Origin of the sequence: Anaerofustis stercorihominis (assembly GCF_005844425.1) — a bacterium.
Taxonomy (GTDB): Bacteria; Bacillota; Clostridia; order Eubacteriales; family Anaerofustaceae; genus Anaerofustis; species Anaerofustis butyriciformans.
Genome location: NZ_SPHL01000008.1, coordinates 1 through 57,385, shown reverse-complemented (window position 1 = coordinate 57,385; position 57,385 = coordinate 1). Strand labels below are relative to the sequence as shown.

65 protein-coding genes and 1 pseudogene (1 of these 66 cut by a window edge) are annotated in these 57,385 nt (G+C 35.5%); 30 read left to right on the top strand and 36 right to left on the bottom strand.

Annotation, left to right across the window (positions count from 1 at the left end):
* From FGQ49_RS03765 to FGQ49_RS03685, 18 genes are all read left to right on the top strand, one after another.
* Positions 1–5,999, top strand: the 3' portion of a protein-coding gene (locus FGQ49_RS03765) for a helicase-related protein (protein WP_138268544.1). Its footprint begins 1,174 nt before the window's first position; only the last 5,999 of its 7,173 coding nucleotides appear in the window; the start codon falls outside the window, past its left edge; the stop codon is at positions 5,997–5,999.
* 77 nt (positions 6,000–6,076) lie between these two features.
* Complete coding sequence (locus FGQ49_RS03760; RefSeq protein WP_138268543.1) at positions 6,077–6,427, top strand: DUF3848 domain-containing protein; 351 nt, start codon at positions 6,077–6,079, stop codon at positions 6,425–6,427.
* Positions 6,428–6,435: 8 nt separating this feature from the next.
* Positions 6,436–7,395, top strand: a complete 960-nt coding sequence (locus FGQ49_RS03755) for a DUF3991 and TOPRIM domain-containing protein (protein ID WP_138268542.1) — start codon at positions 6,436–6,438, stop codon at positions 7,393–7,395.
* Positions 7,396–7,401: 6 nt separating this feature from the next.
* Positions 7,402–7,929, top strand: coding sequence for a helix-turn-helix domain-containing protein (locus FGQ49_RS03750; RefSeq protein ID WP_138268541.1), 528 nt, complete (start codon positions 7,402–7,404; stop codon positions 7,927–7,929).
* A gap of 114 nt (positions 7,930–8,043) precedes the next feature.
* Entirely contained in the window at positions 8,044–8,214 is a 171-nt protein-coding gene (locus tag FGQ49_RS10610) for an inseCt neurotoxin 1c (RefSeq protein ID WP_243112215.1), read from the top strand.
* Positions 8,196–8,519: a MobC family plasmid mobilization relaxosome protein gene (locus FGQ49_RS03740; RefSeq protein ID WP_138268540.1), complete on the top strand. Its 324-nt coding sequence runs from the start codon at positions 8,196–8,198 to the stop codon at positions 8,517–8,519. The genes FGQ49_RS10610 and FGQ49_RS03740 overlap by 19 nt, the downstream gene beginning before the upstream one ends.
* A 263-nt stretch (positions 8,520–8,782) precedes the next feature.
* Entirely contained in the window at positions 8,783–9,133 is a 351-nt protein-coding gene (locus FGQ49_RS03735; RefSeq protein ID WP_087302310.1) for a VOC family protein, read from the top strand.
* A gap of 12 nt (positions 9,134–9,145) precedes the next feature.
* Positions 9,146–9,673 (top strand): PadR family transcriptional regulator, encoded by a 528-nt coding sequence (locus FGQ49_RS03730; RefSeq protein ID WP_087302312.1) that lies wholly within the window; start codon positions 9,146–9,148, stop codon positions 9,671–9,673.
* Positions 9,674–9,722: 49 nt separating this feature from the next.
* Entirely contained in the window at positions 9,723–11,645 is a 1,923-nt protein-coding gene (gene tet(44), locus FGQ49_RS03725; RefSeq protein ID WP_087302314.1) for a tetracycline resistance ribosomal protection protein Tet(44), read from the top strand.
* Between the two features lie 87 nt (positions 11,646–11,732).
* Positions 11,733–11,855, top strand: coding sequence for a hypothetical protein (locus FGQ49_RS10695; protein WP_279222109.1), 123 nt, complete (start codon positions 11,733–11,735; stop codon positions 11,853–11,855).
* Positions 11,856–11,857: 2 nt separating this feature from the next.
* Positions 11,858–13,204, top strand: coding sequence for a relaxase/mobilization nuclease domain-containing protein (locus tag FGQ49_RS03720; protein WP_138268539.1), 1,347 nt, complete (start codon positions 11,858–11,860; stop codon positions 13,202–13,204).
* Positions 13,188–13,952 carry a PcfB family protein gene (locus tag FGQ49_RS03715; protein ID WP_138268538.1) on the top strand — a complete coding sequence of 255 codons (765 nt, stop codon included), beginning with the start codon at positions 13,188–13,190 and terminating at the stop codon, positions 13,950–13,952. The genes FGQ49_RS03720 and FGQ49_RS03715 overlap by 17 nt, the downstream gene beginning before the upstream one ends.
* Before the next feature lie 6 nt (positions 13,953–13,958).
* The gene (locus FGQ49_RS03710) at positions 13,959–14,852 is read left to right on the top strand and encodes an ArdC-like ssDNA-binding domain-containing protein (RefSeq protein WP_138268537.1); all 894 of its coding nucleotides are present in this window, start codon (positions 13,959–13,961) and stop codon (positions 14,850–14,852) included.
* Positions 14,853–14,861: 9 nt separating this feature from the next.
* Complete coding sequence (locus tag FGQ49_RS03705) at positions 14,862–15,065, top strand: hypothetical protein (RefSeq protein ID WP_138268536.1); 204 nt, start codon at positions 14,862–14,864, stop codon at positions 15,063–15,065.
* Positions 15,049–16,848: a VirD4-like conjugal transfer protein, CD1115 family gene (locus FGQ49_RS03700; protein ID WP_138268535.1), complete on the top strand. Its 1,800-nt coding sequence runs from the start codon at positions 15,049–15,051 to the stop codon at positions 16,846–16,848. Before FGQ49_RS03705 ends, FGQ49_RS03700 begins: the two co-directional genes overlap by 17 nt.
* Positions 16,849–16,853: 5 nt before the next feature.
* On the top strand, positions 16,854–17,189 hold the full coding sequence (locus FGQ49_RS03695) for a glutamyl-tRNA amidotransferase (protein ID WP_138268534.1): 336 nt from the start codon (positions 16,854–16,856) through the stop codon (positions 17,187–17,189).
* Positions 17,190–17,252: 63 nt separating this feature from the next.
* The gene (locus FGQ49_RS03690) at positions 17,253–18,089 is read left to right on the top strand and encodes a hypothetical protein (RefSeq protein WP_138268533.1); all 837 of its coding nucleotides are present in this window, start codon (positions 17,253–17,255) and stop codon (positions 18,087–18,089) included.
* A gap of 10 nt (positions 18,090–18,099) precedes the next feature.
* The gene (locus FGQ49_RS03685) at positions 18,100–19,164 is read left to right on the top strand and encodes a hypothetical protein (protein WP_138268532.1); all 1,065 of its coding nucleotides are present in this window, start codon (positions 18,100–18,102) and stop codon (positions 19,162–19,164) included.
* A 149-nt stretch (positions 19,165–19,313) separates the two neighbouring features.
* On the opposite strand, the gene FGQ49_RS03675 is transcribed toward FGQ49_RS03685, so the two are convergent.
* The 4 genes from FGQ49_RS03675 to FGQ49_RS03650 all read right to left on the bottom strand — a co-directional run bounded on the left by FGQ49_RS03675 (position 19,314) and on the right by FGQ49_RS03650 (position 21,843).
* Complete coding sequence (locus FGQ49_RS03675) at positions 19,314–20,510, bottom strand: tyrosine-type recombinase/integrase (protein WP_138268530.1); 1,197 nt, start codon at positions 20,508–20,510, stop codon at positions 19,314–19,316.
* 79 nt (positions 20,511–20,589) lie between these two features.
* A complete protein-coding gene (locus tag FGQ49_RS03670; RefSeq protein WP_021421702.1) occupies positions 20,590–20,793 on the bottom strand; it encodes an excisionase in 204 nt (67 codons plus the stop codon).
* Positions 20,794–21,168: 375 nt separating this feature from the next.
* A complete protein-coding gene (locus FGQ49_RS03655; RefSeq protein ID WP_021421703.1) occupies positions 21,169–21,417 on the bottom strand; it encodes a helix-turn-helix domain-containing protein in 249 nt (82 codons plus the stop codon).
* A gap of 3 nt (positions 21,418–21,420) precedes the next feature.
* On the bottom strand, positions 21,421–21,843 hold the full coding sequence (locus FGQ49_RS03650) for an RNA polymerase sigma factor (protein ID WP_021421704.1): 423 nt from the start codon (positions 21,841–21,843) through the stop codon (positions 21,421–21,423).
* A gap of 526 nt (positions 21,844–22,369) precedes the next feature.
* Between FGQ49_RS03650 and FGQ49_RS03645 the strand changes: the two genes are divergently transcribed.
* Positions 22,370–22,732, top strand: a complete 363-nt coding sequence (locus tag FGQ49_RS03645) for a helix-turn-helix transcriptional regulator (protein ID WP_032509185.1) — start codon at positions 22,370–22,372, stop codon at positions 22,730–22,732.
* A 69-nt stretch (positions 22,733–22,801) separates the two neighbouring features.
* On the opposite strand, the gene FGQ49_RS03640 is transcribed toward FGQ49_RS03645, so the two are convergent.
* The 17 genes and pseudogenes from FGQ49_RS03640 to FGQ49_RS10725 all read right to left on the bottom strand — a co-directional run bounded on the left by FGQ49_RS03640 (position 22,802) and on the right by FGQ49_RS10725 (position 37,254).
* Positions 22,802–23,026: a hypothetical protein gene (locus tag FGQ49_RS03640; protein WP_021421705.1), complete on the bottom strand. Its 225-nt coding sequence runs from the start codon at positions 23,024–23,026 to the stop codon at positions 22,802–22,804.
* 16 nt (positions 23,027–23,042) lie between these two features.
* Positions 23,043–24,281, bottom strand: coding sequence for an MFS transporter (locus FGQ49_RS03635; protein WP_021421706.1), 1,239 nt, complete (start codon positions 24,279–24,281; stop codon positions 23,043–23,045).
* 98 nt (positions 24,282–24,379) lie between these two features.
* The gene (locus FGQ49_RS03630) at positions 24,380–25,021 is read right to left on the bottom strand and encodes a TetR/AcrR family transcriptional regulator (RefSeq protein ID WP_021421707.1); all 642 of its coding nucleotides are present in this window, start codon (positions 25,019–25,021) and stop codon (positions 24,380–24,382) included.
* Positions 25,022–25,137: 116 nt separating this feature from the next.
* Positions 25,138–26,031: a conjugal transfer protein gene (locus FGQ49_RS03625; protein ID WP_060815713.1), complete on the bottom strand. Its 894-nt coding sequence runs from the start codon at positions 26,029–26,031 to the stop codon at positions 25,138–25,140.
* Between the two features lie 21 nt (positions 26,032–26,052).
* A complete protein-coding gene (locus FGQ49_RS03620; protein ID WP_131023420.1) occupies positions 26,053–27,060 on the bottom strand; it encodes a lysozyme family protein in 1,008 nt (335 codons plus the stop codon).
* Positions 27,057–29,192 carry a CD3337/EF1877 family mobilome membrane protein gene (locus FGQ49_RS03615; RefSeq protein ID WP_138268529.1) on the bottom strand — a complete coding sequence of 712 codons (2,136 nt, stop codon included), beginning with the start codon at positions 29,190–29,192 and terminating at the stop codon, positions 27,057–27,059. Before FGQ49_RS03615 ends, FGQ49_RS03620 begins: the two co-directional genes overlap by 4 nt.
* The gene (locus FGQ49_RS03610; protein WP_138268528.1) at positions 29,192–31,639 is read right to left on the bottom strand and encodes an ATP-binding protein; all 2,448 of its coding nucleotides are present in this window, start codon (positions 31,637–31,639) and stop codon (positions 29,192–29,194) included. The genes FGQ49_RS03615 and FGQ49_RS03610 overlap by 1 nt, the downstream gene beginning before the upstream one ends.
* The gene (locus FGQ49_RS03605; RefSeq protein WP_087286019.1) at positions 31,626–32,015 is read right to left on the bottom strand and encodes a conjugal transfer protein; all 390 of its coding nucleotides are present in this window, start codon (positions 32,013–32,015) and stop codon (positions 31,626–31,628) included. The genes FGQ49_RS03610 and FGQ49_RS03605 overlap by 14 nt, the downstream gene beginning before the upstream one ends.
* 107 nt (positions 32,016–32,122) lie before the next feature.
* On the bottom strand, positions 32,123–32,626 hold the full coding sequence (locus tag FGQ49_RS03600) for an antirestriction protein ArdA (protein WP_138268527.1): 504 nt from the start codon (positions 32,624–32,626) through the stop codon (positions 32,123–32,125).
* Between the two features lie 17 nt (positions 32,627–32,643).
* On the bottom strand, positions 32,644–33,141 hold the full coding sequence (locus tag FGQ49_RS03595; protein ID WP_010817897.1) for an antirestriction protein ArdA: 498 nt from the start codon (positions 33,139–33,141) through the stop codon (positions 32,644–32,646).
* Positions 33,116–33,352, bottom strand: a complete 237-nt coding sequence (locus FGQ49_RS03590; protein ID WP_010817896.1) for a hypothetical protein — start codon at positions 33,350–33,352, stop codon at positions 33,116–33,118. The genes FGQ49_RS03595 and FGQ49_RS03590 overlap by 26 nt, the downstream gene beginning before the upstream one ends.
* 123 nt (positions 33,353–33,475) lie before the next feature.
* Positions 33,476–33,793: pseudogene (locus tag FGQ49_RS03585) on the bottom strand (DUF3788 domain-containing protein); the annotation flags it as partial.
* The gene (gene bcrD, locus FGQ49_RS03580) at positions 33,786–34,613 is read right to left on the bottom strand and encodes a bacitracin resistance undecaprenyl-diphosphatase BcrD (protein WP_010817894.1); all 828 of its coding nucleotides are present in this window, start codon (positions 34,611–34,613) and stop codon (positions 33,786–33,788) included. The gene bcrD and the pseudogene FGQ49_RS03585, both read right to left, overlap by 8 nt.
* Complete coding sequence (locus FGQ49_RS03575; RefSeq protein ID WP_002576323.1) at positions 34,613–35,362, bottom strand: ABC transporter permease; 750 nt, start codon at positions 35,360–35,362, stop codon at positions 34,613–34,615. Before FGQ49_RS03575 ends, bcrD begins: the two co-directional genes overlap by 1 nt.
* Positions 35,355–36,272 (bottom strand): bacitracin ABC transporter ATP-binding protein BcrA, encoded by a 918-nt coding sequence (bcrA, locus tag FGQ49_RS03570; RefSeq protein ID WP_002576324.1) that lies wholly within the window; start codon positions 36,270–36,272, stop codon positions 35,355–35,357. Before bcrA ends, FGQ49_RS03575 begins: the two co-directional genes overlap by 8 nt.
* 180 nt (positions 36,273–36,452) lie before the next feature.
* The gene (gene bcrR, locus FGQ49_RS03565) at positions 36,453–37,067 is read right to left on the bottom strand and encodes a bacitracin resistance transcriptional activator BcrR (protein ID WP_009269230.1); all 615 of its coding nucleotides are present in this window, start codon (positions 37,065–37,067) and stop codon (positions 36,453–36,455) included.
* Positions 37,057–37,254 (bottom strand): helix-turn-helix domain-containing protein, encoded by a 198-nt coding sequence (locus FGQ49_RS10725; RefSeq protein ID WP_009246557.1) that lies wholly within the window; start codon positions 37,252–37,254, stop codon positions 37,057–37,059. The genes bcrR and FGQ49_RS10725 overlap by 11 nt, the downstream gene beginning before the upstream one ends.
* A gap of 159 nt (positions 37,255–37,413) precedes the next feature.
* Between FGQ49_RS10725 and FGQ49_RS03555 the strand changes: the two genes are divergently transcribed.
* Entirely contained in the window at positions 37,414–37,773 is a 360-nt protein-coding gene (locus FGQ49_RS03555) for a helix-turn-helix domain-containing protein (protein ID WP_425330774.1), read from the top strand.
* 80 nt (positions 37,774–37,853) lie between these two features.
* Here FGQ49_RS03555 and FGQ49_RS03550 read toward each other — a convergent pair whose 3' ends face one another.
* The 13 genes from FGQ49_RS03550 to FGQ49_RS03490 all read right to left on the bottom strand — a co-directional run bounded on the left by FGQ49_RS03550 (position 37,854) and on the right by FGQ49_RS03490 (position 47,776).
* A complete protein-coding gene (locus FGQ49_RS03550) occupies positions 37,854–38,042 on the bottom strand; it encodes a hypothetical protein (RefSeq protein ID WP_010817893.1) in 189 nt (62 codons plus the stop codon).
* Positions 38,043–38,068: 26 nt separating this feature from the next.
* On the bottom strand, positions 38,069–38,515 hold the full coding sequence (locus FGQ49_RS03545) for a GNAT family N-acetyltransferase (RefSeq protein WP_010817892.1): 447 nt from the start codon (positions 38,513–38,515) through the stop codon (positions 38,069–38,071).
* 16 nt (positions 38,516–38,531) lie between these two features.
* Positions 38,532–38,942: an ester cyclase gene (locus FGQ49_RS03540; protein WP_010817891.1), complete on the bottom strand. Its 411-nt coding sequence runs from the start codon at positions 38,940–38,942 to the stop codon at positions 38,532–38,534.
* A 194-nt stretch (positions 38,943–39,136) separates the two neighbouring features.
* Positions 39,137–39,358, bottom strand: a complete 222-nt coding sequence (locus FGQ49_RS03535) for a hypothetical protein (protein ID WP_010817890.1) — start codon at positions 39,356–39,358, stop codon at positions 39,137–39,139.
* Complete coding sequence (locus FGQ49_RS03530; protein WP_010817889.1) at positions 39,355–39,495, bottom strand: DUF3789 domain-containing protein; 141 nt, start codon at positions 39,493–39,495, stop codon at positions 39,355–39,357. The genes FGQ49_RS03535 and FGQ49_RS03530 overlap by 4 nt, the downstream gene beginning before the upstream one ends.
* Positions 39,496–39,510: 15 nt before the next feature.
* The gene (gene mobT, locus FGQ49_RS03525) at positions 39,511–40,701 is read right to left on the bottom strand and encodes a MobT family relaxase (RefSeq protein WP_138268548.1); all 1,191 of its coding nucleotides are present in this window, start codon (positions 40,699–40,701) and stop codon (positions 39,511–39,513) included.
* Positions 40,702–40,941: 240 nt separating this feature from the next.
* Positions 40,942–41,349 carry a hypothetical protein gene (locus tag FGQ49_RS03520; RefSeq protein WP_202613454.1) on the bottom strand — a complete coding sequence of 136 codons (408 nt, stop codon included), beginning with the start codon at positions 41,347–41,349 and terminating at the stop codon, positions 40,942–40,944.
* Positions 41,350–41,351: 2 nt separating this feature from the next.
* The gene (locus tag FGQ49_RS03515) at positions 41,352–42,734 is read right to left on the bottom strand and encodes an FtsK/SpoIIIE domain-containing protein (protein WP_075877388.1); all 1,383 of its coding nucleotides are present in this window, start codon (positions 42,732–42,734) and stop codon (positions 41,352–41,354) included.
* 65 nt (positions 42,735–42,799) lie between these two features.
* Positions 42,800–43,060, bottom strand: coding sequence for a helix-turn-helix domain-containing protein (locus tag FGQ49_RS03510; protein WP_171020574.1), 261 nt, complete (start codon positions 43,058–43,060; stop codon positions 42,800–42,802).
* A gap of 13 nt (positions 43,061–43,073) precedes the next feature.
* Positions 43,074–43,730, bottom strand: a complete 657-nt coding sequence (locus FGQ49_RS03505) for a GPP34 family phosphoprotein (protein ID WP_075877389.1) — start codon at positions 43,728–43,730, stop codon at positions 43,074–43,076.
* Positions 43,731–43,811: 81 nt separating this feature from the next.
* Complete coding sequence (locus FGQ49_RS03500) at positions 43,812–44,198, bottom strand: YdcP family protein (RefSeq protein WP_075877390.1); 387 nt, start codon at positions 44,196–44,198, stop codon at positions 43,812–43,814.
* Between the two features lie 15 nt (positions 44,199–44,213).
* On the bottom strand, positions 44,214–44,540 hold the full coding sequence (locus tag FGQ49_RS03495) for a YdcP family protein (RefSeq protein ID WP_022087958.1): 327 nt from the start codon (positions 44,538–44,540) through the stop codon (positions 44,214–44,216).
* A 191-nt stretch (positions 44,541–44,731) separates the two neighbouring features.
* Positions 44,732–47,776 carry an SrtB-anchored collagen-binding adhesin gene (locus tag FGQ49_RS03490; RefSeq protein ID WP_138268526.1) on the bottom strand — a complete coding sequence of 1,015 codons (3,045 nt, stop codon included), beginning with the start codon at positions 47,774–47,776 and terminating at the stop codon, positions 44,732–44,734.
* Between the two features lie 281 nt (positions 47,777–48,057).
* On the opposite strand from FGQ49_RS03490, the gene FGQ49_RS10305 reads away from it, so the two are divergent.
* The 7 genes from FGQ49_RS10305 (at position 48,058) to FGQ49_RS03465 (ending at position 54,462) form a co-directional block, all read left to right on the top strand.
* On the top strand, positions 48,058–48,219 hold the full coding sequence (locus FGQ49_RS10305) for a hypothetical protein (RefSeq protein ID WP_171020573.1): 162 nt from the start codon (positions 48,058–48,060) through the stop codon (positions 48,217–48,219).
* An 8-nt stretch (positions 48,220–48,227) separates the two neighbouring features.
* Entirely contained in the window at positions 48,228–48,599 is a 372-nt protein-coding gene (locus FGQ49_RS03485) for a PrgI family protein (RefSeq protein WP_138268525.1), read from the top strand.
* Positions 48,574–50,907, top strand: a complete 2,334-nt coding sequence (locus tag FGQ49_RS03480; RefSeq protein ID WP_138268524.1) for a VirB4-like conjugal transfer ATPase, CD1110 family — start codon at positions 48,574–48,576, stop codon at positions 50,905–50,907. Before FGQ49_RS03485 ends, FGQ49_RS03480 begins: the two co-directional genes overlap by 26 nt.
* 19 nt (positions 50,908–50,926) lie before the next feature.
* Positions 50,927–52,558 (top strand): hypothetical protein, encoded by a 1,632-nt coding sequence (locus tag FGQ49_RS03475; protein ID WP_138268523.1) that lies wholly within the window; start codon positions 50,927–50,929, stop codon positions 52,556–52,558.
* 199 nt (positions 52,559–52,757) lie between these two features.
* Positions 52,758–53,669: a ribosomal RNA small subunit methyltransferase A gene (locus FGQ49_RS03470; RefSeq protein WP_138268522.1), complete on the top strand. Its 912-nt coding sequence runs from the start codon at positions 52,758–52,760 to the stop codon at positions 53,667–53,669.
* Positions 53,670–53,802: 133 nt separating this feature from the next.
* On the top strand, positions 53,803–53,979 hold the full coding sequence (locus tag FGQ49_RS10300; RefSeq protein ID WP_171020572.1) for a hypothetical protein: 177 nt from the start codon (positions 53,803–53,805) through the stop codon (positions 53,977–53,979).
* A 129-nt stretch (positions 53,980–54,108) separates the two neighbouring features.
* Entirely contained in the window at positions 54,109–54,462 is a 354-nt protein-coding gene (locus FGQ49_RS03465) for a helix-turn-helix transcriptional regulator (RefSeq protein ID WP_243112213.1), read from the top strand.
* Between the two features lie 62 nt (positions 54,463–54,524).
* Here FGQ49_RS03465 and FGQ49_RS03460 read toward each other — a convergent pair whose 3' ends face one another.
* Positions 54,525–54,758 carry a helix-turn-helix domain-containing protein gene (locus tag FGQ49_RS03460; RefSeq protein ID WP_138268521.1) on the bottom strand — a complete coding sequence of 78 codons (234 nt, stop codon included), beginning with the start codon at positions 54,756–54,758 and terminating at the stop codon, positions 54,525–54,527.
* 190 nt (positions 54,759–54,948) lie between these two features.
* On the opposite strand from FGQ49_RS03460, the gene FGQ49_RS03455 reads away from it, so the two are divergent.
* Together FGQ49_RS03455 and FGQ49_RS03450 are read left to right on the top strand one after the other, a co-directional pair.
* A complete protein-coding gene (locus tag FGQ49_RS03455; protein ID WP_138268520.1) occupies positions 54,949–55,497 on the top strand; it encodes a hypothetical protein in 549 nt (182 codons plus the stop codon).
* Complete coding sequence (locus FGQ49_RS03450; protein ID WP_138268519.1) at positions 55,494–56,156, top strand: response regulator; 663 nt, start codon at positions 55,494–55,496, stop codon at positions 56,154–56,156. Before FGQ49_RS03455 ends, FGQ49_RS03450 begins: the two co-directional genes overlap by 4 nt.
* A gap of 6 nt (positions 56,157–56,162) precedes the next feature.
* Here the strand turns inward: FGQ49_RS03450 and FGQ49_RS10295 are convergent, their stop codons facing one another.
* Positions 56,163–56,603, bottom strand: coding sequence for a helix-turn-helix domain-containing protein (locus tag FGQ49_RS10295; RefSeq protein WP_171020571.1), 441 nt, complete (start codon positions 56,601–56,603; stop codon positions 56,163–56,165).
* A 221-nt stretch (positions 56,604–56,824) separates the two neighbouring features.
* Between FGQ49_RS10295 and FGQ49_RS03440 the strand changes: the two genes are divergently transcribed.
* A partial coding sequence (locus tag FGQ49_RS03440) for a DUF1819 family protein (protein ID WP_138268518.1) occupies positions 56,825–57,385 on the top strand: 561 nt, incomplete at its 3' end.

Here is a 57,385-nt window from a genome sequence, read left to right as displayed (position 1 = left end):
GAATTGATTTACGCTTAAATGTTTATAATGCAACAGAACATCATCCTTATGTTGTAGTAGAAGAAAAGATAAATCAAATATTAAGTACAACCCCACATATAAGAAAATCAAACAAAGAAATAAAAGATTATTTTGCTAATGAGAAAGATATTAGCAAAAGAGCAGAATTTCTTAAAGAAATGTTTAATTCAGATTATACCGGTGTTATAGTTGATGACAAGATGTATGGTTATAAAACTTTTGACAACGGTATTTTATTTTGGAAAGGTAATTTTTTATCAAGAGATACAGAAACTTTAGTAAGTTGGGAAGATTTAACTTATCATTATGATTCAATGATATTGCTAAATCAGTTAAATGATAGAATTGAGCCTTTGCCAAGTATAACAGACCAATTAAGTTTTATTGATGACAATAGTGAAAAGATGGTATCAGATTTAGAATTTACTCAAGAATTTATAGATAAATATTTAACTGAACAACATACCGAAACAAAGTACAGAACTTATGAGGTATTTCAAAAAAGTTTATCAGCAGAAGAAAATATAAATTATCTTAAAAATTCTTATGGTATGGGAGGAGCAACTCATACTGTAAAAGGATCTGGTATAGGTGTTAGTTATGATGCAAAAGGAATGCGTTTTAATCGTGGTTATTTTGATGCTAGTGCTAAAGAACAATTATTTAAGTGGAATTATATTGCCAATAGAATAAAAACGCTTATTCACGAAGATAGATACTTAAATAAAAAAGAATTAGAAGAATATCCTAATTGGCTTGAAAAAGAAGAACAAGAAAGAGAGTTTATAGAGGCAAGTAAAAACCTTGCAGACAACATTTTATTAGAACAAACTGAAGAAGAATACGAGTATCAATATCATTTAGGGGATAAGGTTTATATTGGAGCAGATGAATATGAAATACTAAATATTGGGATTTCTAATATAGTTCTATATGATTACCAATACCCATTATTTAATCGTGAAATGTCAAAAGAAGACTTTGACAAAAAAGTTAAAGAAAATCCTGCTAATGACCATCTTAAAGTTAAAATAAGTGAAATTCAAAAGCAAAAACAAGAAGAAAATAATGCTGAAGAACATACGAAAAAGGAACAAAAAGAAACGTTTATTGAAGAAAATATAGAAAAAGAAGAAATAATTGTTCCAGAATTTGAAAAGAAAAAAAGTAATAGAATAAGAAGTTTTGATATACACCCAGAAATACCTACTGTCAATCGTAGTCAGTTTAGAATATCTGATGATAGATTAGGAGAAGGTACTCCAAGAGAGAAATTTAATAATAATGTTGATGCAATTAAGATTTTAAAAAAATGCGAAGAAGAAGATAGATTTGCTACTCCAGAAGAACAAGAAATACTATCTAAATATGTTGGATGGGGAGGTCTTTCACAAGCATTTGATGATATGGATTCTTCTTGGAGTAATGAATATCATATTTTAAAGAACTTACTTGATGAAACAGAGTATTCACAAGCACGAGAATCAACTTTAACGGCATTTTATACACCCCCAATAGTAATTAGGTCTATGTATAAAGCGTTAGAGAATATGGGGCTTAAAACCGGTAATATATTAGAGCCTAGTTGTGGAATAGGAAACTTTATAGGAATGATTCCAGAATCATTAAAAGATTGTAAGTTATATGGTGTTGAACTTGATTCAATAAGTGGAAGAATAGCAAGACAACTATATCAAAAATCTTCTGTTGCAGTACAAGGATATGAAGATACTAATCTTCCTAATTCTTTTTTTGATGTTGCAATAGGAAATGTTCCATTTGGAGATTTTAAAGTATTAGATAAAAAATATGATAAAAACAATTTTTTAATTCACGATTATTTCTTTGCTAAAACACTTGATAAAGTAAGACCAGGTGGAGTTATTGCATTTATAACTTCTAAAGGTACACTAGATAAAGAAAATCCAAGTGTAAGAAGATATATTGCACAAAGAGCAGACCTGTTAGGAGCAATAAGACTACCTAATAATACTTTTAAAGCAAATGCAGGTACAGAAGTCACATCAGATATTATATTCTTACAAAAAAGAGATTCAATAACTGATATAGAGCCAGACTGGGTATATTTAGGAGAAAATGAAAATGGAATTAAGATGAATCAATATTTCATTGATAATCCAGAAATGATAATGGGAAATATGGAAATGATTTCTACTAGGTTTGGTTATGATTCTGCTTGTATATCTGATGGCTTAAATTTAGAAGAAAAACTTAATGAAGCAATTTCAAATATTCACGCTGAAGTTAAGGAATATGAACTAGATGATATAGGCGAAGAAGATAATTCTATTGAAGCAGATTTAACTGTTAGAAACTTCTCATATACCTTAATTGATGATAAAATTTATTTCAGAGAGAATAGTAGAATGTATCCACAAGAACTTGCTATGACAACTGAAAATAGAGTAAAAGGTCTTATTGAAATAAGGGACTGTGTGAGAACTCTTTTGGAGTATCAGACAGAAGACTATCCAGATGAAGATATAAAGAGAGAGCAGATTAAATTAAATCGTTTATATGATACTTTTACAAAGAAATATGGATTAATCAATAGCAGAGGAAATAACTCTGCTTTTTCTAATGATTCAAGTTATTATCTATTATGCTCTCTTGAAATTTTAGATGAAAATGGTAATCTTGCAAGAAAAGCAGATATGTTTACTAAAAGAACAATTAAACCTAAAACAGAAATAACATCAGTAGATAATGCTAACGACGCTTTAATTGTTTCACTTTCTGAAAAAGCAAGAGTTGATATAGAATTTATGCAACAACTTTGTAATAAGAATATGGATGAAATGCTTAAAGAATTAGAAGGCGAAATATTTAATGTTCCTGAATATGGAGAGTCTAATCATTGGGTGACAGCAGATGAGTACCTTTCTGGAAATGTAAGAGAAAAATTAAGAATAGCAGAAAAATTTGCAGAAACTGATGATAGGTTTAATATTAATGTAAAGTATCTTAAAGAAGTTCAACCAAAAGATTTAAGTGCAAGTGAAATTAGTGTAAGGTTAGGCTCAACTTGGATACCACCAGAAGATATAAAAGTTTTTATAGAATATCTTTTAAATCCTAGTTATTATGCAAGTAGAAATATAAATGTCCATTATATGGAATCTACTTCTGAATGGTATATAGATGGGAAAAGTTATGATAGATACAATGTAAAAGCCACTAATACTTATGGAACAAGTAGAGCAAATGCTTATAAAATTATTGAAGATAGTTTGAACTTAAAAGATACTAGAATATATGATTATTATGAAGATGAAAACGGAAAAAAAGTTGCAGAATTAAATAAAAAAGAAACGGCTATAGCACAAGCAAAGCAGGAACAAATTAAACTTGCTTTTGAAGAATGGATATGGAAAGATCCAGAGCGTAGAGAACGATTAGTTAAATCATATAATGAAAGATTTAATTCTATTAGACCTCGTGAATATGATGGAAGTCATATAACCTTTGATGGTATGAATCCAGAAATAACTTTAAGAAAACATCAGGTAAATGCAATAGCAAGAATTCTTTACGGAGGAAATACTTTACTTGCTCACGAAGTTGGAGCAGGTAAAACATTTGAAATGGTGGCTGCTGCAATGGAATCAAAAAGATTAGGACTATGTAATAAATCTTTATTTGTAGTTCCTAATCATATCGTTGAACAATTTGGTCAAGAGTTTTTACAACTCTATCCCAGTGCAAATATTTTGGTTACAACAAAAAAAGATTTCCAAACTGCCAATCGTAAAAAGTTTTGTTCAAGAATTGCAACAGGAGATTATGACGCCATCATTATTTCACATTCTCAATTTGAAAAAATACCAATGTCAGTAGAACGACAAATTGCTATAATACAAAAACAAATTGATGATATAACATTTGGAATACAAGATTTAAAAAATAGTAATGGCGAAAGATTTTCTATTAAGCAAATGGAGAAAACAAAAAAGAATTTAGAAACAAAACTTGCAAAATTAAATGATACTTCAAGAAAAGATGATGTTATAACTTTTGAAGAATTAGGTGTTGATAGAATATTTGTAGATGAAGCACATTATTATAAAAATCTTTTCTTATATACGAAGATGAGAAATGTTGGAGGTATTGCACAAACCGAAGCACAAAAGTCATCAGATTTATTTATGAAATGCAGATATTTAGATGAACTTACAGGTGGAAAAGGAGTAATTTTTGCAACAGGTACACCAGTTTCTAATTCAATGGTAGAGTTATATACTATGCAAAGATATTTACAATATGGAGAATTAGAAAAAAGACATTTGCAACAATTTGACGCTTGGGCTTCAACATTTGGCGAAACAGTTACTGCAATAGAATTAAGCCCAGAAGGTACAGGTTATAGAGCAAAAACTAGATTTGCAAAGTTCTTTAATTTACCAGAACTTATGGCAATGTTTAAGGAAGTTGCTGATATACAAACTTCTGATATGCTTAATCTTCCGGTACCAAAAGCAAACTATCATAATATAGTCATAGAGCCTAGTGAGATTCAAAAAGAACTTGTAAAAGAACTATCTGAAAGAGCAGAAAGAATAAGAAATAGAATGGTAGATTCTTCTATTGATAATATGTTAAAAATAACTAATGATGGAAGGAAATTAGCACTTGACCAAAGATTATCTAATGAAATGTTAGACGATTTTGATAAAAGTAAAGTTGCAACTTGTGCAGATAATATCTATGATATTTGGAACAAAACAAGTCCTAATAAATCTGCTCAACTTGTATTTTGTGATTTATCAACTCCACATAATGATGGAAAGTTTAATGTATATGATGACTTAAAAAAGAAACTTATTGATAGAGGAATACCAGACGAAGAAATTGCATTTATTCACGATGCAAATACAGATGCAAGAAAGCAAGAATTATTTAATAAAGTTAGGCGTGGACAAGTAAGAGTTTTGATGGGTAGCACTCAAAAAATGGGGGCAGGAACTAACTGTCAAGATAGATTAATTGCATTGCACGATTTAGACTGTCCGTGGCGACCAAGTGATTTAATTCAAAGGAGTGGAAGAATAATTAGACAGGGAAATAAAAATCCGGAAGTAGATATTTATAGATATGTAACGGAGGGAACTTTTGATGCATATTTATATCAGTTAGTAGAAAATAAACAAAGATTTATTTCTCAAATAATGACCTCAAAGACTCCTGTAAGATTTGCTGAAGATATTGATGAAACTGCATTATCTTATGCAGAAATTAAAGCACTTGCAGCAGGAAATCCAGATATAATTGAAAAGACAGAACTAGATACACAAGTCGCAAAATTAAAGTTATTAAAACAAACTCATTTAAGTGAAATATATGCATTAGAAGATAAAGTTATTAAATATTATCCTAATGAAATAAAAAGATTAGAAAATAGAATTGAAGATATGAAAGAAGATTTAGAGTATTTTAATTCTAATAATACAGAAGATAATTCGTTTGAGAAAATGACTATTAGAGGCGAAGACTTCATAGAAAGAAAAGAAGCAGGAGAAAAAATAATAGAAATATGTAAATCAATGACTAATCCAGAGCCAATAGAAATAGGAGAATATAAGGGGTTTAAAATGATGTTATCATTTGATACTTTTGATAGAAAATTTTATATGGGAATGAAAAATAATTTATCATATAAAGTAGAATTAGGAAGTGATCCAAGTGGAAATATAACCCGTATTGACAATGTATTAAATAGCATTGAAAATAAACTTTCTAATGCAGAAAGCAATCTTGAAGATACCAAAAAAAATTATGAAAATGCAAAATTAGAAATAAAAAAACCATTTCCACAAGAGGAAGAATTAAAAGCCAAATCTAAACGATTAGATGAACTTAATATTAAATTAAATCTTAATGAAAAAGATAAAGAAATTGTTGACGATGGTGGCGAAGAAATTAGTGATAATCATACACCTAATAAAGATTATGAAAGATAATTTTATTATTATATTAGAGCGATTTTAGATAAAAACTATTATCGCTCTTTTAAATTTTTAAGAAAGGAATTGATATTATGGAAGAAAAAATAAGACAAGAATTATATGAAAAATTAGAACAAGAACTTACTTCTTATAAACAGGAATTATCTACTTTAACTACAAAGGAGATAATTGACAAATCTTATGAAACAACTGTTAAAGAAGAAGTTATTTATCTTTTTTATCCAGAGTCAAAACAATTTGAGATAGATGAACTTAAAGCATTAAAAAATGAAAAAAATTCACTAGAAACTCTGTATCAAGGATGGATGGATTCGGACTTAAATATAAATCAAATACTAGAAGATAATGTTAGAGATACTGTGTCTGATTTAGTAGATGAATATAGAGAAAAGCAATCAAAGAAAAAAGATAAAGAAAGGTAGGTAATAGTATGGCATATTATCAACCAGAAGAAATACAAAAAGCAAAGGAAATGGATTTATATACTTATTTAAAAAACTATGAGCCAGAAGAATTAGTATATTTTAGTAGAGGAACTTATATGACTAGAACACACGATAGTTTAAAAATAAGTAATGGAATGTGGTATTGGTTTTCAAGAGGAATAGGAGGAAAAACTGCATTGGAATATTTAATCAAAGTTAGAGATTATACTTTTATTCAAGCAGTAGAAACTATTTTAGGCTATTCTAATGAAAAACCACCAACTATGTATCAACAGCCAAAAAAAGTTCAAAATATTAGACTTATTTTACCAAAAAGGTCTGAATCAACTGATAAGATAATTAGTTATTTGTCTAGTCGTGGAATTGACAAAGACATAATAAACGAGTGCATAGATAATAGATTAATTTATGAAGATTTACCAAATCACAATGTTGTTTTTGTTGGATATGATAAAAATAATGTTCCAAGATATGCAGGAATTAGAGGTACAAATAGTAGTAGATATATGAAAGATGCTTATGGTAGTCATAAGGCATTTTCTTTTAAACTAGAATCAACAGAAAAAACAGATTCAGTTCATTTGTTTGAAAGTGCGATTGATTTATTATCGTATGCAACATTAAAGAAAATGGAAAATAAAGAGTGGTATAATGATAACCTTTTATCTCTTGCAGGAGTATATCAACCTGCAAAAAAAATTGATGAAAGTAAGATACCATTAGCATTAAATTATTATTTAAATCAGAATCAAGATATTAAAAAAATATATCTTCATTTTGATAATGATAGTGCAGGAAGAATAGCAACAATGGCACTCAAAACTATTCTTCCAAAAAAATATGAAGTCATTGATGATCCACCACTAATAGGAAAGGATTTCAATGACTTTTTGTGTGCTAAAAAAGGAATTAATTATAAAAAAAGATATGAAAAAGAAAGGTGAGATATTATGAAATTTGATTATTTAAAATTAGCAAATATTATTAAAACAAGGAGGAGCGAAGTAGGTATTTCTACAAGAAAACTTGCCGAAAAAATAGGTGTAAGTCACGCAGAAATATCTAGATTTGAGAATGGATTAAAGCCTAGTTTTTATTTTATTCCATTCGTAAAAATGTGCAATGAATTAGGATTAGATGTTAATTTTTTATTAGAAACTGTTGGTCTTTTAGAAGAAGAACAAGAAAAAAAATATGAGGTAAAAATAAAAAATGTCAATGAAGATTATTTTGAAATAATGGCAAAAAATCCAAGAGAAGCAGCAATTATTGTTACAAAATTTGTGATAGAAAATGGAATTATTGAGTTAGATTCTAGCCAAGAAATTGTTGTAGATGTTGTAGAAATTTTTGATGAAGAAGAAGAAAATTCAGATGAAATAGAAGAAGAAATAGATGAAGAATTTTCTTCAGAATGTCCTTGTGAAAGTTGTATATATTATTGCCCTTATTGTGGCGAATGTACTTATGGGGAGTAAATTTATTGTCTAGCCAGCACTGAATTCATACTCCCGTACGAATTCGGTTGTGGGGGAAATCCCCAATCCCCTTGCTAGAAAAACAATATTAAAAAGAAAGGAAGATGATTAATTATGAGTCAATTATTATTTTTTATTTTAGGTTTTATAATAGGAGGTCTTGGAATGACTACTTTGATGTGTTGCTTACAAATAAATCGTATAAATGAATTAGAAAGACAAATAGTTTTAAAAGATGAAATAGAAGAAGAACCGGAGGTAGTAAAATGCGAAGTCGTAGAATAAAAAAACAAATATGGCTTAGCGAAGAAGAAGATTATATAATGAAATGTAATTCAGAGGCAGTTGGAATGAATGCCTCTGATTATATTAGACATTTAATTGTAGGTTATAAGCCAAAAGAAAAACCACCAGAACAATTTTATGAAGATATAAAAGGTATTCGTAAAATAGGAAACAATATAAATCAAATTGCAAGAATGGCTAATGCAAAAAAAGTTATTGATGTTCCTCATCTAAAAAAAGAAATAGATAAATTAGATGAACTAATAGTTGATATGAAAAACAAATATCTCCGTCCAGATAAATAAAAATAATTTTTGTAGAACTATATAAAAAAATAGAATAAAATGATATAATATTCTTGTAAAAATTACTGGTAAAATTAAGATGATAAATAGTAATTTACCAAAAAGATTGTCAGTAATGACAGTCTTTTTTGTACGACAGGCAGTTATACAAATAAATTAGTTCAGTGCAACTAATCTATTTTTTTATTATATATTGACTTTTAACGATAACTACTATAAAATATAGTAGTGTAGTTTATAGTAGAAAGGAGGACATTAAATATATGAAAAATTATGACAATTATTTTCTTCCTGTAGATAATATGGAAGAAGCAAAAAGATACTATGAGGAAATATTGGGGTTAAAAAAGAAATTTGATTTCTCTGATAAGGGAATGGTTGCTTATAATATTGGAAATGAAGAACCTGCAATAATTTTAAAAGACAAAAATAAATTTGAGAATTTAAAGCCTACAATATGGTTTGAAGTAGAAGATGTTGCAATCTTCTATAAAGAAATGTTGAATAATGATATAAAATTTTTGAGTGAGCCTTTTAAAATTGGAACTGGTAATGCAGTCGAGTTTGAAGATCCATTTGGAAATAGACTTGGCGTTACAGATTATATTAAGTAAGGAGTAGAGATTATGTCAAATATAGATTTGGTATTATTAGGACTTATTAAACAAAAATCACAAAGTGCTTATGATATTAAAAAAAATATAGAATATCGTAATATACCAAGATGGGTAAAAATTAGTGAACAGTCTATTTATAAGAAAGTATTACAATTAGAATCAAAAGAATATATTGTTAGCCATAAAGAGAAAGAGGGAAATATGCCAGATAAAGCAATATATACTATTACTAACAAAGGTAATGATTATTTTAATAAACTTATGAATGATATTTCAAATTCTGATGTTAGTCTATATTTGGATTTTAATGTTATTATCACGAATTTAGATTTAGTAGATGATGAACAAAAACAGATTCTTGTTTCTAATATAAAATCAAAGATATTAGAATTAAAAGAATTACTAAATGAAAGACGTTCTCATAGACAACATATTCCTAATGTTGGAAAACAAATGTTCAAACAACAATTAGCATTAGTAGAAACATTAGAAAAGTGGATAATTGATTTTGAGAATAGTTTAAAAGAACAAAATTAGCAAATATTGATTTTAAGTTAAAAGATAAATTTGTAGGGAGGGAAATTCCATGAAAATAATCAACATTGGTATTCTTGCTCATGTAGATGCAGGAAAGACGACCTTAACGGAAAGTCTGCTTTATACAAGTGGAGCAATTTTAGAATTAGGCAGTGTAGATAAGGGAACAACAAGGACAGATACTATGTTTTTAGAACGTCAGCGTGGAATCACAATTCAGGCAGCAGTTACTTCTTTTAATTGGAATGACTACAAAATCAATATTGTAGATACTCCTGGACATACAGATTTTATAACAGAAGTGTATCGTTCCTTATCTGTTCTTGATGGAGCAATTTTAGTAATTTCTGCTAAAGATGGTGTACAAGCACAAACCCGAATACTATTCCATGCACTTCAAAAAATGAATATACCAACAATTATTTTTATAAATAAAATAGATCAGGATGGAATTAACTTAAATAATATTTATCAAAATATCAAAGAAAAACTTTCAAATGATATTATTGTTATGCAAAATGTAACATTAACTCCAGAAATATCAATTAAAAATATCATTGATTTAGATGATTGGGATCCTGTAATTTCCAAAAATGATAAACTTTTAGAAAAATATATTGTAGGAGAAAAATTGACTATACAAGAATTAATGTATGAAGAATATAGGTGTGTTAAAAAAGGTTCGTTGTTTCCTATATACCATGGAAGTGCTAGAAATAATATAGGGACTCAACAACTTATCGAAGCTATTTCAAATCTTTTTTGTTCTGAAATGAATGAGAATGATTCAGAACTATGTGGAAGAGTTTTTAAAATTGAATATACAGACCATAAGCAAAGATTAGTTTATTTGCGTCTTTATAGTGGAACATTACACTTACGAGATACAATTATGTTGCCAGAAAAAAAGAAAATGAAACTTACAGAAATATATATTCCTTCAAATGGGGAAATGATACAGACAAAAATAGTTTGTTCTGGAGATATTTTTATTATACCTAACAATACATTAAGATTGAACGATATTATAGGAAATGAAAAGATTTTGCCATGCAATGTATGGAATGACAAGACTGTACCAATACTACGAACAAGAATTGAACCGATAAAAATAGAAGAGAGAGAAAAATTATTGGATGCTCTTACAGAAATTGCAGATACTGATCCTCTTTTACGTTATTATGTTGATACGATAACACATGAAATCATCATTTCTTTTTTAGGAACAGTGCAGTTAGAAGTTATCTGTTCTCTGTTGATTGAAAAATATCACATAAACATAAGAATCGAAGATCCAACCGTAATTTATTTGGAAAAGCCATTACAAAAGGCAGATTATACTATTCATATTGAAGTACCACCAAATCCATTTTGGGCATCAATTGGATTATCAATAACTCCACTTCCAATTGGCACTGGAATACAGTACGAAAGCAAAGTTTCACTCGGTTATTTAAATCAAAGTTTTCAAAATGCAGTAAGAGAAGGTATTAATTATGGACTGGAGCAAGGATTGTATGGTTGGAAAGTGACAGATTGTAAAATATGTTTTGAATATGGTGTTTATTATAGCCCTGTTAGTACTCCCTCGGATTTTCGCTTTCTTGCCCCAATTGTACTTGAACAAACATTGAAAAAAGCGGGAACGCAATTATTAGAGCCATATCTTTCGTTTATACTTTTTACACCAGAGGGATACTTTTCTCGTGCATATAAAGATGCACAAAAACATTGTGCAATAATTGAAACAAGTCAATCAAAAAATGATGAAGTTATTTTTACAGGACATATTCCTGTACGTTGTATTAATGAATATCGTAATACTTTAACTCTATATACAAATGGGCAAGCAGTTTTTTTGACAGAATTAAAAGATTATCAAATTGCTACTTGTGAACCAGTTATTCAATCACGTAGACCAAATAATCGAATAGATAAAGTACGCCATATGTTTAATAAAAAAGAAAATTAAGTTACTATTCACTAAAATTACAATTTATTAAGCAGACAATTTATGGGCTTATCAGAAATGATAGGCTCTTTTTTTATGGGAGGTAAAATGAAAAAATTAAGAAAACTTTGGATTAATTTCTGGGGACACAGATATAGAGTTTTTGAAGAAGATAATAAAGTATGTGATATACTTATTTATCATAGAAAAATATATATAATAAAGGAGTGATTATGGCAACAACAGGTATATGGAAAATAGAAAAAAGATTAGATAATGTATTAGATTATACTACAAATGTAGAAAAGACAAAACATAATGAAAATAATAATTATTACGATTTACACAATGTGATTGAATATGTAGAATCAGATTATAAAACAGAGGAACAACTTTTTGTATCAGGAATTAATTGTAGTCCTAAAACAGCACTTGAAGAAATGAGTATTACAAAAGAACAATATGGAAAAACAGATGGAATACTTGGATTTCACGCATTTCAATCTTTTGCAGAGGGAGAAGTTACACCAGAACAATGTCACGCTATTGGAGTAAGACTTGCTGAAGAAATGTGGGGAGATAGATTTGAAGTTGTTGTTAGTACACATATTAATACAAATCATTATCATAATCACTTTGTTATAAATTCTGTATCGTTTAAAGATGGAAAAAGATATTATGATAAAAGAGAAACTTATGCAGAATTAAGAAGATTATCTGATTCGTTGTGTGAAGAATATGGATTATCAGTTATACAAGAAAAGCCCTGTAGAAATAGTAAAATAAATTTTGCTAATTATCAAAAAGATTTAAATAATAAAGTTAATTATTATTCTATTGCAAAAGAAGATTTAGATAGAGCAATAGGTATGGCTACTTCTTATTATGACTTTGAAGATCTAATGAAAGCAATGGATTATGAACTTATTTATAGAGCCAATAAATTAAGTATAAAAAGAAGTCCATATAAAAAAAATATTCGTATTGAAAGATATTTTGGTAGTGAATATTCTATTGAAAGGATTACGCAAAGAATTGAAGAAGAACACATTAAGAAAGTTCCATTTGTTGAAGAATATGGAATTAATAAAAAGATTAATGCTAATTATTATAAAAAGCGAAAACCAAAGGGATTTTATGCTTTATATATTCATTATTGTTATCTCTTAAAAGTTTTTCCAAAAAAATATCCTTATCAAAAATTATCTCCTGCTATTCGTGCTGATGTTAGGAAGATGGAAGATATATCAAATGAAACTAAACTGCTTGTCAGAAATAATTTAAAAACTGATGAGCAGTTTTTTTTGTTTAAAGAAGAAAAGGAAAAACAACTTAATGATTTGATGGATCAAAGAAGTAAACTTTGGTACAAACATAAAAAATCAAAATCTAAACAAGAAAAAGATGAAATAAGGGAACAAATTAATGAATTAAATAAAGAAATTACTCCATTACGAAAGGAGGTGGTGCTATGTAAAGATATATTAGAAAGAAGTAAGAAGATAGAAAAAAATCTTCAAGAATTATCTGATGAAAATATAAAAGTAAAGGAGGTAGAAAAAAATGAACACATCAGGTGACGCTGCTGAATCTATTGTAAGAATGAGTTTGCAAGGATTTGAAGTAGCAGTAAGATTAAGTGGAAGTGGTGCAAAAAATATTGCAGCATTATTAGTGGCAATATTAAAAGACAAACAACAAACAAAGGGAAAAACAAGACTTACTAATATGCTTAAATCTGGGAAAGAACTTAAAGTATTTACTGTAAAAGAAGAAGATTTAAAAAAGTTTACTGAAGAAGCCAAAAGATATGGAGTATTATTCTGTGCTTTAAAGAGTAAAGGTAAAAGTGTAGATGGTATGGTAGATATTATGGTACGTGCAGAAGATGCAAGTAAAATAAATCGTATTGTTGATAGATTTAATCTTTCTACTTATGATAAGGCTTCTATTAAAAGTGAAATTCAAAAGACAAAAGATAGCAAAGACAAGGGAGTTGTTATAAAAAGTGTAGAAGAAAGACTTGTAGATGACATTTTATCTAAACCAATTAATAAGGAGGAAAATGAAATGTCAAACCCCCAATTGGCAAAAACGGAAAAAAACCCTCCGTTAGAGCCTACCTTAAACAACAAAAACAAGTTAGACAAGGGTACTAAATCTGATAAACCTTCTGTTAGAGAAGAAATAAAATCAATTAAAGAAGAACAGAAGAAAGAAAGAGATTTAGATAAGTCTGAACTTAAAAATGAAAAAACTGAAAAAAATAAGACAACTAAACATAAACAACCAAAATCAAAAAAGAAAAAAGATAAAGAAAGAGGGTAATAAAATATGAATGATTTGGATGAAATAATGGCAAAAGCCAATGGTAGTAAAACTACTCAAAATAAAAAGCCATTTGATAAAAATGCTTGGATAGAAAAAAAACAACAAGAAAGACAAGAAGTATACGATTTAATGGATAAAATGGCAAATGAAATTAAATCAGATGTTAATAAATATAAACAGTATTTAGATGTTCAAGGCAGATTAGATAAATACTCTGTTGGCAATGCACTCGTAATTACTGCAACACTTCCTACTGCAACACAATTAAAAGAATTCAATGATTGGAAAGAAGCAGGTGCTTTTATAAAAAAAGGCGAAAATGGAATTAAAATATTAGAGCCAGGAGATTCTTTTACAAGAGCAGATGGTACTTCTGGAATTTCCTATAATGTTAAAAAGATGTTTGATATTTCTCAAACAACTTCTAATCAAAAACCAAAATTAATTAATTATGATGACAAAGTTAAATTAACTGCATTATTAAGAGATTGTCCTGTTGATATAAAAGCAGTAGATGATATTCAAAATGGTAATAACAGTGTTGTAGAATGGAATAAAAGTGATAATGCTTTATATGTCCAAAGAGGTGGAGAAACACCAGAAATATTTAAACAATTAGCCAGAGAATTAACAAGAGTAGGACTTGAAGAAAGTGGTAATTTAGAATTAGATAACTTTAAATGTAATTCTACAGCCTATATGCTTTGTAAAAAATATGGAATTGATGTATCCAATATAAACATTTCAATTCCAGATTCATTTAAAAATATGAGTTCTAGTGAAGTAAAAAATGAATTGACTTCTATGCGTAGCGTTATGGAAGATATAAATACAAGAATGAGTGCTTATTTTGAAACAATTTCTAAAACTCAAAAAAATAAGGAACACGAAAGATAGGAGGAATTTATGAAAGAGGAAATTAAAGTTTTAGAACTTGACAAATATGAACTAGGTATTCTTATCAATGCTTTAAATGCATTTAGAAATAAATTGATTCAAGAGGGCAAAGATACAGAATATGTAGATGAAGTTTTATTAAGAGCAATAGATGCCCCAGTTAAAAAAAAAGTTCTCACAAGGTGTTTGAGGAGAGATGAATACAGATTCTAACTATCCAAAGTGGGTTTATTGTATTGGATTGATACCTACGATATGGTCAGGAATTTTGATAGCACCATCAGTAAATGGAGGATTACCACAAATAATAAAGGATTTTTCCAATATTATAAGTAATCCTTTTCATTTTACTTGGTGTGATAATTCTTTAAAAGTTATTCTAGTGTTTATTGTTGTTTATGTAATGGCAATTACACTATATATATCTACTAAAAAAAATTATCGTAGGAGAGAAGAACACGGCTCTGCAAAATGGGGTAATGCAACCGAAATAAATAAAAAATACAAGCAAACCCCAATAGAAAATAATAAAATATTAACACAAAATGTAGTAATAGGATTAAATGGTAAAAAACATAGAAGAAATCTAAATGTTTTAGTTTGTGGAGGTAGTGGTGCCGGTAAAACAAGATTTTATTGTAAGCCGAATGTTATGCAATGTAATACTTCTATGGTTATTCTTGATCCAAAAGGAGAAATAGCAAGAGATGTTGGTGCATTATTAAAGAAAAAAGGATATGAAGTAAAATTTTTAGATTTAATAAATATGGAAAAAAGCCATTGCTATAATCCTTTTGTCTATTTAAAAGATGATAACGATGTTCAAAAATTAGTAACGAATCTTTTTAAATCAACAACACCGAAAGGAAGTCAGAGCAATGATCCTTTTTGGGATACTGCTGCAAGTATGTTGTTATTAGCATTGGTATTTTATTTAAAATATGAAGCACCAGAAGAAGAACAAAATTTCCCTATGGTTATGGAATTATTAAGAGCGGGAGAAGTACACGAAGATGATGATAGTTATGTTAGTCCTCTTGATGTATTATTTAATAGATTAGAAGAACGAGAGCCAGAACATATAGCAGTTAAATATTATAGAGATTATCATAGTGGCTCTGCAAAAACTCTTAAATCTATTCAAATTACACTTGCAGCAAGATTAGAGAAATTCAATCTTGAAAGTCTTGCTTCATTAACTGCAACAGATGAATTAGATTTACCATCTTTAGGAGAAAAGAAAACTGCATTATTTGCTTTGATTCCTGACAATGATACAAGTTTTAATTTTTTAGTTAGTATTTTATACACACAACTGTTTCAGCAGTTGTTTTTTTTAGCAGACCACAAATATGGAGGTAGTCTTCCAGTACACGTCCATTTTGTTATGGATGAGTTTGCTAATGTAAGTTTGCCAGATGACTTTGATAAAATTTTATCAGTTATGCGTTCAAGAGAAGTATCAGTATCAATTATTTTACAAAATTTAGCACAATTAAAAGCATTATTTGAAAAGCAATGGGAAAGTATAGTTGGAAATTGTGATGAATTTTTGTATCTTGGTGGAAATGAACAATCAACGCACAAATATGTATCAGAGTTATTAGGTAAAGAAACTATTGATACTAATACTTATGGCAAAAGTAGTGGTAGAGGTGGAAATTACTCAACTAATTATCAGATTAGTGGTAGAGAATTACTTACTCCTGATGAAGTAAGGTTACTTGATAATAAATATGCAATTTTATTTATTAGAGGCGAAAGACCGATTATGGATTTTAAATATGATATTTTAAAACATCCAAATGTTGCATTTACTACCGATGGAAAAGAAAAACCTTATTTACACGGAGGAACTGAAAATGCTATTGCTTCAATTATTATTGATGATAATTTAGATAATTATAATTTTGATGAAACTAAAGAAATAACAGAACAATATGAATTAATTACTTCTGAAGAAATAGAAGATTTTTTTAAAAGAAAAGGAGATTAGAAATAATGAAAAAGAAAAAAGAAAGTTTAAAAATGAGTAATAAAGTTAAAAAAATATTTAAAGCCTATGTTTTAGGTGTATGTATATTTGCTCTAACTATTGGAACAAGTATGAATGTTTTAGCAGCCGATGATCCAATGTCAGTTGTTAATAATTTATCTGATTTTATTTTTGGATTAATTAGAGCAATAGGAATGATTTTGCTTGGGTTTGGTATAGTTCAAGTAGGATTATCTTTAAAGAGTCACGATCCAAGCCAAAGAGCAAATGGATTTTTGACTGTTGCAGGTGGAATAATAATCACATTTGCAAAAGAAATATTAAATATGATTGCAGGATAACAATTATCAAAGGGCGAGTATTATTACTTGCCCTCATCTTATTTATACAAGGAGGTGTTGTTATTGAGTGATAATTGGGTAGTGCAAAATTTACAAAATGCACTAGATACTTGGAATTCAAAATTAAGTGAAATATGGCAATTAGTGACACAAACTCCGGAAACTTTTAAAGGTGGGACTATATGGCAAGTAATTCTGAATATTCACGGAGCATTACAAGCGATTGGTCTTGCGTTATTAGTATTGTTTTTTGTAGTAGGTGTTATGAAGACTTGTGGCTCGTTTGCAGAAGTAAAAAAGCCGGAACACGCATTAAAACTATTTATAAGATTTGCAATAGCAAAAATAGTTGTAACTTATGGACTTGATCTAATGCTTTCATTATTCAAAATAGTTCAAGGTGTAATTTCAACTATAATTACTGCTTCTGGTTTAGGAGGAACAACAAGTACAACATTGCCACAAACAATAATAACAGCAGTTGAAGATTGTGGTTTCTTTGAGTCTATACCATTATGGGCAGTAACACTGATAGGTGGTCTATTTATAACAGTATTATCTTTCATAATGATATTAACAGTATATGGTAGATTCTTTAAATTATATTTATATACTGCTATTGCACCAATACCATTATCAACATTTGCAGGTGAGCCTACACAAAGCGTTGGTAAAAGTTTTATCAAGTCTTACTGTGCTGTTTGTTTAGAGGGAGCAATTATTGTTCTTTCTTGTATTATATTTTCACTGTTTGCAAGTTCGCCACCAGTGGTTGACGCAAATGCAGCAGCAGTTACTCAAGTATGGAAATATATTGGAGAGTTAGTCTTTAATATGTTAGTGCTTGTAGGAACAATAAAATTATCAGATAGAGTCGTTCGTGAAATGATGGGATTATAGGAGGTGTCAAATGGACGAAAGAATACAAAAAATAAAAGAAAATATTGAAACTTTTTTAATGGAATCAATGGAACATCAAAATAAGAAAATTGATTATATATTAATTGATTCAGAAAAAAATGAAACTTATATATTAGCAAGTGATGGTGTAGATGAAGCAATAGAATTTACGCCATATTCAAAAGAATATGAAGGTGGATATGTAAATGTTCCAGAATGGGATTATAACTTTGATAATTATATTTATAATTATTTAGAAGAAGGTAAAAAAATTATTTATATGACAGACAATGTTCATTATAGTATTTGGAATTCTATCAATGAATTATATCCAAATGATATTGAATATAAAGATGGAGTTCAAAAATATTTGCAATATTGTGCAGATAATGGAATAACAAAGGAATATTTGGATAATAAAACAGGATTTGATACACCTGATGTTATGAAATATTTTGAAGGACTACCATTATATAAAACTATGGAATATAAAGGATATGTCATAGAGGCAGATGATAAAAATCTTGATAATGACAACGAGAATTTGGTGCATATTTACGAAAATCAACAAGATTATATTAACGGGGAAGAAATAGAAACTGTATCTTTAAAAACAATAGGACTAAAACAAAATGTAAGAGATTATATTGATGAATTTTATGTTGATAAATCAGTTGTAGAAAGTGAAAAATCCTATTTTACTTTTGTTTTAGGTTATGATTTATTAAACGATATGCTTTCAAAATCCTCAACACCAGAAAATGATATAAGTTATGATTTTTGTAGTATGGTTGCAGGGGAGTTCTTAAAAAGTGAGCAATATAAAAATGAAAAGTATTCAGCCTATGAAATGCTTGAAGAATGGGTAATTGAAAATAAAGACAAAATCAATGAAGAATATGAAAAGTTTACGGGAGTTAGTATGGATTCTAAAAAAACAAGAGAATTAGAAAATGCTATTGTTCTTGATGTTGGTTATAGAAGAAATGAGCCTATTGCTTTAGTTGAAAGAAAAAGTGATGACAATAAAGAATATGTAATTGCATTTTACTATAAAAACTTACTAAATTTCTGATTATCTTTTCATAAGCTGGTAAATGTCGGTATAGCCTGTATTTTAGGGCTTTATCGGCATTTTCCATTTGGAAGATACTTTGCATAAGCTGGCATTTACCAGCATGAAAATGCAACCAAAAGTAGTAAATGAGTAGTACAATCACCGATTTAAGAAGCAAGAGCCAGTCTTTCTAGTTCTGCTTTCGCTGAATTGAAAGTACCGTGTGCGTAATACCCTAATGTCATGGTGATGTTTGAATGTCCCATGATGTATTGCAGGGTGTTCGGGTTCATTCCTTTGTTTGCCATGTTCGTGCAGTAGGTATGTCTGAATGAGTGCGGTGTGATGTTTGGTAGCTGGTCTTTATGTGTCTTGTTATATTTCTTCACAAGTCCACGCAACATACTTTCGTAGTTGCCAGCCACTTTAGGAAAGCCCTTTTGGTTTAGGAACAGGAAATTGCTGTAACCGCCTATGATGATAGGCTCTGCCTTTCCTCTGTTCTGTAACACTCGCTTAAAGGCTTGATAGGCTCTTTCTGTCATTGGAAGCTGACGTTCTCCTTTTTTGGTCTTAGGTGTTTCAATGTAGTAGCCGATTTCACTGTCTTTCAATAGCTGGTGGTCTACATTGATAATACGGTTTGCCATATCAATATGGACTGTCAGACCGCAAAATTCAGAAATACGAAGCCCCGTTTCCAGAAGAATAACCACTTCATCATAATACTTGCTGTACGTCTTGTCCTGTTCCATAAAGGCAAGCATTTTTTCTTCCTGCTCTGGCGTGAGAATGACTTTTGGCTCTGAATTATCTTCCAGAACGTCACTCAATTTGAAGCTGAAAGGATTTTTTCTGATACAGTCGTCCTCAATCGCCATATAGAATGACGCTTTCAGAGAACGCTTGTAATTGCTAATCGTCTTGTAGGAAAAGCCATTCTCATACATTCGCATAGCCCATTCCTTACCGTCCGATAGCTTCACCGTATCAATGCTCCTTGCACCCAGCGGGTCGTTTTCCAGAATTTTCATAAGATACTGGCGACCTTTTTCTGTGTTGCGTTTCACATTCTTTCTCTGGCTGTTCTTCTTTGCATAAAGCTGGCAGACTGTCATTTTCCCGCCTATGGTGTTGATACCGTCGTCGAGGTCTTTCTTAATCTTTTTCTGCTTTTCCCTCAATGACAAATCTTCACGTTTCCCAGCGGGTGTCTTGTCTGTCGGAACAAGTTTCCAAGCATAGACAAACTGTGGTTGCCCGTACATATCGGTATATTTGTAAACGTATCTTCCGTCTTTTCTCTGGCTCTCTCCAAGTCGTAAATTGCGTCCCTTGCTGTCTTTTCTCTTTACATTAGACATAGTGCGAAGCTCCTTTCCGTCAAGGAATGAGCCGTTGATACGCTATACTTTATTATACCATACCTACGGCTCGCTGACATTAGATTTCGTCCAATGTATCAATGATTTTTTCAAACTGTTTTCGCTTAATCTGCACACGGTTTCCATTCACAATCACCCAGCCAGCGTCGAGGTTTTCCTCTGCCAGCTTACGCAATTTCTTTTCCCCGATACGGAAGTATTTTGACGCTTCCTCAATCGTCAGCGTGTACTTCTCCCAGATAGGCACATCAGTATTGTTCATAAGTATGCACCCCCTTTACTGTGTGTCTTATGGAAGCAGACAGACGGCTTTGGCAAGCTCCACTGGCATTTCAGCCATTCCCATTCCTGTGGGCAGAACCGCACCATGCGGGTGTATCATTATTCTGTGAATACAGGTCGTGGCAAAGCGACTTTTCCAACGGTCACTCTCGGATCACTGCATGGGTCGCTCGCTTCCCCTTATGGAAAAGGTCGTGGCGTACAGTCCCCGTGGCTCGCTGTATCACAAACGTATCTGTCTGCTTTATTCACTTGTCAAAGAACAGTGGCGAAAGCCATAGGCTCTCATGTGTAAAAGCAGAGGGCAGGACAGGAAAGAGGGGATTTCAACAAATCATGCCCTGCCATGATTGCTTTATTCTTCTGTTGGAACTGTACCAATATCGAAGTCTAAAATCATTTTGATAATAGCTTCTCTGATACGTCCTTTAAGCTCCATATCTACTACGATATAAACATTACCGTATTCATCATACAGAGGACGCAAACAGCATTTTGATATGTACGGGTCATAAAATGCCAGTATTCTTTCAATAGACTGTTCATTTCCGTCCACAGCAGATGAAATAAGTCGATAGGGTGGAAGTTTGTACCCTTTTTTCATGTTTCATTCACGCTCCTTTGTCAGTGTTTTCTTTAAATTTTGTAAAGCTCTATAACGGTTTTTAAAAACTCCTGCTCTGGAAATTTTCTGTGCTTTTGCAATTTCTGTATCGCTCATTTCCAGAAAGTAGTACATCAGAAGATTTTCACGGTTACGTTCCGATAATTGCTTTAATGCTTCTGAAAGTTCTTCATCAAGCACTCGGATTTCAACACCGCATACCTCAAACACGGTATAGTCACTCATGTACTCGTCCCATACAGCCAGCTTTTCAACAACGATTTCTGGAAGCTCACAGAAAGGAATTTCTTTATCTTTACGACGTTTTAATTCCTTTTTATAATTCCAGATAACGCCCTTAACAGTACGTTTGAGCTTACAGTCAAACTGACACTGGATTGTTTTTTGGAAGTCAGACGGTTTCATCATCTCACCCCCTCTCTGTCCAGACGTAAAAGGTATCTATCCCTCTTTCCGCCCCACATCGGTACAGGAGTGGGTGATTTGCTAACCTGTATAAGAAAGAAATTCAAAAAAATATTGAACTTCTCATAAATAACAAAAACAGTCAATCAGCACATGAATGTACCAACAGACTGTTTTTGTTATGTTTACGATATGAATTTTTAACTCATGTTTAAGGTGTATTGACTGGATAACCATTGTAAGGCAGTTATTCAGTTGTGAATACTGGCGTATTCGCTGGTATGCAATCATAGCACAACCCCCTTATTCAGAGCTGTACCGTGAGTGCAAAAGAAAAGGACAGCTCTGGTTATCCAAAACCGTCCTAATCAAATTGAAAGACATGGAAAAAGATATTACCCTAGAACGGTTTTTTTTATTTACCGTCAAGGTAATATTGATATGAATTATTAACGCATAATATATGCGTTTTTAACACATTCTAATCATGTGCCATGAAGTATAAACTCATGACAGGTGATTTAAAATGAGGAAAAAGAAAGACACGCACAGTTTTGATTTCCGTCCGCTGGGACTGGCAATCAGAGAAGCGAGAGAGAAAGCTGGGCTTTCCCGTAATGACTTAGGCGATAAGGTCTTTTACGGAGAACGTCATATCGCAGATATTGAGAATATAGGGAAACACCCCAGCTTCCAGTTATTTCATGATTTAGTGACAATGTTCCATATCTCTGTTGATGAATACTTCTATCCGCAGGAGAAAGCGGAAAAATCTACAATCCGCAGACAGATAGACGTATCGCTTGATGAACTGACAGATGAAGAACTCAAAATCATTCAAGGAACGATTGACGGTATCATGAAATACAAGGGAACGGGAAGCAAATAGACTTCTCGTTTTCTTTTTCCTCTCATAAGCTATCCTGCTGATCTGCTCCGCAGGAAGCAGGATAAGCACTTAAATCTTAGTTTTCTTTGTGATTGTGTAAATGTATTCTTCTGGTGTAGGTATCTTATTACCAAAATACTTTTTAAAATGTTTCTGCACCACTGGGTTTTGACTATTCACAGCATTGTCAATGTTTTCCTGTATCTCGGCTCTAAACTCTGATACCGACACGCCTCTAGCTTTTGCCCCAACCTTTAGCATATTTTTAATATCCTGCTTTTTTAGTATTCTCATTTTTGTACCTCATATATTAGTATTCTAATTGTTTAAACACCTGTCTTGAATACCATGTAATTAAAATCGAAGCGATAGAAGCTATAAGCATTACTATCCAAGCATTTTCAGAAAATACATCAAATAGAATACCGTAAATCATTTGTCCTATCGGCTGACCACACATAGCAACAGAAACTAATGTTGCCATGATTTTACCAACTAATTCTGGTGGTGTTTGCATTTGTACCACAGTATATATTTGTACTACAAATAATGTAGACACACCCATAGCAACAAAACACATTAGCGTAATCACCCAATAAGATATTATTTCTGGTAATCCTAGTAAAAGTGAAATTCCCATTAAAAATACAGAAGCAGAGCAAATCAATAAAAGAACATACAAATTTTTAAGTTTTAATTTTTCTGCCACTATTGCCGTCAAAAAGCCACCACATAATCCACCTAAAGAAAGTGACGCTTGTGAAAATCCATATAACGTATCAGACATTCCCAATACTTCTGAAATTAAAATTGGTAAGCCAACAATCAAAACGGCACTTAATACCAGATTAAAAATACATACCAAAATAATGACAGATATAAATATAGGTTTTTCGTGCCTTAAAAATCTGAAACTATCTTTTAAATCATTTTTAGCTACTGTAAAAACTCCTGTTTCACGAACACGTTTTTGATATGGTATATGTATGAATATTTCCATAATTGCCGAAAAAGTGAAACATACAATACTGGCAATCAAGATAGGCGTTATTCCATAAAATTGCAGAACAATTCCGCCAATAGCTGGACCAACAAAATTTGCCAAAGTATTTACCTGATTGATAACCGCATTTCCAACAGTCAATTTATCTGATGATACAAGTAATGGGACACTTGCCTGTACTGACGGCTGGTATGCTCCAGAAATACCGTATAGTAGCATTAAAAATACAATAAACAATGGAACCATTGGTAGTTTCCCCAATGATAAATAGAACAACGTAATAATAATAGCTGTACTAAAATCCAGTCCAACCATTATATTTCTTTTATTTATCCTATCAGCGAGTATGCCACCTACCATTGACAAAACTACCATAGGTAAAAATGAGCAAGCTGTAACAAGTCCAAAAAGAGTAGAAGAACCTGTTTCTTTTAAAAGATAATATGGTAGGGCAAAACGCAAAATTGCATTACCAAAAAGGGATATAATCTGTCCAATTACTACAAGGGTAAAATCACGTCTAAAAAGTTTTGTTTTTACTTCCATAGGTTATCCTCCTTTAAATTAAACCGACCGTCGGTTTATATATGGTTTAAAATAAACTGCACTTCCAAAATGTGTGTGCAGTCTATTAAAATGATGAATTACTTCTTATTGCAAAGTTGAACAAAAGCAGAAATTGTCTGATTATCAAGCAAGCCGTCTATACCCAATCCTTTTAAAAGAGTATTAAAAGTATCACACCTTTTTTTCATACCCTCCGTGTCAGTCATTTTAACCAAAGGATTTAGCCATACGTTTGTTAGTATCATAATTGCTTCTGCAATTTCATGCGGATTTTCAATATTTATAGAGCCGTCCTTAACACCCTCTGTTAAAATCGGTTCTACAAATTGCGGAGCTATCAGCTCATATATTTGTTCAATCTGCATTGCCAAAAATCGTGGATTATTCAGCAAACAGGGAGATACTGTAAGTAATACACTTTGATTAGAGTGGAATACTGCCGTTTGAAATATCTTTCTTAATTTTTCAATTCCACTTAAGCGACTATCATCTCTTATTTTTGCAAATATTTCTGCATTTTCATTTCCGAGTCGATGAAAAATCGCTTTCAATATATCCTCTTTAGAACTAAAATGATGATAAATTGCTCCTTTAGAAAGTTTTGTTTCATTGATAATATCTTGCAATGAAGTATCGTCATACCCTTTTTCAGAAAACAGTCTAGTTGATACATCTAAGATTAGCTTTACTGTTTCTTCTGGATATTTATTTCGTGCCATAATTCACCTCCATATACAAACCGTTGGTCTGTATATAGTATATATGATGATTTTACCCCTGTCAATAGAAATTAGACTTGCAGAGCATACTTTGTATGTTGCAAGTCTTTATCACTTTATCCAATAATCTTCCAGTTATTATCTTTATGAAGCGTCAGCTCATACTGTGATACCTGTGTCGCCTTTGTCTGATTGTCAATGAATTTTACAGCTACTTTAACTTTCACGTTGTCGCCGTCAGCCGTGAATACAGGATTGACAAGCTCGGAATAGAGATAGTCCCCGTTTATCGGTTCAAGGGCGTTTCCCTCTACATAGTAGGCAAGCTCCTTGTCCGTAGCGGTAGGGTACAGCTTGAAAAATGTTTCCAGAAACGCCGTAGCGTCACCCGCTGTATCAGCGTCCACGCTGTTGTCTGCTTCCTGTGCCTTTGGTTCATAGCTGGATTTCTCCATAGCAGGGGCAAGGGTCGGGTTCTGTATGATAACCATATCCCCGTCAGCGTCCACATGAACGGTCACAGTATAGGTTTCTGATACATTTCTTGTCTGGTCGCCCTCTTTTATCTGTTGATCTATTTCATAGGTAACAGAAAAAGCGTTCTCCCCAGACTGTTCTATATCCCAGATAATCACGTCCGTGACCGTGGAGCTGGTCGGTATATCCGTCCTCACGGTATCAACATTCAAATCCTGCAATTCCTGTGTCAGATAGGCACTGATAGCCTGTGTCCTTGCTTCGATTGCTTCCTTGCTGTTGCTCCATGTGTAGTAGGATTTACAGAAATTCTTCACGAAATTTTCTATCCCGTTGGTATCGTTAAGTCGTAGCTGTATGGTTTCTACCTCATGGGTGGTGTGCTGGTCGATAGCCGTAAAATTCTTATACACACCAAAGCTCACGCTTGCGATAAGCACCACCCAGAGGGCAATGACGGACTTCTTATGCGTCCCCACTTTCATAGTACGGACTTTCTTTTCCTTTATCGGTTTTTCTTTCTTCTTGAACATGATATTTTCATTCCTTTCTTTTTATTGCTTAATTCTGCCAGCCCCGATAAGGTGCTGTTGCCAGTAGCTATTGTTCAAATCGGCGTAGCCTATCGGGTCGCCAGCATGATACATCTGATTATTTCCCACATAGATACCGACGTGCGTTACATAGCTTCCTGCGTCATAGGTACTGTGGAAGAACACCAAATCCCCAGCCTGTGCCTGTGAAAGCGGGATATGCTGGGTAGCGTCATACTGTGCCTGTGCCGTTCTCGGCAGACTGATACCAGCCTTGCCATAGCACCATTGAACCAGCCCCGAACAGTCAAAAGAAGTGTTAGGATTGCTCCCACCGTACACATAGTCCCAGCCTTGATATTTCAGAGCTTCATTCATTATCTTCTGTGCCAGCTCGCCCGATACTTGACTGACCGTAAGATACTGGCTGACAAGCTCCACATAGAACATATTCCCGTAGGCATATCGCCAGCCACCATTGCGGGCGACAGCGATAGGGTTCGTATAGGTGACTTTCTTTCCCCCAGACTTATCACGGGAGAAATTCTCTGCCAGCGTGAAGCTGTGCTTTTTTCCATTGGAAGCCACATAGCCGATATAGCCACCGCCATAGTTGTAGGACTGTATCACCACGTTTATATCCTCTATGCCTTGATTTTCTGCTGAAGAAAGCAGGGACGCAAAATACTTGCACCCCTGCTTGATTGAGCTTTCCGTATCAAGAGAGTTAGGCGGTAAGCCCATGCTCTCGGAACTCTGCATAACGTCCTCGGCTGTCCCGCCACTTTCCACCTGTATGATTGCCAGCAGATAGGGGACATACTCGGAAATGCCGTATTCCTTTGCGTATTTCTCCACCATAGGCTGATGTTTCAACACCTCTGCGGACAGGTTCATGCCCGTTACCCATGAGGAAGAACCACCGCCCCCGTCGTCGTCCTCGGCACTGATAAGCACGCCAAAGAACAGCACTATCGCAAGAAGAAAGGGAAACAGACTGCCGATAAGGGCGATATGTCTTAATTTCATTTCTTACGTCCTTTCTTTCCTGTCATGTTTAGGGTCGCTTTCTTGATGTTTCGCTCCTTTCTGGTGGTCTGCTGGTTCAGCTCCACACCATTGAGCCTTGTTCCGTGTTTCTGCAATACAGGTTCAGCAGATTTTGAAGCAAGCGGACGCTCCTTGACAGGCTGTGCCTTTGTCGGCTCGGTATGTACCTTATCCGTGGTGACAGGACGCTTGATTTCCTGCACTTTCCCTGTGTCGGTCTTAGAAGCAGGAGAAGCAGTCACAGGTCTGTCATGGGGACGGGTAGCTCCTGTTGTCGCTGATCCGTCCGTCGTTCTTCCAGCCTGTTTTGCTTCCTGTGCTTTTTGAAGCTCCATACGCTTGTCAGCGATATTCTGTCTGTGCTGTTGGAGTTTGTCGGCACGCTGGCTCTGTCTGGTTTCCTGTCCCTGCACAATGCCACGCTTGAAATCGGACACATTTTCCTTTGCCTTTTCCTTAGCGGAGTGCAGGGCATAGGCGGTCTGGGTCGGCATATCCTTGATATTCTCCTTAACAGCCGTTGCCTTGTCCCTGACCTTGTTTTTCGTATCAAGCACCGCACCCACGGCTGAACCCGCTCGGCTTCCGAAAGAAGTATTGTCACGCTTGCGGGTCGTGCTGGCATGGGATTGTTTGTTTCCAGCAGAAGAAAGAACCGCTCCCGCCATAGCTCCCGTTCCAGCACCTACCATACTTCCTTTTCCAACCGCCCTTGCGATACGGTGTTCCATACGTCTAGCCCTGTGTCGCATGAACAGATACGGACGGCGGAATATCCTGCGTCCCATGCTCTGGCTGTCCCCAGCATTTAAGCTGAACATACTCATAAGGTCGCCCAGCTTCATGTAGATACCCGCAAAGCACACTATCTGTAAGAACGCAATCATAAAGAACGGGTAATCGGTGGAGATGTTATAAAACATACTGGAAATAGAAAAAGCCACCGTGACAATAAGGGTAATGCCTGCCCTTGTCATAATCGTATTGAACACTCGCACGATTGCCTGTTTTGCCATGTTCTCATAGCTGGGTATCATAGAAAGTAAAAAACTGATAGGCAGGAACATAGCGAAGATGATAAAAAGTATCTGGGAGAATATCATCATGCCCGTAAGCAGGAAAACGAATATCGTTATCCCCAGATTGAAGATAAGCAGGAAGAACACCATTCCCAGACGGTTGATGACCTGCGGTATCGTCAGATTGTCATTGTCGTTATCTTCGATTTCCGTTTTCACCACGTCCTCACGGGTCGCCCCGTCGTCTGCGGACGGACTAGCAGATACCAGAGCTTCCACACGGTCAGCCCCGATTTCTTCTATATCGCTGTTGCCGAATTGCAGGAGTAACCACGGCTGTTGTACCTGTATGGAAAACAAGCTGTCCCTTATCAAGTCCACGCTGTCTTTTCCCGCACTGTCGCTGTCGGGAAGCATGATTTTTGTCCCCAAATCCAGCGAAGCCGTGGAAATGTCCGAAGAAAAGTCATTGATTTTCTTGATATAGTCGGGAGCGTAGGCAATAAAGGAAGCGGACAGCACGAACACCACAATAAAGTTGATAACGGCGTGTAATGCCTTGCTGGTTTCTCGCTTGATAAGTCCTGTGTAGGCAACATAGATACCCACGATAAGGATAATGAGAAGCAGGAAGCCTACATAAAAGCCCGTACTTCCGAAGCCGTTTTCCGTCACGCCAGCTAGGGTCTGTATGCTCTTTCCGATACTGTCTGCCATGTCGTTGATGAAGTCCAGCTTATATGCCTGCTGGACGACGTACCCTGTGGCGTTGGAAAGATACAGGCTGATAGTCCAGATAAAATTGGTGATACAGTAAAGCCCGTATTGTACGGACTTTCCGATACCGTCCAGCCAGTTCCACGGAAGCCAGCCCCAGCTATTGTCCACATAGAAGTCAAGCTGGTAGTTTTCCAGCGGGTACTGTGAATACAGGTTGTCCGCATTGACGGTATCATCAACCAGCCCCGTGGCATGAGCCACCGTCCCGAACAGGGAGAGGAACACAACAGAGGTAAAAATGACTATCAGAGCAATCTTGAAAAAACGAAAGAGCTTCTTTTTTGTCAGAAGCCCCTTTATCCTATCTTTCATCACTCCACCTCGCTTTTCACGGGCGGTCTGGTATCAAAGGCGTGCAATAATTCTTCAAAGACAGGGTGTATCTGCACCACGCCCACACGCCCGTACAAATCTTGAAGCAGGCATTGTCCGTTCTCCAAGTCACGAAGTCGTTTCTGGTTGTTCTCGTCGTCCTTGTCGATACCGAAAAATTCAAGGGTCTGCTTTATCTCGTTGATGTCCGTAGAACGGAAAGCGAATTTCAGACCGATATTATTTTTTAGGCTCTCCTTTGACACGTCGCCAGAGGATTGTGTAACAAAGTACACGCCAGCCTGCATAGCACGTCCCGCACGCACCAGCTTGTTGGAGAGGGTTTCGCCCTGTGCCACGTTGAGGAACGCCCACGCTTCATCTAAATCCACGATTTTAAAAATGCTTCTGTCACTGTGGATAAAATCAAGGGCAAAGGTGGAAATGACAATCAGCATAGCTACGGACAGCAGTTCAATGGTGGTGTATTCCTCAAAGGTCGTGTCCTTATCGGGAAGTACCAAGTCTGCCACCTGTATGATATTGAGCTGGTTGTCCAAGCTGATAGCGTTCTTAACCGAACCGTCAGAGAACAGCAGATGTGCAAAGTCATAGTCCGTAAAGCTGTCGATATGGTCGGCAATATTGCGGGCTATCGCCGTGTCCTCTCTGCGTAGCTCGTCTATCACATGGAGAAGTCCTCGCTGATCGCTCTGGGTCACGGCTCGCACCGCTTTTCTAAGGACAGGGAATTTCTCGCCGTCCCTAGAGGAAATCCCCGTAAGGAATGTGAGAATGTCTATTGCCAGACTTTCAGCGTCCTTTACATTCTTCATAATCACGAACGGGTCAAGAAGCCCTGCGTTTTCCTTATCGCTGGTAAGGTTGACGATATTGATTTCATGGGCTATCTCTGGAAGCGTTTCTTTCCAGTTGCCACGCTCTGATTTAGGGTCGAGAATGACCGCCTGTCCGCCAAAGAGGACGGAATAATAGACAATCAGATTGTTGCAGAATGATTTCCCACCGCCCAGCGAACCGACAAAAGCGGAAGCCAGAGCATTGGTGACCGTACCTTTCACACCTTGACTGGCAAGAGAGGGCTGTAAATAGACGTTTCTTCCCGTGTCCACGGAATAGCCAATATAGATACCTGTATTTTCGCCAAGCTGTTGTGTCGCCCCGAAGCCAAGCCCTGCCAGAAAGTCGGATTTCACATACTGCACATAGTCATTGATGTAACGCTTGCTGGCGGGGAGAAATTCAGAGTGAAGCCCCAGCATATCCCCAGCAGGACGCACCAGCTTGACGTTTAAATCGTCGTAGAAGTCCTTGACCTCATCACAGCGTCGTTTCAGCTCGTCAAGGTCGGGAGCTGACACACGGATAACGTAAGAAAGTTTATACATACTTTCTTTGCTCTGGTCGAGGTCGGTTTCCAGCTCGTCCACGCTGTCTAATGCGTCCACCACGTTTGAGCTGGTTTCGCTTCCAGACTGATAGGCGTGGTTGTCCAAATCTTTCAGCTCTTTTTTCTTGTTGCGGACAGTCGATAAGGCTTTTCTGTTCCCGACGATTTCTACATTCATGCTCGTATCAACAGGAAACGTGAACTGCTGTTGCTGGAAGTAGAATATCTCACTGGACGGAAAATCCAGCTCGCCCACAATGGCATTGACGGTAAAGTAGGACACGAAGCTCTCGCTGTCCTCATGTTCCAGCCTTATGTATCGCTGGCTTTCCTCTATCAGACAGCGGGTCGGACGGATAAGGTCATACTGCTTGATGAGCGTTGCCTTTTTCAGCTTCTTCTTTGGAAGCGAATACTCGTAGTCCTCATACGCCACGCCGTCCCTGCCGTAGATATGCTCGATAAGATACCCGAAGTCGTTCTTATCCAAGCGTCGGAACTTGAAACGGCGGGAGATTTTATTTTCCAGCAGTTTTTCCATTTTCATATAGCGGTTGATTTCATCATCTGGCATGGAGATAAAGTCGTTCATCAGCGTGTGGTTGACCTCATTTAGAAATTCCTTGAACGTCAGAAACGCCGATTTTTTCATGCTGTCAAGGCTCACTTTTTCCTCTGTCACAATGAGCTTGAAGCCGATAAAAAAGCGGTAGTCCACTTGATTGTCCCCAATCATGCTTACTAACGCTTCTGTCTGTTCATCTATCTTCTGTATCGCCACATCACGAAGTCGTCCCGTCACCAGTTTTTTTGACTGTTCCTGTATGCTTCTTACGGAGCTTTCCGTCGCTATCTGTAAGGCGTGTATCTTTCCCTCACGGGACTGTGCGATAAGCTGACGAAAGCTGTCATGGACGATAAACTTCTGCTCCGCTGACAGAAAAGAATAGTTATACGGTATCAGCTCATAATAGGCGAATACCTCATTGTCCTTGTTCCAGACAAGGTTGTTGTCGATATACTTAATCGGGAACATACATCACACTCCTAACCGCCGTGACAGGTTCGCTGAACACTTCCTTTTCCAGCTTCACGGCTTTTCCTGCATAAGTAGTCTTAGGTCGCAAGGCAAATGTAATCTGCGATTTCAAGAAGCTGTAAGGCTTCTTGCCGTCAAAGGTCTTTTGACTCATAAACCATGTGAGGGCAACGGGAATACCGAAGTATTTTAAAAATGCCCCCTCGATAAACGATAACGGCGGTAAGTCCCCTAAGAGAATGACGGCAAACTCCGTGATAACAAACCACGTTATCTGGGTAAAGGTAACGGGAAACGGGAGAGTGAAGTCATTGATTGCATACAAGACTTTCTCCACGTTCCAGATACCCGTGTAGCTCTTAATCTTCTTCAATTCGTTTCAGCTCCTTTCATTGTAATGGAAAAGGACAGCCATTTTCAGACTGTCCTTGATAGAAAAAGCTGACAGTAGCGACCTAATCTGTCGCTAATCTGCCAGCTCTAATATGGTATCTCGCATATCCCACGGCTTGTTTCAATGAATGTCCCCTCTATGGACAAGTCCCTGCCGTATGCTTCATAGTCGATATAGTTCTGCAACGGTAGCGGTATCTGTCCCAATACCTGCAACTCGTCAATGAAGTAATAGGCAACGTCGGTCATGTCCGCACAGTCTGGATAATAATAAATCTCGTCCTTATGTTCGTAGACTTCTTCCAGACTTCCATAGTGGGAAACAAACTCGTCCAGAGCGTCTGTGATATAGTCGGGAAGCTCACAAATCATCTCGTACATCTCATTGAGTTCTTGAATGGAGATATACTCCCCGATTTCAATAGGGAAGTTGTCGGTATCATGGACAGCGTATTCCTCATAATAGCTGTTCAGCCCGATACGCTCCGCAACATCTTCCTCGTCGATAGGGAAAGAGAACCAATCCCCGACAAGTTCGCCCTCGTTGTACTTGCCAAGATTAGCGATATACACCCTAATGTCGTCAACCATAGGCACACACCTCTTTTCTACGGAAGTTCATAGATACCGTGGTCGGTTTCCACAAAGCGTCCGTTGTCGTCAAGGTACTGCCCGTAGGCTTCAAAATCGAAATAGCGGGTGACGTTCTCACTTAGGGAAGTAAAGTCTGGGTCATTGTTCAGAATGTGGCGGGCAACGTCCGTCATGTTCTTGCACCAAGAATAATGAATAATGTCGTTTCTGTATCGGTGCAGTTCGTCAAGGTCAGTGAAATAGCACATCAGCTCCGTATAGTCCTCTTTCAAATCAGAGGGTAGATTTTCGTAGGTATGGTACAGGTCATTGAGCTTTTCGACGGTGGTATCTTCCTGCACTTCATCAGCAAAGGGAAGCTCCTTGCCCGTGATATAGTAATAGTCTGTATCTACATCAATCCCCAGCAGTTCTTCCACCTGTTCCGTGTCGATAGGCAGGGTGAACCAAAAGGCTCGTATCTCGTCGTCTGTCGGTTCTCGTGCTTCAATCTGCACACGCATTTCTTCCATGTTTCATCACGTCCTCTCTTGTCAACGCTTCCTGTATGACGGCGTAAGGCACACCGAATACATAGCGTGAAAAATCTTCTAACTGTTTCTTAGGGTAGTCAGACAGGCAAAGGCGTTTCATCTCAAACCAGACCGTACGCTTGTAATAGGGCAGGTCGGAGAGATACGGACACCCGATTTTTGCCTGCATATCGGTAAAAATATCTTTCAATCAATCACTCCAATCTTAAATTTGAGTATAGAAAAAGCGGTTGATCTCCAATGGAGTAACCGCTTTGTGTGTGGGATATGAAATTGTAAAATTAGGATTTCGTATACGCCAACGTGATAATTATTACTTTTTATTTGGCTTTCTCTTAATTCCTAGTAATTTAATAAAATCTTGAAACATTGATGTATCGGTGGGTTCAAACATTACCCATTTACCATCTCGATAGGTTTTAGCTTCATCATAGATTTTTTGGACTTGTTGAGAATAATCATTGCGTTCTGCTTCAAATTTTGCTCTTTCGTCTTTTCCAAAGATAATCATAAATCCTATACAATTTTCTCTGGCATATAACGCACAGAGTGTCTTACCACCTCGGCGATATTTATACTCATAAGTCCATGCCTTTCCACCTTTATTCCATAGACGTTCCATTTCATATTTTTATAAGTACAACAAGTATACCAAGCACAATTCGATACCAACCAAACACCTTAAAATCATGTTTTTTGATAAAGTTCATTAGGAATTTAATTACTAAGACAGATACCGCAAATGCCACAGCCATACCGAGAACAAGAGCGAGCAGTTCTGCACTTGTAAATTCAAACCCGAATTTTAACAGCTTAAAAGCACTTGCTCCAAGCATAGTAGGTACTGCGAGGAAAAAAGTAAACTCTGCTGCTGCCACTCGTGAAACTCCTATGAGTAAAGCACCTATAATCGTTGCTCCCGACCGTGATGTGCCGGGTATAAGTGATAACACTTGAAATGCCCCTATCAAGATTGCTGTTTTATAGCTGATGTCAGAAAGTGCCATAGTAGTAGGAGTACGCTTTTTATTCCAATTTTCTATGAGAATGAATAACAAACCATAAAAGATTAACATGATTGAAATCACAATGGGGGTTTGGAGGTAAGCATCCAAATAATCATCAAATAGAATCCCCATAATAGCTGACGGTACACAAGCTACCGCAACCTTGAACCACAACGAGAAAGTATCCTTTTTAACAATTGACTGTGCTTTGTTCTTAAATTGAAAGGGAAACATCTTGTTCCAAAACATTACAACCACTGCGAGTATAGCTCCAAGTTGAATAACAACAAAAAACATTTCTTTAAATGCTTCGCTCATATTAAGTGTGATAAATTCGTCCACAAGAATCATATGTCCTGTGCTGCTGATAGGTAGCCACTCAGTAATACCCTCAACAATTCCAAGAAAAATAACTTTTAAAATTTCTATAAAATCAAGTACCATTATTTCAAATCCTCCTTTTTAAAATGATGAAAGGTCATAAGAAAACCAACTGCTGATACAAGAATAATAATAGATACAGACAGCAGTGTAGGATAGCCGGTACTCTGAAGTTTACCCTGCACCAAGAAATAGGTGGCTGTCCACGGATACAACGCTCCCCATTCTTGATTTGAAAGTGCGGCACTTCCCATGACAATCACGGCAGAGCCAATCATCGGGGCGACAAATCCTTTTGTTTTCATAGCAACAAACACAAAAGGAGAAACTGTTAAAAACATCAGGATACTGCCAAACAAAAACTTGGGGAGCCATACTATTGCCACTAGTAAGCTATATCCCTCCAATGTAAAGACAGCGTCATATAGCCCACAAACGATAAATATACCTGCCCATGTTACAAGGGTTAGCATAACAATCCAAAGAAGCAGGGTGCAAAATTTTCCAATTAATAGTTTTGTCCTTGAAATGGGTATGGGCAATATGGTTTTGAGGGTGCTTTCTGTGTACTCTCTGCTAAACAAGTAAGCTGCAATTGCCACATATATCATAATGTTTACCAGCAGCATGATATACAGTACACTGTCGCTGTATATGTCAGACAAGGTAAAGATAATCTCCGGCTTATCAAAATGTGTTTGCAAGGCTTCTATTAACATCAAAAGTGGGGTAGATAATACCCCTGCCACACTAATTAGCACCATTTTTGAACGCTTTAGTTTTAATAATTCACAAGAAATAAGATTAAGCAATACCGCCACCTCCAATCAGTTTAGAAAAGTAGTCCTCTAAGTTTTCCTCACTATCATTTATCCTTGTCACGAGCAGTCCATTTCGTGCAAATTCTCGATTGATTTCTCCAACACTTTGGCTAAAGTCATAAATTCTCACCGTACCGTCCTGCACTGTAAAATCCGTCATGTGGTAGTGGTTTTCTAAAATCTTTCCGGCTATCTCACTGTCAGATAAATCAAATTGAATGTATTTTCGATTCCTTTTGTGAAGCTCGGATATATTCACTTCCTCTACTAAATGCCCCTCGTGCATAACGCCGATAATATCTGCTATCTGTTCAATCTCGCTTAAAACATGGCTTGAGATAAAAATGGTAATGCCATGATTGTGACTAAGTTCAGATAAAAATGAGCGTATTTCAACTATTCCAATGGGGTCAAGTCCGTTAATCGGTTCGTCAAGTATTAAAAGCTCCGGCTCGTGCATAATGGCGGCGGCAATACCAAGCCGTTGCTTCATTCCGAGGGAATAATCGGAAAAGACTTTTCTTTTCTCCTTATGCAGCCCCACAACTTCAAGAGCTTTTTCTACTCCACTTTTAGATACTCCCCCTCGCAGTTTAGCGAGAATTTGCAAATTCTCATACCCTGTTAAATTACTGTAAAATCCCGGTGTTTCGATAATAGAGCCTACTTTGCTATAAAGGGTATGGATATTTTCCTTATAGTTTGTGCCAAACAAGCGTACCGTTCCCTCCGTTGGGAAAGCAAGCTGCAACATCATTTTCATTGCTGTGGTTTTGCCTGCTCCGTTTCTGCCGAGCAAACCATAAATTTTGCCCTTTGGCACATGAAGATTTACCTTATCGACAACGGTGGCTGTTCCGTATCGCTTCGTAAGATTTTCTGTTTCAATGATATAATCCATATTTGATTCTCCTTTCCGTGGGTTGCTGTTCTTGTTTTCGCTGACCACAATCTTATTATCCACGAGTATTGCATAGAAGCCAAGAAATCTACCGTCACAATGCCGACACAATAGATGTCAGCACGAAAAAAGCTCCGACACTTATCGTGTCAGAGCCTATTTTAAAGGGTTTATGGCATTTTACTTTGTTTGGGTTTGCTTTATCCAGACAAATATTTTAGCAACAAATAGCAGAAACATAAGGGCGGTTACATAGGGTTGTCTTGCCGCAGCGAAGAAGCAGATAACAAGCGTACTCAGCACGAGAGAGCATTTTGTGATTATGTTGCTCCATGATTCCTTTTCAAAACAAACACACATCAGTTTCGCTATCCCAAGTGCAATCAAAACAATAAAAACAATCCAATAGATTGCAAGATATATTGGGGTAGTGTCTGTAAATGAAAGTAGATTGACAGAATAAATATATCCGTCAACAAGGTTACCATACAACGGCAAAAGTATAAAAGTAACCGCCATCATATCTAATATTCCATAAATGAAACTGTAAATTTTTTTCAAGTTGGAACGATTTTCAGTTTCGGCAAGTGTAATCAGTTCTTCGCCCGATAGCAGTTCATCTATGGTCACAGAAAAGAATTTAGAAATACACTTGAGCGACTCAATGTTAGGGTAACCCTTGCCGCTTTCCCATTTTGAAATGGCTGTTCTTGATACATATAATTGCTCCGCAAGTTGTTCCTGCGTTAAGTTCTTTCCAGTCCTAAGCTGTTGTAGCTTTTCATTAAATTCCATGATTCTCCTCCTGTTTGTTCCTTGTTTTCATACGTCCATCAACGGGTTTTTCTGCATCTTTTGGTATCATCCATGCACGACCAAATTTTTCAGTTCCGTCAATGCGATTTTCCTCACATAATTTTTGTATCCGTCTTTCCGATATGCCCCATTTTTCAGAAGCGGCTTTCACAGAAATGTAATTCATAATATCAACTTCCTTTCGCAAAGAGTATATAATTATTATATACGGAATGACGAATAATAGCAAGTTTCTCTCCACTAATACGAAATTATACACTACTAAACATAAAATCATACTTCGTTCAAATATCATCACCCGAAATGTACAATGATATAGGATGATATTAAAATGTACCAAGATGAAAGAAAACTTGATTTTAAGCCGTTAGGTATAGCGATAAAAAAAGCTCGGGAAGCAAAAGGGTGGACACAGGAATATCTTGCCCAACTGGTAGACCTTACGCCACGCTCTATTATGTATATAGAGAACAGGGGGCAGCACCCAAGGCTTAACAAATTTTATCTCATTACTACCTTGCTTGACATCTCTGTAGACCAGTTCTTTTTTCCATGCAATGAAGATGGCGACAACAATCGCCGCAAACAAGTTGATGTACTGTTGAATGATATGGAAGAAAAGGAGCTTATCGTGATGGAAGCTACGGCTCAAGGCTTGAAAAAGGCAAGAGAAACTGCGGAATAATTAACGCTGTTTTCGTAAGCCAAGCCAACTGAAAAAAGTGCGACACCTACACAGGCTATCGCACTTTTTAGGTTATTTTTTTATTCTCCACACAAATCATAAAGCTGTTCACATCGGTTTTGAATATCTAAGATTTCTGTTTCGGTTAAACTCCTGCGGTTATGAGTAAGTTGTTCGTCAATTAAAGTACATAACTTATTCCATACATCATACAATGATTGCCCAACCAAAGTCATCATTTCCTCTGCACTCGGTATTTTATCAAGCATAATTTTTTCCCTCCAAACACTTTGATTTATTGCATACAAGCATTTACAAACTTCATAGGCGTGTATCTCATTCCATCCGCTAACTGTTCCGTATCTGTTTCAACAAACCCCAGTTTACGATAAACGGGTACAGCATATGGAGAAGAATTAACGGTGAATACATTTCTTTCACTGTGGTTTAAAACATATTCCCAAAGAGTTCTTCCAATTCCTTGCCTATGATATTTTGCTTTTACAAAGAAACAGCAGATGTGCTTTCGATTTTCGCTTGTAGCAATTACACCTTTCAATTCGTCCTGCTCATAAGCTCCAAAAAATTCAAGCGTCTTTAGGATTTCATCATTCTCAATAAAATCCTTAAATGATTGAATACCCTCATCTGAATAGTCGGGAGCTTCAAATTGTAAAAATACTTCCCATATCAAAGTGATAGCTTCGTCAATCTCAAAGGGTTCTAATTGTCGAATTTCCATACAGTCACCTCACTTCTTATACTGGCTTAATTAAATTTGCTTCTAAGAGAGTTTCAAAAGTATTTACAGAACCACCATGTTCAATGATTTTTCCATTTACAACTCTGTCTATATTGACACCTGTAAATGATAATTTCTTATGAGTGGGTTTAATACCTATCCATTCACCCTCATGTGTACCTGCCATTATAAATTCAGAAATCACATATTCCTTATCATTGAATTGACGTACTATTTTCATTGTATAGTCTGGATAAGTCTTTTTTACGGATATTAGATGTTGCTTCATGCCGTCCAACCCCAAAGGTACAGTTTTGTCTCCGAGAGTCAGAGCACAGTTTTCTGATACATATTTAGATAATTCTTCAAGTCTATTTTCTGAAACAATCCTCTCATAGAAGTTCTTTACAATCATTTTGTCATTCATTTTCTACCCTCGCAAATTTAATTTATGATTTCCATACTTACATTATATCAGTTGAAAATCAGCCATTCAATGAAATTCATAGCATGACTATTTTTTATCTGTGTACCATTCCGTCACCCCCTTTCATTCCCCCCCTATGCCCGAACTCCCATAGGGGGGACAGGTAAGTTTGCGTGTCCGCAAACTGCTGATTGTTACGCTCCAATGATACGGTTGAACAGCTCTAACAGCACGTCTTTGACACCGCCGGCATTGAATACCAGCCCGACGGCGATTAAGGCAATCACAAGGAAGCCGATAAGTTTTGAAAACTCTCTCTTAAATCCTAAGTAGATACCGATTACCACGATTGCCATAAGCACCAAGCTCTGGGCGTTGCTTAAAAACCAGTTGTATAAGTTCTGTCCGAAATTCATTCTTTATCAATCCTTTCTTTTTTAATTTCTTCCATTTCTTCGTCAGCCATTTTGCTGACCTGTGCGATACACATAAGGACAACGCCGATACCCATTCCCAGTGATACCAGCACCAAGTCCTTGACAAGTTCTGCCATAGTCAAAATTCTCCTTTACTCTGTGACAAGTTCCTCTGTGTCCGCTGTCTGCTGTCTGATTATCTGCAAATGCTTTTCCGTCAGCTTTGCGTTGTCCTCAATCTCTTTCAGATAGCTTGTGCTGTTGCCAGCGTCTATCTTTTTCAGCATTTTCAGTGTAGGGGCGACCTGCCGGCTTATCCAGCCCAGCGTCCTTTCCAGCGTATAAGGCTCTGGGTCTGTCGTCAGTTTGATAGGCGGGCGGTCTTTCCCGATAAACCACGCCCAGCGGTCATTGAGCTTCCAGTCTGTCTTTCGCTTCTCCGGCTCTCTGTCCACGAAGCGGATATAGTGATTGATGATAGAAAATGCCGTCTGTTCTGCGTCATAATGGGTCAGCAGTTCACGAACGGCATAATAGGCTCTTTCATCTTTCAATCGTATCTCGAAGCGGTTCTTTATGGGTGCTTCCTCAATCGGTATTCCCAGCTTTGCGTACTGCTCGTAGTTCTTCTCATAACAGCAGAAGTACACCTCGCTTTTCAGTGAGCCGATATACAGCGTGTGTCCCATGCCCGCCTTGTCCTGCTCGTTGTGCTTCACCAGCTCGCCGGAAGCATAGGACTTGAAAGAACGGAACAGGGAAACACATTCCTCACGATTGCATTTGGCGGTCAGATCTGGAATATCCAGTATGCCCGCCCTGTCGTTAATCGCAAGGTCAAGGCGTTTCATCACACCGCCCTCAATGAGTGCGTCCATGAGGAAGTCATACCAGCTACGCCCCTGTGCCAGCAGGTAGCTTTCAAACTGGCGACAGCCTTTTCCTTTCAGCTCCAAAAGTGTGCCCTTTTCCTCGTCCTGCGAGGTGTAGACGAACACATCACCCAGATAGTAATGTTCTGTGTACTTGTAGTGTCCGTAGTCCTCATGGAGCATATAGTCAACATTGAGCTTCAATATATCTCTGATAACGTGCTGTATATCCAGCGTGGGGAAACGGATACGCACATAGTCGAACAGCAGGAACATGGGAGCGTCGGGATTGAATTTCTCGACCGCTTCCATGAGCTTGTCCTGCATATCGTCCGTGAGGTTGACCTTTCCCGTTTCGATACGGTTCAAGTGTTCACGGCTGATACCAGCCATGATAGCAAGCCTTGTCTGGGACACGCCGTAAGATAGGCGTTTCTCTTTCAAGGCGGTTATAAAGGTGCTTTCATTCAGCCTGCATACCCCCAATCGTGAAAGTGTGATATTTTCCGCCGATTGTCACAGTCAGCCATGAGTAAGGGAAAACCCTTATGCCTAGCGGGATTTCCAGACTTTTTGACCGTAGTTTCCAGCGGAATTGTGCCCCTCTGTTAGATACCGAGGGGCTTCTTTCGTGGAGCAGGGCAAGCCCTGCTCCACAGGACGGCTTGCACGGTCTGGGTCGCTTCGCTGACCGTTCCAGCCGTCAGTGGTTCAGCCTATCCTTGTCATGCCCGTATAAACTACGATACAATCGGTATCTCTTGAAAGGCATTTTCTGGCTATATCCTTGTCAATCTCGTATTCACGGCATACCTGTCTGAAATGCTCCCTGTCCATGACAAGAAACGTATAGCGGAAAAGACAGCCCAGCAGGTTCGCCATGTGTGCGGGAAGCTCCACGGAAAACAGCAACGGCATTTCCAGATAATCCTCCGCCAAATCTTCCAATAAATCCGACATTCTCTCATGGAAAAGTGTTTCTGGATAGTCGTCGTCCTGTTTATAATCACTGTCTGCCGTAAAAGCTAAATCGGACAGGAATTTTCCATATCCCAATCCGATACAGGTAAGTACACTGTCGGTACATTCTGGTTCATAATGGATTTCCAAATATCCCATAATCATTCAATCTCCTTTTGTTTCTCTGGTACGGCTTGCCTTGCCAGTGCAAGAGAGCCGATAGTCTGTAAAAAATCATGCCCCTTTGGTACAAGGGGAGTGTAAAATTCCGATATGACGCTCGTACCTACGTCACAATAACCACGTCCTTTGATACGCTTCTGGAAGAACTGTTTCTTTACGTCGCTTCCAAAAAGCATACCGTAGCCTAGCTCGCTGATACGTCCCAAACCCACACGGAAGTTGAAGTTATCTCTGATACCGTCGCTGAAATACTTTGCGTCGGGACGCTGGCAGGCGACAATAAGAAAATAGCCCGCCTGTCTGCCAAGCATGACGATTTTCTTTAGCTGGCTTAAAAGGCTCATGCTTTCCTTTGTCCCCAGCATTTCCAAGAACGCCACATACTCGTCAAAGATAAGGAAGCAGGGCGGTAAGCCCAGATAGGCATAGTTCTCGCCCGTCTTGTAGGCTGGGTGGTGTTTCATTTCTTCGCTCCTTGCCACCATGCCCTCATAGAACGCATTGACACATTCAATCATATCTTCTTTGGTGTGGTACACGTTGTCCATGACCGTACCCAAGTCCGCAAGGTCAGCGTTCTTAGGGTCTAAGATGAAAAGCTGGGCGTTGGTCTGCAAGAGGGCTTCAATGATTGTCAGCAGGAAATAGGTCTTTCCACCGCCAGTCCCGCCACAGATAAGGGCGTGAGGGAGTATGTCGTATTCCCATGTGAGGTTCTTCATCAGACGCAAGCCCCCGTTTTCAGCTTTTACCTCGTCAATCGTGATACGGTTTGCTATCATGTCATAGAGCAGGGTGTACTCGATATAGCCGTCATGGAGCGTCTTGTCGGTCAGCTCACAGTACAGCCCGCTTTCCAGCTTATCTTCCAGTCTAAGGAGCTGGTCTTGATACTTCCCTAAAGAGATTTCACAGCGGATATGGAGCAAGCCCGTTTCCATTTGATAATAGATTTTAGGAAACCAGACGATTTTTTCCCTTGATCTGCTCTGCAGGTCAGTGAAAAAACCGCTGTCCTGTACGGTCTGTGCTTCATACCACTTATTGTCCAATATCATGCGTGCCAGCTTTTGACGGTGTAATAGCTTCTTGAAGCGGTCATGGAAGAAGCGGTAATAAAGAAAAGCGACCAATGCACAGGCAAAAGTCGCTATCCCTATGGTTATGAAGTTGTATGTGGAAAGCGTCACGTCATTATCAAGCAGGCTGAAATGCTCCCAATCGGTACGCATGAGCTGTCCCATGTTCAGTAGCAGGAGAACCGCCACGAACAGAAATAGGAGCGTACCTACGCAGAAGCGGTACACAAGGTTCTTGTCGCTGGCTCTGATACGCTTTCCCTTGTATTTTAAAATATTCATAAACACCCCTTTCTGGATATGGAAAAAGCGGTCAATCGTAAAGACTAACCGCTTTTGTAATTACTTTAATCGATTTTTAATATGGCTTTAATTTCTGGAATAGTTTTCTTTTGCTCACGCAATTCTTTGATGTAGAAAATTCGTTCCATACTTTCCACACGTTTATAACGTCTTGTCAGATTTTCTTCCGCTTGCTCAAAAGGGAGCATACCTTCTTCCGTATAGAACTTTAATGTACTGTATCTTACATCTGTGAGCCTTACTAATTCACCGATAGTTACATACTCTGAATTTTTTATTACCTCCATACTTCTTTGCCTAGACATATGAACTTCTCCATTAGCTATAAGCTACGATTAAAACATTCATCATTGTAATCATGTATTCCACATTATTCACCATATCTTTAATTGATTTTCCTGTATCAGAATTTGTTATTTCTTTTAATTTCTTCTTAATCTCTTTTTGTTCATATTCAGAAAAATAGGTTTTTAACACCTTGCTCTTATCTAAGAGGATAATCAGCGAAGCAATATCTTCCGTAACTTCAACATCTTCTAAAAATTCTGCCCTTATCATATCAACAACATAATGAACAGCATTTGCATTTGGAATATAGGCATTTTTATTTCCGAATATGCCTGTACGGGTAACTTCAACCAAACCTAAATCTTTTAAAGAAGCACCAATGGTATTAACAAGTTCATAGCCTCTATCCTTAAATGAATAGTTATATGCTTCTAATATTTTTTCCAGTTTTACAGGTTTTTGCTGATTTACAAAATCATATAGAGGTTTTAAATAAAGCTTTTCGTCTGGAAGATTATTCGTCACAGTGACTCTCTTTTTATCAATTTTAATACAGTCCTCTAATTGCAATTCTAATAAACCAGACGCTATAAGGCAAATCAACTTCTCTGAACCAAATCCAGAAATTTTCCCTTTGGAATTTACCGCACAAATCAAATACTCTTGTGTAATAGATAAATCTTTCATTTTGAGTTCTCCTTTCTAGTTACTACTTATTACTTACGATTTAATATTACACTATCGTATGCGGTTAGTCAAGAGAATGTGTTATTTTTTCTGTTGTCCCTGCGGAGCGTGGTTCTGCGGATTGCCTGCGGACTGACCGCCTTTATTTTTCAGCACAATGTCGTCTGCCTTGATGTACCACTCCACGTCTGCCCCTCGGTAGTTGGCGTTAGCCACCGTATCGGCAACAGGATTGATAAGCTCCACCTCGGCATTGTACGGGTAGTCCTTGACAGGGATTTCCGCTGGGATAGATACCTGTATCGTGCGTTCCTGCTGACTACACTTCAAGTCATAGGTTCTACGCTTGATTTCTTCGCTGGTTGTCCCGTCCTCATTCTCCACACGCACCTCATGTCTTAATGCGGAGAACTTCAATACTCCGAAAGTCTTTTCCTTATCTAATACAATTCCATTCGCTAATCTCATAATCTGATACCCCCTTTACTTGCTTTCCTCGGCTGGAAGCATATCATCAGCCGTTAAGATATAGTTTGTGTAGCCACGACCTCGCACGTTCTTTCCCTCGGCGGTAATCTTAGGATTGATGAGCTTGACTTTTTGCTCATACTTGAAACGCTTTTCACCAGCCTTTGCGGGAAGCACCACGATAATGTCGTCGGCTCTCTGAATGTCGGAATACAGGTTATAGCTTCTCGTCACGGGAACAAAGCGACCATTGACACGCTGTTGCTCCACCTCATTTTCTCCTGCAAACTCCAAATTTCCAAAAGTCTGTGCCATATCAGGCACAATATATTTCAATTTCATGTGTTCATACCTCATTTCTTTCTGTGATTGATATGTGGGGAGCTACACTCCCCACGCCCCTAGTGGACTGTTCTTTTCCGTTGATCTGCAAGCAGAAGAACAGAAAAGGAACAGTTTCGATTTTCTTTTCCTGTTACAAGTCCATACGGCGGGGAACGTGATTTCTTCATCATCATAAGCAGACCACCCGATTAGGAACGTCTACGCTTGAAGAAGTATGTTCCTGCCACGCCTGCGCCAGAGAGAACAAGAAGCCCTAAAAATAAGGCAATGTTTGTATTATCGCCTGTCTTTGGAGCGTCGCTTGTTTTGGTCGGTGTATCTGGTGTGGTCGGCTGTTCCGGCTCTGTTGGTTCTTCCGGCGTTTCTGGTACTTCTGTGATTGTCACAGTCTGCCCGTCATCCTCAATGTCCTTATGCTCTGTAACCTTAGTCGGCTCGTCTGGATTGCTCAAATCGTATAATTCCTCAAAGGTCACAAGCTCTTTCCCGCCAAGCTCGGAAGCGTCGAATGTAAAGGCAATCTGTACTTCCATACTTTCACTGTCGGCGGTAAAAGTATAGTCATTCTCGACACGCTCTCCGTTGATGATAAGCTCTGCGTTTTCGTCCTTAATCATCTGCCAGCCTTTGAGCTGATACTTTGTGCCGATTTCCAAGCCGTCAAGGGTCACGGTATCAATGATTGTCACGTCTTTTCCAGCTTCAATCTCTTTCTTTCCGTCCTCGCTGGTCGCTGTGGTATGAATAGAGATGATACGCTCCGTGATAAGAACCGTCTGTCCCTCGTCGTCAATGTCCTTGTGTCCAGCCACCTTTACAGGCTCGTCCTCATTGGAAAGGTCGTAAAGTTCCTCAAAGGTCACAAGGTTCTTGCCACCTAAATCAGACGCATTGAATGTATAGGAAATTTCCACTTTCATTTCTTCATCATCAGCAGTAAAGGTATAGCTGTTCTCTACACGCTGTCCGTCGATAAGAAGCTCGGCGTTTTCCTCTTTCAACATCTGCCAGCCTTTGAGCTGATATTTTGTGCCTTTTTCCAGCCCGTCAAGGGTAACGGTATCAATGATTGTTACCTCTTTGCCAGCCACGATAGACTTCTCGCCGTCCTTGCCTGTGGCTGTGGTATGGATAGAGATTTCTTTCTCGTATTCATCAGTAAGTGTCCCTAAGTCAACAGTCACATTGTTTCTGGACACCACGATTTCAAAGGCAGGGATAAGCTCAAAGCCTTTGTTGCTCTCACAGCGTAATTCCTCAATGATATAGGTATCGTAAATCAAAGCACCTTTGCTGTCGTCTGGCTCACTTATTCCAAACCAGATACCGTCCTCGCTGGTCTTTCCTGCGTTGGTGTTGTTCTTATGGGAAGCCCAGTCAGAAGAAGTGGAGAACTGCCCGTTATCATCAGTTACGATAATGTGGCTCTCACCTGTGGTCTTGCTGGTGATCCTAAACGGAACTCCCGCAAGACGCTGGTGTGTGCCAGCACCAATCTTGACACCCTCTAGGTCGCCACGCTTCACTTGATTGTAGATTGATGTGTCTGTCCCTGTAAGGTCAACGATTTTTCCGTCCTCTGTGATTTCAAATTCAATCGGTTCTGCGCCGTCCGTCAGATAGCCCTCTGGTGCTTTGCTTTCCTCAATACGGTATTTCCCGTAAGGGAGTAAATCAGCAGAAGTAGAAGCCACGCCCTCAATGTCGGTAAGGATTGTCTTTACCACTTCGCCTTTATTGTAGAGCTTGCCCTCGACAAGTACGGCATTGTCATTAAGGGAAATGATTTCAAATTCAGCGTCTTTCAAGGTCGCACTTCCTTGACCTTTGGTATCGCTGGTTTCCAAATCTCGTTTCTGGATTTTCACACCGCCACGGATAACCTTGTCTGATACATGGTACTGATTACTTCCAGACAATACGGCAATGTCGCCGTCCTCGGTAATCTGTGTAAGGTACATTCCCTTAATCTGTTCCTCGCTACCGTTTGCCTGCATATACGCACCGTCAAGAAGATAGCCATTAGGAGCTTTTGTTTCCTCAACGGTCAGCGTTCCTAAAGGAAGCACGTTCTTTCCGTCCTGTGTATAGAAGCTGTCCCCAGATACCTTGTATTCATCAGAAAGGCGGGAAACGTAATGGATAGTGCCGTCGCTGTCCTTTTCAGCGATTGTCTTTGTCACCCATGTTTTGGTAGGCTCGCTAGGGAGATTGTCAGCGGTATAGTGTCCCGCATAGAATTTCCATGTGAACTCCGCACCCTCTAAAGAAGCGTCGCCCTGTGGAGCGTCTTTCTGTGTTTCCATGTCAATCTTGAAAAGCTCGATAAGTGTGTCTGTGACCTTTGGCGTATCGGATACGTTCAAGGTCGCTGTCTTGCCAGCTTCCACATTTAAGGAATACACTGTATTGTCCACCTTGTAGCCAGCAGGAGCGGAAAGCTCTTTGATGTAGACTGTGCCAGCCTTTACTTCCACAGTATCAGTATTTCCGCTATTATCCGTCGTAAGGGTGGCAAGCTGTTTTGTGCAGTCCTTATCAGAATAGACACCATAAGTCGCACCAGCGATAGAATAAAGCCCGTTTCCGTCGGTAATGCTGGCATTACTGGAAGTCTTTTTAAGGGTGGCATTTCCTACGGCAAGTTTCGCCCAGAACTGTCCAATGTCCTGTCCCTCGCCAGAGTAGATATAACCGCCACATTCATAGCGTCCCTTGTTCTCGCTGGCAAAGGCTTTCGCCCCAGCGTACACCTCGTCCTGTATCGCTTTTGGGATTTCATCATAGGAAGCTCTGACGTTATCGCATTGCCAGCCCAGATGAACACTCAATCTCTGCCATACGACGCACTGTTTCAAAAGGTAAATATGCTGACTGCTCAATCCGCTGTGGCTCTGCACATACTGATTGACATACTCGATTGAGAGGGCAACATCTGAAATCTGGTCGTAGCTCATGCGTGTGCTTGCGTCGGCTCTGGTCTTGTAGCCGTTGCGGAAGTTAGTGTTAATATCCACGCAGAAAGCGTCCTCGCCCTCAACGGTCATGTGTCCCTCGTTGAATGTCGAACCGATAGAACCGTCATTCATCACTTTTTCAACGATACCGACACGCTCGGCACTTTCTGTCCAGTATTGCTTCTCGGAAGCGTGGACTGCCGTTGTCGGCAAAGCGGTAACGATAGTCGCAAAGGCAAGGAAGCTCGTGGCTAATCGCTTCAATATCTTTTTCATAGCTTTTAAAATTCTCCTTTCGTTTGGATATAGAAAAAGCCGTCCATTTCTGAACGGCTGGAAATAGAAAAGGAACGTCAATATCGGCGTTCCATAATCTACTTGCGATATTCAATTTTTAGTTTATCAATACTGATGTGCTGTACCATAATCTTTGCAAATCTGGGATTTCTAACGTATCAAGGCTCATTCAATGGTAGTAAAATCGTAGTAATTTGAAGTATTTCAACCCTTGAAAATGCTGATAGATACAGTGTTTTAGCGGACAATCAGATTTTTAGTTGGTTTTTCTTGATAAAATTACAGACAATAAAATAGATTGGGCTTATGGTTATTACTATGATAATGATTTAACAAAAGCAAAAGAAGATTTTAAAGAAGTAATATCTGGTGGAAATCTTGCAGACACATTTATACAAAATAAAAAAGATAAAGAAAGGTAGGTAATAGTATGGAAGTTAAAATAAATAGAGAAATACGAAATTACACAGAAAGTATATTTTTCGGACTGTCATTAAGACAGTTCGTTTTTTCTATACTTGCTTGTGGAGTAGCAGTATTACTTTATTTTTTGTTAAAAAATAATTTTGGTATAGAAACTTTATCTTGGGTATGTATTTTAGGAGCAAGTCCGTTCGCTGCAATAGGTTTTATTACTTATAATGGAATGCCGGCAGAGAAGTTCATATATGCATATATAAAATCAGAATTTTTAATACCAAAAAAATTAACTTTTAAACCAGTTAATTTTTATTATGAATTATTAAAAGATAAGTTAGAAAAGGAGGATTTAAAGAATGAAGACATTAAAAACACTATTTAAGCAAGACAAGGAAGCATTTATAGTTCCAAAAGGTGTGCAAGATGTTATTCCAATTACAAGAATATGGCAAGATGGTATATTTCAAGTAGGAAAAAATAAATATTCAAAATGTTATCGTTTTACAGATATAAATTATGCAGTAGCAAGTAGAAGTGACAAAGAGGGTATGTTTTTAGAATATTCAGAATTGCTTAATTCATTTGATACAGGAGCCACTACAAAAATAACTATATTAAATAGAAGATTAAATAAAATTGACTTTGAAAAAAATATATTACTACCATTAGCAAATGATAAATTGGATGAATATAGAAAAGAATACAACAAAATGCTTTTAGATAAAGCAACTGGAGCAAATGGAATTACCCAAGAAAAGTTTTTAACAATATCTGTTAATAAAAAAAGTGTAGAAGAAGCAAGAAACTATTTTACAAGAATTAGTGCTGATTTGATAAATCATTTTTCACAATTAGGTTCAAAATGTATTGAATTAGAAGCACAAGATAGACTACGTTTGATACACGATTTTTATAGACAAGGCGAGGAAAATGCTTTTACTTTTGATATGATACAAAATATGAGAAAAGGACATAGTTTTAAAGATTTTATATGTCCAGATAATTTTGAATTTGAAAAAGATTATTTTAAAATGGGAAACAAATATGGCAGAGTTATATTTTTAAAAGAATATGCAAGTTATATTAAAGACAATATGGTGGCAGAACTAACTGACTTAAATAGAAATATGATGATGAGTATTGATGTAATTCCTGTTCCTATGGATGAAGCCGTAAGAGAGGTAGAAAATAGAAGATTAGGTGTAGAAACAAACATAACTAATTGGCAACGAAGACAAAATTCTAATAATAATTTTAGTGCTGTTATACCATACGATATGGAACAACAACGAATAGAATTAAAAGAATTTTTAGATGATTTGACTACTCGTGACCAAAGAATGTTTATATGCGTTTTAACTATGGTGCATACTGCTGATAGTAAAGAACAATTAGATAACGATACAGAAAGTTTATTAACTACTGCAAGAAAACACTTATGTCAATTCTCTATATTAAAATATCAACAAATGGATGGATTAAATACTGCAATGCCTTTTGGAGTAAGAAAAATTGATACTTTAAGAACTCTTACTACCGAATCGCTTGCAGTATTTATGCCTTTTAGAGTTCAAGAAATAAATCACGAAAATGGTATTTATTATGGACAAAATGTTATAAGTAAAAATATGATTATTGCTGATAGAAGACAATTACTAAATGGTAATTCGTTTATACTTGGAGTTAGTGGTAGTGGCAAGTCTTTTACAGGTAAAAATGAAATAGTATCTGTAATTTTACGTGATCCAAATGCAGATGTCATAATCATTGATCCAGAAAGAGAATATTCACAATTAATAAATGCTTTAGGTGGAGAAGTAATCCATATATCAGCAACAAGTAATAATCACATTAATGCAATGGATTTGAATAGCGAGTACGGAGATGGTGCAAATCCTGTAATATTAAAATCAGAGTTTATATTATCTTTATGCGAGCAACTTATTGGAGGAAGTAATCTGGGTCCAAAACAGAAATCTATTATAGATAGATGTACTGCTTCGGTTTATAGACATTTTCAACAAGGGAATTATCAAGGAACACCTCCGACATTACAGGATTTTAGAGAAGAACTTTTAAAACAAAATGAGCCAGAAGCAAAAGAAATTGCACTTGCTATTGAATTGTTTACAGATGGAAGTTTAAATACTTTTGCTAAAAATACAAATGTAGATACAAATAATAGATTACTATGTTATGATATTTTGGATTTAGGAAAGCAATTACTTCCTATTGGTATGTTAGTAGTTCTTGATAGTATTTTAAATAGAATAACTATGAACAGAAGTAAAGGTAGAAATACCTTTATTTTTATTGATGAAATATATTTGTTATTCCAACACGAATACTCTGCTAATTTTCTATTTACTTTATGGAAAAGAGTTCGTAAATATGGTGCATATTGTACCGGAATAACACAAAATGTAGATGATTTACTACAAAGTCATACTGCTAGAACAATGTTAGCAAATTCAGAGTTTATAGTTATGCTTAATCAAGCAAGTACAGATAGATTGGAACTTGCTAAATTATTAAATATATCTGATTTACAGATGGGATATATAACAAATGTAGGTGCAGGGCAAGGATTATTAAAAGTAGGTAGTTCACTTGTTCCATTTATAAACAAATTTCCTACGAATACCAAATTATATAAATTAATGACAACTAAACCTGGAGAAGGTAATTAGAGAATAGGAGGTGTTTATCTTGGCAAATATTAAAGTCAAAGATGTAGCCCAAAAAGGTATAAAAACACTAAACAAAGCAGCAATTCAAACAGAAAGATTTAAAGATACCATTGTAAGAACAAAAGAAAAAGCCGAAGAAAGTGTAAGTGATGATATTAATAGTGTAGAATATGCTAGTAATAAAATTAAATTTGCAACTAACAGAACAGTTGATGAGGGCATTCATCAATTTAATAAGCAAGGGCAAAAGTCCTTGATGAAAACAAAAGAAAATTATCAAAAGACAAAAGTAAAGATTAAAGCCTTTAAAGAGAAAATGAAAAAAGGCAATGTTAAATCTACTATTAAAAATACTAAAAATACAATAAAAACAAGTAAACAAGTTGCAAAAAACACAAAGAAAACAGCACAAGTAGCATTAAAAAATAGTCAAAGAGCAGTAAAATTAGCGAGAGAATCTGCAAGAAAGACTGCTCAAGGTATTAGAATTGCAACAAAAGCAACTATTTCAGCAATAAAGGCAATAATTGCAGGAACAAAGGCTTTAATTACTGCATTAATTGCAGGAGGGTGGGTTGCAATAATAATAATAGTAGTTATTTGTTTGATTGGATTATTAGTTAATTCTATATTTGGAATATTTTTTTCTAATCAGAAAACAAGTGCTAATGCAGTAACTATGAATGAAGTAGTTGCAGAATGTAATCAAGAGTTTGCAGATAAAATCCAATCAATTCAAGATACAAATCCACACGAAGATTATGTTTTAGATGGTAGTATGGCTTCTTGGAAAGATATATTACTTATTTATACGGTTAAACAATCAAATGGACTAAATGCAACTGATGTTGTCACAATGGACAATAACAAAAAAAATATTCTAAAAAAAATATTTTGGGATATGAATAGTCTATCTTCTGAAGTAAAAGTTGAAAAAGTAATAGAACAAGGTGTAAATGTTAATGAAGAGCCAAAAGAGGTACAAAAGAAAGTTTTGCATATAAAAATAACATCTAAAACAGTAGAAGATATGAAATTACAATATAATTTTAATGCTGCACAAAATAAACAATTAGCAGAATTATCAAGTGATAAATATGCTAATTTGTGGAGTGGAGTAATTTATGGAGTAAATAATTCTGGGGAATATGTTAATTGGAGGCAAACAGATCCTAGTTGGGCTAATATAAAAATAGGTAACACTAATAGTACAATAGGTAAGATAGGGTGCTTGGTTACTTCAATAGCAATTCTTATTGAAAAGTCAGGTGCTAATACTACAATAAGTCCCTTTAATCCTGGCACTTTTGTAGAAGCATTAAATAAAAATAATGGGTTTGATAGTGGAGGTAATCTTCAATATGCAGCAGTCAATAAGGCAGTTCCAGGATTTAGTTATGTTGGAAATGTCAATTTAAGAGGAAAAACACGAAGTGAAAAATTAGCCTTAATAACACAATATTTTAATCAAGGATATTTTATTACGACAGAAGTAAAGGGAGCAACTCCCGGTAATCAGCATTGGGTTGCAGTAACTGGAGTTGATTCAATAAATGTAATGATAGTTGATCCGGCTTCTAGTCAAACTATAATGTGGAATGCTTATGAAGTTAGCAAGACTTCACAATTTAATTATTTTAAGGCAGAGTAATGGTATTAGGTTTGATTAAATTATTTTTAGGGTTTGTATTATTATTAATAAAAACAAAAAAGGTTATTTCTAAAATTAAGAAGTAACCTTTATACATATTTATATATTTTTTATAAAAGATAGAAATTTTTAAATAAAAATGGTATAATTATTTATATAAAAACTGACTAACAAATAGTAATTTGTAAAGGAGGTATTTATGGGAATAGAACATTCGCAAAATTATTTACATAGTAAACAACTTGTAGCGACCTTGTTATCAAAGAGTAATATTTGTAACGACGATATTGTAATTGAGATAGGTCCTGGAAAAGGAATTATTACCAATGAACTTGCAAAAAAAAGCAAGAAAGTTATAGCAATAGAGTTTGATGCAAAATTAGCGAAAACTTTATCTGAAAGGTATAAAGAATCTAAAAAAGTTCAAATAATAGAGATGGATTTTTTAAAATATAAAATATCAGTAAAAGAACCATATAAAGTATGTGCAAATATTCCATTTAACATAACTGCTGATATTATGAAAAAAGTATTTGAAGATGATAATCCTCCTGAAGATATATATTTCATAATGCAGTATGAAGCTTTTCTAAGGTATTCTGGACAGCCTTTTTATAACGAAAGTTTGAGGTCTCTTTTATACAAACCTTGGTTTTCCGCTGAATTGATTTATGAGTTTAAACCATCAGATTTTTATCCTGTGCCAAATGCACGAATATGTTTTGCTCACTTTCAAAGAAAAACATCAGCAGATGTTGAGGATGCGACAGACTATAGAAATTTTTTATCATATATATTTTTAGCGTCTGGAAATACTTTCAAAGATAAAACAAAAAAATTGTTTACTTATGAGCAACAAAAACGCATTTGCAAGTTTTTAAAAATCAAATTAGAGTCAACGCTTACTGAGATCTCATACGATGGATGGCTATACCTATATGATGTTTTTCTTAAATTTGTTTCCAACGAAAAAAAAGCTATTATATTAAATGCTGAACAAGCCATGAAAAACAATCAAAACAAGATTCAAAAAAAACATCGAAATCGTAATCATGGTTATTGGAAATTTGAAACTAAGCGCCAAAAGAAAATTTTTAAATTGAAAAATTGAAAATAAGAATTTTATCCAGTAGCTATATTTCCAATTTCTATATTATTAGCAATAGTGTAAACAAAGAAGTTGACAGAAAAAAGTAATAAGCAAATTATAAATTACAATTTGTGATAGATTAGGAGGTGGAAAAATGTATAAAACAGTTGTTATAGAGTATTCACCAAAGGCAGATGATATGGCACAAAAAGTAGAAGAAAAAGCAAATGAAATGTTACAAGATGGTTATGAGCTAGTTACTATGTCAATTACAGGAACAGCAAAAGCAATTTTAGTATTTAAAAAAGGTTTGAAAAAAAGTTTTATATAAATTACAATTTAGTGATTTGTTTAATAAATAGTAATTTATCTAAATGTTAAAATGAAGTGCGAAAATTCCACTTCTAATAGGTGGTGCGAAATATATTTATAATATAAAATTATATTGGAGGTGGGAATATTGGAATTAAAGGATATAATACTACAAAAAAGAAAAGAAAAAAATATGACACAAGAACAACTTGCTGAACAATTAAATGTTGCAAGACAAACTGTTTCTAAATGGGAAACAGGAGAAACCATTCCTGATATTGATAGTTTAAAAAAATTAGCAGTTTTATTAGAGTTTTCTATTGATAACGCACTTGGCATTGAAATAGAAAATGATAATGATGATAAAATAGAATGGTTAATTATCGGAGGATTTATTATAGGAAATACATTAGGAATTGTTTTTGATAATTTTATGTTAGGATATGTATTTGCTATGATTGGTTTGGGATTAGGTTTCGTTTTAAAAGTATTTAAAAAGTAATACAAATTACAATTTATTTATTAAAATATATAAAGAAGACTATTCATACATTGAATAGTCTTTTAATCTTCTAAATTATCAAAAAGGTCGCTATTAAAAAAATCATATAATTTAATTTTTAATGTTTTGCATATTTGATAAATAACATAAGCATTTGGTTTATTAACTTTTAATGCTAACATATCTTGTAAAGTAGATGGTGCGACAGCAGATAATTCAGCCAATTTGTTAGGAGTATAATTGTAAGTATTACATAATTCATATATTCTTTTACTTACTGCTTCTTTGAATAACATATCACACACCTCATTTCTTCAGTAATATTTTAACGGAAAACCGGAGAAATTATTCACGGATAGCCGTTGACTTTTAAAAAATAAGGTGCTATAATATAAACACAATGAAGGCAGTACATTATTTATTAGGTGTACTGTGTTTTTTTTACCAATTACTTGGGAAAATAGAATAATATAGAGGAGTGACATTGTGACAATAACGGACGGAAAAGAAAGTTTTATAATTGATAAGAAAGATGTGACTAATAAAAAAGACGGCTACATAATTGGAATTGATGAAAATATATGGTGTATAGAATTATTTATAAAAAAGGAAAAAAATAATTGTTTTAAGGCAATAATAAAAAGACTCCCTTCTAGTTCAAAAGATGGAGGAGATGAATTAAAAAGTTATAACATACTTGATAATCCTAATTTTAATGAATTTCTACTTTCAAGTTCAGATTATAAAGAAATTAAAAGATTATATGAAAATATGCAATTAGTAAAGAAAAATAGAAAGCAAAGTATAGTAGAAGCATTTGCGTCACTTTTTGCTTATGAATGCTATGAAAATTATTATTTACAAGAACTTTGGGAAGTCAAAGATAAAGATTTATTTGCTTCTATTACATCTGGATCTGATTATCAATACGAATGTTTATGTTTAAAAAGTGAAATATATAAAAAAACAAAAGAAATTTTAAAAGAAAAATATAAAGTAAATTTAAATAAATTTATAGGAGGTAAAATTAGATGAGCGAGGAAAAATTTATATTAGTATTTTTAATTGTATTATTTTTAATTTGTTTAATATATGAATTATACAATTATGTAAAAAATAAAGATAATGAAGAAGATGATAATGCAAAACAAAAAAACACTTTTTTTGATACCCTAGATATAGAAATTGAAAAAAGTGGATATGAAGTTGGTGAGTGGGAAAAAGAAGTTAGAAAAGATTTGATTCCAATTATTAAAGTAAAAACAAAATATAAACCAAATAAAGAAATAAATGTTCTTGTTGGCGATTATAGTAAAAGTTCTATATCAAACACAATATACATTTTAGAAAGTATGGGAATAAAAACAACGATTGCTAAAAGTGGTATAGAAATTGTAAAAAGAATTAAAGATGGCGAAAAATATGATTTAATTATTACAAATAATATTTATGATAGAGGACATTGTGACGGTCCAAATACTCTAGACCATCTAAAAGAAATAGAAGGTTTTAATATTCCCGTTATAGTATTAACAGTTTCGGAAAATGAAAGAGATACATTTGTAGGGTATTATGGATTTGATGAGTATATTACAAAACTGTTAACGCAAGAAAAAGTTAAAGAAACATTCCCTAAAATAATCAACGAGTTAAAATTTATAAAAATAGAAAAACAAAAAAGCAATAAATCTTAATAGGACTTATTGCTTTTTTCTACCTAATAATTCATCAATTGAAAAGGAAGAATAAATAAGTGTTAGGTTATATAAAAATGTAGTAGGAATTAAATTGATAGCATTTTCATAATGAGCATAAGAGGCTTGAGTAGTATTTATTTTTTTTGCAACATCTGCTTGAGTAAGATTATGTTTTTTTCTTAATAATTTTAAATTTTTTGCAATTAAATCAAGGTTAATAGTTAATGGAAGATAGTTTGTATCATTAGTTCTAGTCAAACCGAATAAATAATCTAAACTATAATTAAAATAATTTGCATATTCTATCAATCTTTTTAATGGTATAGTATCTTTTCCGGTTTCCCAACCAGATACTGTTGTAAAATTAACTTTCATCAATTCTGCTATATCTTTTTGCTTTTTATCAATTAATTCTCTACTTTCTCGTAAATTTTTAATTATCATATAACTTCACCCATTATAATTATTCCATTAACTTGGGCAAATATTATTTTTCTAGGGGAAATAGATTATATTTTTTATTTGTGTATATCTATTTGCGAATTTAACATAAAAATAATTGTTTTTCTTGCGAATATTTATTTTATTTTTCTTCAAATACTTTCCAAATAAAAGAATATATGATATAATTTTATTGTCAATTTACGGGTGAAAAAGGAGGAAATATGGAGGATTATAGTGCAAAACTAACAGGGGAACCTTTTTTATATAATGAAACAAAAATTATAGGGCGTTATTTACTAGACGGGGAGAATGAACAAGAACTAAAAAAAAGGAATATTGAAGAAAACTTGATTAAACATAAAAAAACAGGAAGCATACAAAGAGTTAATTCCCCAATATTTAGAAGATTAAAAGTTATGGACAAAGAAATGTTAGAGGAATTTGTTTGTTCAGACATTGAAACAAGTAAGTATATTTTATTATATGCAATAATGAAAACTGATAAATTAGTCAGAGATTTTGTAATAGAAGTGTATAAAGATAAACTTTATATGAGAAAAGAATATATTGAAAAATTTGATATTGATAATTGGTATGAAGAAAAGTGTATATTAAGTAAGACATTAAGAGAAAGAACAGAATCTACATCAGCAAAATTAAAGCAAGTGATAATGAAAATATTACAAGATTCTGGATTAGTAATAAAAGAAAAAGATAGATTTAAAATTGTAAGACCTTTATTAAAAGAAAAATATATAAGTATGCTTGATAAAAACGGAGAT

Excerpts from the sequence above, each read along its gene's own strand:
- FGQ49_RS03615 (WP_138268529.1), bottom strand. The coding sequence starts at position 29,192 with ATGAAAGATAGGATAAAGGGGCTTCTGACAAAAAAGAAGCTCTTTCGT.
- bcrR (WP_009269230.1), bottom strand. The coding sequence starts at position 37,067 with ATGGAATTTAATGAAAAGCTACAACAGCTTAGGACTGGAAAGAACTTA.
- FGQ49_RS10295 (WP_171020571.1), bottom strand. The coding sequence starts at position 56,603 with ATGATAATTAAAAATTTACGAGAAAGTAGAGAATTAATTGATAAAAAG.
- FGQ49_RS03760 (WP_138268543.1), top strand. The coding sequence starts at position 6,077 with ATGGAAGAAAAAATAAGACAAGAATTATATGAAAAATTAGAACAAGAA.
- FGQ49_RS03505 (WP_075877389.1), bottom strand. The coding sequence starts at position 43,730 with ATGAAAGATTTATCTATTACACAAGAGTATTTGATTTGTGCGGTAAAT.
- FGQ49_RS03650 (WP_021421704.1), bottom strand. The coding sequence starts at position 21,843 with ATGAAACCGTCTGACTTCCAAAAAACAATCCAGTGTCAGTTTGACTGT.
- FGQ49_RS03540 (WP_010817891.1), bottom strand. The coding sequence starts at position 38,942 with ATGAATGACAAAATGATTGTAAAGAACTTCTATGAGAGGATTGTTTCA.
- FGQ49_RS10725 (WP_009246557.1), bottom strand. The coding sequence starts at position 37,254 with ATGAATTACATTTCTGTGAAAGCCGCTTCTGAAAAATGGGGCATATCG.
- FGQ49_RS03625 (WP_060815713.1), bottom strand. The coding sequence starts at position 26,031 with ATGTTCAAGAAGAAAGAAAAACCGATAAAGGAAAAGAAAGTCCGTACT.
- FGQ49_RS03635 (WP_021421706.1), bottom strand. The coding sequence starts at position 24,281 with ATGGAAGTAAAAACAAAACTTTTTAGACGTGATTTTACCCTTGTAGTA.
- FGQ49_RS03750 (WP_138268541.1), top strand. The coding sequence starts at position 7,402 with ATGAAATTTGATTATTTAAAATTAGCAAATATTATTAAAACAAGGAGG.
- FGQ49_RS03610 (WP_138268528.1), bottom strand. The coding sequence starts at position 31,639 with ATGTTCCCGATTAAGTATATCGACAACAACCTTGTCTGGAACAAGGAC.
- FGQ49_RS03655 (WP_021421703.1), bottom strand. The coding sequence starts at position 21,417 with ATGAAAAAAGGGTACAAACTTCCACCCTATCGACTTATTTCATCTGCT.
- FGQ49_RS03755 (WP_138268542.1), top strand. The coding sequence starts at position 6,436 with ATGGCATATTATCAACCAGAAGAAATACAAAAAGCAAAGGAAATGGAT.
- FGQ49_RS03645 (WP_032509185.1), top strand. The coding sequence starts at position 22,370 with ATGAGGAAAAAGAAAGACACGCACAGTTTTGATTTCCGTCCGCTGGGA.
- FGQ49_RS03470 (WP_138268522.1), top strand. The coding sequence starts at position 52,758 with ATGGGAATAGAACATTCGCAAAATTATTTACATAGTAAACAACTTGTA.
- FGQ49_RS03595 (WP_010817897.1), bottom strand. The coding sequence starts at position 33,141 with ATGGAAGAAATGCGTGTGCAGATTGAAGCACGAGAACCGACAGACGAC.
- FGQ49_RS03715 (WP_138268538.1), top strand. The coding sequence starts at position 13,188 with ATGAACACATCAGGTGACGCTGCTGAATCTATTGTAAGAATGAGTTTG.
- FGQ49_RS03740 (WP_138268540.1), top strand. The coding sequence starts at position 8,196 with ATGCGAAGTCGTAGAATAAAAAAACAAATATGGCTTAGCGAAGAAGAA.
- FGQ49_RS03520 (WP_202613454.1), bottom strand. The coding sequence starts at position 41,349 with ATGGGATATTTGGAAATCCATTATGAACCAGAATGTACCGACAGTGTA.
- FGQ49_RS03620 (WP_131023420.1), bottom strand. The coding sequence starts at position 27,060 with ATGAAATTAAGACATATCGCCCTTATCGGCAGTCTGTTTCCCTTTCTT.
- FGQ49_RS03695 (WP_138268534.1), top strand. The coding sequence starts at position 16,854 with ATGAAAAAGAAAAAAGAAAGTTTAAAAATGAGTAATAAAGTTAAAAAA.
- FGQ49_RS03720 (WP_138268539.1), top strand. The coding sequence starts at position 11,858 with ATGGCAACAACAGGTATATGGAAAATAGAAAAAAGATTAGATAATGTA.
- FGQ49_RS03485 (WP_138268525.1), top strand. The coding sequence starts at position 48,228 with ATGGAAGTTAAAATAAATAGAGAAATACGAAATTACACAGAAAGTATA.
- FGQ49_RS10695 (WP_279222109.1), top strand. The coding sequence starts at position 11,733 with ATGAAAAAATTAAGAAAACTTTGGATTAATTTCTGGGGACACAGATAT.
- FGQ49_RS03735 (WP_087302310.1), top strand. The coding sequence starts at position 8,783 with ATGAAAAATTATGACAATTATTTTCTTCCTGTAGATAATATGGAAGAA.
- bcrA (WP_002576324.1), bottom strand. The coding sequence starts at position 36,272 with ATGGATTATATCATTGAAACAGAAAATCTTACGAAGCGATACGGAACA.
- FGQ49_RS03600 (WP_138268527.1), bottom strand. The coding sequence starts at position 32,626 with ATGGTTGACGACATTAGGGTGTATATCGCTAATCTTGGCAAGTACAAC.
- FGQ49_RS03480 (WP_138268524.1), top strand. The coding sequence starts at position 48,574 with ATGAAGACATTAAAAACACTATTTAAGCAAGACAAGGAAGCATTTATA.
- FGQ49_RS03490 (WP_138268526.1), bottom strand. The coding sequence starts at position 47,776 with ATGAAAAAGATATTGAAGCGATTAGCCACGAGCTTCCTTGCCTTTGCG.
- FGQ49_RS03705 (WP_138268536.1), top strand. The coding sequence starts at position 14,862 with ATGAAAGAGGAAATTAAAGTTTTAGAACTTGACAAATATGAACTAGGT.
- FGQ49_RS03460 (WP_138268521.1), bottom strand. The coding sequence starts at position 54,758 with ATGTTATTCAAAGAAGCAGTAAGTAAAAGAATATATGAATTATGTAAT.
- FGQ49_RS03550 (WP_010817893.1), bottom strand. The coding sequence starts at position 38,042 with ATGCTTGATAAAATACCGAGTGCAGAGGAAATGATGACTTTGGTTGGG.
- FGQ49_RS03450 (WP_138268519.1), top strand. The coding sequence starts at position 55,494 with ATGAGCGAGGAAAAATTTATATTAGTATTTTTAATTGTATTATTTTTA.
- FGQ49_RS03545 (WP_010817892.1), bottom strand. The coding sequence starts at position 38,515 with ATGGAAATTCGACAATTAGAACCCTTTGAGATTGACGAAGCTATCACT.
- FGQ49_RS03675 (WP_138268530.1), bottom strand. The coding sequence starts at position 20,510 with ATGTCTAATGTAAAGAGAAAAGACAGCAAGGGACGCAATTTACGACTT.
- FGQ49_RS03670 (WP_021421702.1), bottom strand. The coding sequence starts at position 20,793 with ATGAACAATACTGATGTGCCTATCTGGGAGAAGTACACGCTGACGATT.
- FGQ49_RS03630 (WP_021421707.1), bottom strand. The coding sequence starts at position 25,021 with ATGGCACGAAATAAATATCCAGAAGAAACAGTAAAGCTAATCTTAGAT.
- bcrD (WP_010817894.1), bottom strand. The coding sequence starts at position 34,613 with ATGGTACTTGATTTTATAGAAATTTTAAAAGTTATTTTTCTTGGAATT.
- FGQ49_RS03710 (WP_138268537.1), top strand. The coding sequence starts at position 13,959 with ATGAATGATTTGGATGAAATAATGGCAAAAGCCAATGGTAGTAAAACT.
- FGQ49_RS03530 (WP_010817889.1), bottom strand. The coding sequence starts at position 39,495 with ATGGCAGAACTTGTCAAGGACTTGGTGCTGGTATCACTGGGAATGGGT.
- FGQ49_RS03640 (WP_021421705.1), bottom strand. The coding sequence starts at position 23,026 with ATGAGAATACTAAAAAAGCAGGATATTAAAAATATGCTAAAGGTTGGG.
- FGQ49_RS03515 (WP_075877388.1), bottom strand. The coding sequence starts at position 42,734 with ATGAATATTTTAAAATACAAGGGAAAGCGTATCAGAGCCAGCGACAAG.
- FGQ49_RS03500 (WP_075877390.1), bottom strand. The coding sequence starts at position 44,198 with ATGAGATTAGCGAATGGAATTGTATTAGATAAGGAAAAGACTTTCGGA.
- FGQ49_RS10610 (WP_243112215.1), top strand. The coding sequence starts at position 8,044 with ATGAGTCAATTATTATTTTTTATTTTAGGTTTTATAATAGGAGGTCTT.
- FGQ49_RS03700 (WP_138268535.1), top strand. The coding sequence starts at position 15,049 with ATGAATACAGATTCTAACTATCCAAAGTGGGTTTATTGTATTGGATTG.
- FGQ49_RS03730 (WP_087302312.1), top strand. The coding sequence starts at position 9,146 with ATGTCAAATATAGATTTGGTATTATTAGGACTTATTAAACAAAAATCA.
- FGQ49_RS03510 (WP_171020574.1), bottom strand. The coding sequence starts at position 43,060 with ATGTCTAGGCAAAGAAGTATGGAGGTAATAAAAAATTCAGAGTATGTA.
- FGQ49_RS03685 (WP_138268532.1), top strand. The coding sequence starts at position 18,100 with ATGGACGAAAGAATACAAAAAATAAAAGAAAATATTGAAACTTTTTTA.
- FGQ49_RS03495 (WP_022087958.1), bottom strand. The coding sequence starts at position 44,540 with ATGAAATTGAAATATATTGTGCCTGATATGGCACAGACTTTTGGAAAT.
- FGQ49_RS10300 (WP_171020572.1), top strand. The coding sequence starts at position 53,803 with ATGTATAAAACAGTTGTTATAGAGTATTCACCAAAGGCAGATGATATG.
- FGQ49_RS03535 (WP_010817890.1), bottom strand. The coding sequence starts at position 39,358 with ATGAATTTCGGACAGAACTTATACAACTGGTTTTTAAGCAACGCCCAG.